The 49,105-nt window shown below is 61.5% G+C and carries 34 protein-coding genes, 3 tRNA genes and 1 pseudogene; 30 read left to right on the plus strand and 8 right to left on the minus strand.

Annotated features, from left to right (window positions below; genetic code table 11):
- The first annotated feature begins 58 nt into the window (after positions 1 to 58).
- Positions 59 to 135 (plus strand) — tRNA-Asp (locus VJR90_10855).
- A gap of 83 nt (positions 136 to 218) precedes the next feature.
- Positions 219 to 2,138 (plus strand): SurA N-terminal domain-containing protein, encoded by a 1,920-nt coding sequence (locus tag VJR90_10860; protein HKV97971.1) that lies wholly within the window; start codon positions 219 to 221, stop codon positions 2,136 to 2,138.
- Positions 2,139 to 2,218: 80 nt separating this feature from the next.
- Here the strand turns inward: VJR90_10860 and VJR90_10865 are convergent, their stop codons facing one another.
- From VJR90_10865 to gloB, 3 genes are read right to left on the minus strand one after another with little or no spacing between them, the layout of a single operon-like run.
- Positions 2,219 to 3,001, minus strand: a complete 783-nt coding sequence (locus VJR90_10865) for an enoyl-ACP reductase (protein HKV97972.1) — start codon at positions 2,999 to 3,001, stop codon at positions 2,219 to 2,221.
- A 52-nt stretch (positions 3,002 to 3,053) separates the two neighbouring features.
- Positions 3,054 to 4,751, minus strand: coding sequence for a LysM peptidoglycan-binding domain-containing protein (locus VJR90_10870; protein HKV97973.1), 1,698 nt, complete (start codon positions 4,749 to 4,751; stop codon positions 3,054 to 3,056).
- A gap of 14 nt (positions 4,752 to 4,765) precedes the next feature.
- The gene (gene gloB, locus VJR90_10875) at positions 4,766 to 5,536 is read right to left on the minus strand and encodes a hydroxyacylglutathione hydrolase (protein HKV97974.1); all 771 of its coding nucleotides are present in this window, start codon (positions 5,534 to 5,536) and stop codon (positions 4,766 to 4,768) included.
- A gap of 82 nt (positions 5,537 to 5,618) precedes the next feature.
- Here gloB and VJR90_10880 point away from each other — a divergent pair, with 82 nt between their 5' ends.
- From VJR90_10880 to pstS, 23 genes and pseudogenes are all read left to right on the plus strand, one after another.
- The gene (locus VJR90_10880) at positions 5,619 to 6,326 is read left to right on the plus strand and encodes a methyltransferase domain-containing protein (protein HKV97975.1); all 708 of its coding nucleotides are present in this window, start codon (positions 5,619 to 5,621) and stop codon (positions 6,324 to 6,326) included.
- Between the two features lie 4 nt (positions 6,327 to 6,330).
- Positions 6,331 to 6,783, plus strand: coding sequence for a ribonuclease HI (gene rnhA, locus VJR90_10885; protein ID HKV97976.1), 453 nt, complete (start codon positions 6,331 to 6,333; stop codon positions 6,781 to 6,783).
- On the plus strand, positions 6,780 to 7,481 hold the full coding sequence (gene dnaQ / locus VJR90_10890) for a DNA polymerase III subunit epsilon (GenBank protein HKV97977.1): 702 nt from the start codon (positions 6,780 to 6,782) through the stop codon (positions 7,479 to 7,481). Before rnhA ends, dnaQ begins: the two co-directional genes overlap by 4 nt.
- Before the next feature lie 24 nt (positions 7,482 to 7,505).
- Positions 7,506 to 8,963 (plus strand): sodium/proton antiporter NhaB, encoded by a 1,458-nt coding sequence (gene nhaB, locus VJR90_10895; protein HKV97978.1) that lies wholly within the window; start codon positions 7,506 to 7,508, stop codon positions 8,961 to 8,963.
- 73 nt (positions 8,964 to 9,036) lie between these two features.
- Positions 9,037 to 9,699, plus strand: coding sequence for a hypothetical protein (locus VJR90_10900; protein ID HKV97979.1), 663 nt, complete (start codon positions 9,037 to 9,039; stop codon positions 9,697 to 9,699).
- 37 nt (positions 9,700 to 9,736) lie between these two features.
- Entirely contained in the window at positions 9,737 to 10,972 is a 1,236-nt protein-coding gene (gene kch / locus VJR90_10905) for a voltage-gated potassium channel protein (protein HKV97980.1), read from the plus strand.
- Between the two features lie 52 nt (positions 10,973 to 11,024).
- Entirely contained in the window at positions 11,025 to 12,431 is a 1,407-nt protein-coding gene (gene gltX / locus VJR90_10910) for a glutamate--tRNA ligase (GenBank protein ID HKV97981.1), read from the plus strand.
- A 58-nt stretch (positions 12,432 to 12,489) separates the two neighbouring features.
- Positions 12,490 to 12,565, plus strand: a tRNA-Ala gene (locus VJR90_10915).
- 354 nt (positions 12,566 to 12,919) lie between these two features.
- Positions 12,920 to 12,995: transfer RNA gene (locus tag VJR90_10920), tRNA-Glu, on the plus strand.
- A gap of 272 nt (positions 12,996 to 13,267) precedes the next feature.
- A pseudogene (locus VJR90_10925) lies at positions 13,268 to 15,151 on the plus strand (potassium transporter Kup).
- A gap of 76 nt (positions 15,152 to 15,227) precedes the next feature.
- Complete coding sequence (locus VJR90_10930; protein HKV97982.1) at positions 15,228 to 15,860, plus strand: DedA family protein; 633 nt, start codon at positions 15,228 to 15,230, stop codon at positions 15,858 to 15,860.
- A gap of 172 nt (positions 15,861 to 16,032) precedes the next feature.
- Positions 16,033 to 16,956 carry a methylenetetrahydrofolate reductase [NAD(P)H] gene (gene metF, locus VJR90_10935; GenBank protein ID HKV97983.1) on the plus strand — a complete coding sequence of 308 codons (924 nt, stop codon included), beginning with the start codon at positions 16,033 to 16,035 and terminating at the stop codon, positions 16,954 to 16,956.
- Positions 16,957 to 16,961: 5 nt separating this feature from the next.
- The gene (metH, locus tag VJR90_10940) at positions 16,962 to 20,645 is read left to right on the plus strand and encodes a methionine synthase (GenBank protein ID HKV97984.1); all 3,684 of its coding nucleotides are present in this window, start codon (positions 16,962 to 16,964) and stop codon (positions 20,643 to 20,645) included.
- Positions 20,646 to 20,833: 188 nt separating this feature from the next.
- Complete coding sequence (locus VJR90_10945; GenBank protein ID HKV97985.1) at positions 20,834 to 21,196, plus strand: hypothetical protein; 363 nt, start codon at positions 20,834 to 20,836, stop codon at positions 21,194 to 21,196.
- A gap of 25 nt (positions 21,197 to 21,221) precedes the next feature.
- Positions 21,222 to 21,458: a hypothetical protein gene (locus VJR90_10950; protein ID HKV97986.1), complete on the plus strand. Its 237-nt coding sequence runs from the start codon at positions 21,222 to 21,224 to the stop codon at positions 21,456 to 21,458.
- A 280-nt stretch (positions 21,459 to 21,738) separates the two neighbouring features.
- Complete coding sequence (locus VJR90_10955) at positions 21,739 to 24,411, plus strand: pitrilysin family protein (GenBank protein HKV97987.1); 2,673 nt, start codon at positions 21,739 to 21,741, stop codon at positions 24,409 to 24,411.
- 494 nt (positions 24,412 to 24,905) lie between these two features.
- Positions 24,906 to 27,629 carry a magnesium-translocating P-type ATPase gene (mgtA, locus tag VJR90_10960; protein HKV97988.1) on the plus strand — a complete coding sequence of 908 codons (2,724 nt, stop codon included), beginning with the start codon at positions 24,906 to 24,908 and terminating at the stop codon, positions 27,627 to 27,629.
- Positions 27,630 to 27,748: 119 nt separating this feature from the next.
- Positions 27,749 to 29,086 (plus strand): carbohydrate porin, encoded by a 1,338-nt coding sequence (locus tag VJR90_10965; protein ID HKV97989.1) that lies wholly within the window; start codon positions 27,749 to 27,751, stop codon positions 29,084 to 29,086.
- Positions 29,087 to 29,296: 210 nt separating this feature from the next.
- Positions 29,297 to 29,641 (plus strand): hypothetical protein, encoded by a 345-nt coding sequence (locus VJR90_10970; GenBank protein ID HKV97990.1) that lies wholly within the window; start codon positions 29,297 to 29,299, stop codon positions 29,639 to 29,641.
- Between the two features lie 107 nt (positions 29,642 to 29,748).
- Complete coding sequence (locus tag VJR90_10975) at positions 29,749 to 31,917, plus strand: TonB-dependent receptor (GenBank protein HKV97991.1); 2,169 nt, start codon at positions 29,749 to 29,751, stop codon at positions 31,915 to 31,917.
- A gap of 881 nt (positions 31,918 to 32,798) precedes the next feature.
- Positions 32,799 to 33,959 (plus strand): FtsX-like permease family protein, encoded by a 1,161-nt coding sequence (locus VJR90_10980; protein HKV97992.1) that lies wholly within the window; start codon positions 32,799 to 32,801, stop codon positions 33,957 to 33,959.
- Between the two features lie 300 nt (positions 33,960 to 34,259).
- Positions 34,260 to 35,288 carry a carbohydrate porin gene (locus VJR90_10985; protein ID HKV97993.1) on the plus strand — a complete coding sequence of 343 codons (1,029 nt, stop codon included), beginning with the start codon at positions 34,260 to 34,262 and terminating at the stop codon, positions 35,286 to 35,288.
- A gap of 41 nt (positions 35,289 to 35,329) precedes the next feature.
- Positions 35,330 to 36,343: a phosphate ABC transporter substrate-binding protein PstS gene (pstS, locus tag VJR90_10990; protein HKV97994.1), complete on the plus strand. Its 1,014-nt coding sequence runs from the start codon at positions 35,330 to 35,332 to the stop codon at positions 36,341 to 36,343.
- Between the two features lie 140 nt (positions 36,344 to 36,483).
- On the opposite strand, the gene VJR90_10995 is transcribed toward pstS, so the two are convergent.
- The 4 genes from VJR90_10995 to VJR90_11010 form a co-directional block, all read right to left on the minus strand.
- Positions 36,484 to 37,299 carry a hypothetical protein gene (locus VJR90_10995; GenBank protein HKV97995.1) on the minus strand — a complete coding sequence of 272 codons (816 nt, stop codon included), beginning with the start codon at positions 37,297 to 37,299 and terminating at the stop codon, positions 36,484 to 36,486.
- 84 nt (positions 37,300 to 37,383) lie between these two features.
- Positions 37,384 to 38,001: a phosphatase PAP2 family protein gene (locus VJR90_11000; protein HKV97996.1), complete on the minus strand. Its 618-nt coding sequence runs from the start codon at positions 37,999 to 38,001 to the stop codon at positions 37,384 to 37,386.
- Positions 38,001 to 39,419 (minus strand): ATP-binding protein, encoded by a 1,419-nt coding sequence (locus VJR90_11005; GenBank protein ID HKV97997.1) that lies wholly within the window; start codon positions 39,417 to 39,419, stop codon positions 38,001 to 38,003. Before VJR90_11005 ends, VJR90_11000 begins: the two co-directional genes overlap by 1 nt.
- Complete coding sequence (locus VJR90_11010) at positions 39,416 to 40,096, minus strand: response regulator transcription factor (GenBank protein ID HKV97998.1); 681 nt, start codon at positions 40,094 to 40,096, stop codon at positions 39,416 to 39,418. The genes VJR90_11005 and VJR90_11010 overlap by 4 nt, the downstream gene beginning before the upstream one ends.
- A gap of 288 nt (positions 40,097 to 40,384) precedes the next feature.
- Between VJR90_11010 and VJR90_11015 the strand changes: the two genes are divergently transcribed.
- The 5 genes from VJR90_11015 to VJR90_11035 are packed head-to-tail and all read left to right on the plus strand — an operon-like array spanning position 40,385 to position 46,353.
- Positions 40,385 to 41,632 (plus strand): TolC family protein, encoded by a 1,248-nt coding sequence (locus tag VJR90_11015; protein HKV97999.1) that lies wholly within the window; start codon positions 40,385 to 40,387, stop codon positions 41,630 to 41,632.
- Positions 41,629 to 42,669: an efflux RND transporter periplasmic adaptor subunit gene (locus VJR90_11020; GenBank protein HKV98000.1), complete on the plus strand. Its 1,041-nt coding sequence runs from the start codon at positions 41,629 to 41,631 to the stop codon at positions 42,667 to 42,669. Before VJR90_11015 ends, VJR90_11020 begins: the two co-directional genes overlap by 4 nt.
- Positions 42,666 to 45,755, plus strand: a complete 3,090-nt coding sequence (locus tag VJR90_11025; protein ID HKV98001.1) for an efflux RND transporter permease subunit — start codon at positions 42,666 to 42,668, stop codon at positions 45,753 to 45,755. Before VJR90_11020 ends, VJR90_11025 begins: the two co-directional genes overlap by 4 nt.
- Positions 45,756 to 46,268, plus strand: a complete 513-nt coding sequence (locus VJR90_11030; GenBank protein HKV98002.1) for a DUF2127 domain-containing protein — start codon at positions 45,756 to 45,758, stop codon at positions 46,266 to 46,268.
- A complete protein-coding gene (locus VJR90_11035; protein HKV98003.1) occupies positions 46,231 to 46,353 on the plus strand; it encodes a hypothetical protein in 123 nt (40 codons plus the stop codon). The genes VJR90_11030 and VJR90_11035 overlap by 38 nt, the downstream gene beginning before the upstream one ends.
- A gap of 108 nt (positions 46,354 to 46,461) precedes the next feature.
- On the opposite strand, the gene VJR90_11040 is transcribed toward VJR90_11035, so the two are convergent.
- On the minus strand, positions 46,462 to 49,105 hold a 2,644-nt coding region (locus VJR90_11040), incomplete at its 5' end, for a glycosyl hydrolase (GenBank protein ID HKV98004.1).

A 49,105-nucleotide genomic window follows, 5' to 3' on the forward strand; every position in this document is an offset into this window, starting at 1 on the left:
GCGAGGGTCGGGGGTTCGAACCCCTCAGCACCCACCAGGCGCTGCGGAGTGCTGCTGCGGAGTGGTAGTTCAGCTGGTTAGAATACCGGCCTGTCACGCCGGGGGTCGCGGGTTCGAATCCCGTCCACTCCGCCATACCCAAGTCCTTTCCCAGGGCGCCCGCGTGGCGCCCTTTTCTGTTGGCCGGTGGAGTGTCCGGCGCCGAGGGTCGTGCAGCGATGGTCATACAGGCATTTCGCGACAATATCCCCAAATGGCTGACCGGCATCATCCTGGTGCTGATCATCGGTCCGTTCGCGCTCTGGGGCATCAATTCCTATTTTTCCGCCTCCACCGACACTTCGGTGGCCAAAGTTAACGGCAGCGAGATTTCCCCCCAGGATTTCCAGCAAGCCTACCAGAGGCGCTATGAACAGATGCAGCAACAGTTGGGCGCGGCCTTCAAGCCGGAGATGATCGACGAAAAGCAGCTGCGCCAGGAGGTGCTGCGCCAGCTCGTGAACAGTACCCTGCTCGACCAGCAGGTGGCCAAGCAGCATTACGCCATCGGCAATGCCGATCTGGTGGCGGCCGTACAGCAGATTCCCGCCTTTCAGGTGGACGGCAAATTCTCGACCCAGGCTTACCAGGCCACGCTGACCGCAAATGGGCTGACACCGGCGGCTTTCGAAGAGCGCGAACGCCAGGATCTGGTGGTAACGCAACTGCAAAATGCCGTCATGCTGAGTGCCTTCGCCACGCCGCAGCAGCTGGAGATCAACCAGCAGGTGCAGGGCGAGGAGCGCGAGATCGGCTACCTTACGATTGCGGCGGCCCCTTACCTGAAATCGGCCACGGTTTCCGGGCAGGAATTAGCCGCGTATTACCAGGCGCACGCCAAGGAATTCATGACGCCCGAGAAGCTCACGCTGGCATATGTGGAACTGGACGAGGCGCAATTGGCGAAGAGTGTGACCGCCACGGACGAGCAACTGCAGGCCCTGTATCAGCAGCAGCTTGCATCTTTCGGACAGGGGGCAGCGCGTGAAGCCCAGCACATTCTGATTGCAGTGGGCGGAAAGGACGCCAAAACGGATGCCGCCGCCAACGCCAAGGCGCAAGACATCCTGAAGCAGCTCAAGGCGGGTGCGGACTTTGCCACGCTGGCCAGGCAGTATTCGGACGATGCGGGTTCAGCCGCGAATGGCGGCAACCTGGGCTGGATTACCCGCGGCAGCACCGACAAGAGTTTCGAGGATGCGCTGTTCGGCATTGCCAAGGTCGGAGGCCTGGTGGGGCCGGTAAAACTTGCGGACGGCTACGACATCATCAAGCTGGATGGCATCCGTGCCCCCAGTACCAAGTCGTTTGCCGAGGTGCGCAGCCAGTTGCTGGCGCAATACCAGCAGAAGAAAGCGGATGACGAATACTTCGCGCTCGGCGATCAGCTCGCGAATCTGGCCTACGAGCACCCCGACTCGCTGCAGGCGGTGAGCAAGCAGCTCAATCTGCCGATTCAAACCGTGAACAATGTGACGCGCGACAACGGCAGCGGTATTGCCGCGGACCCCACAGTGCGCCAGAAGGCTTTCAGTGACGAAGTCCTGACCCAGGGCAACAACAGCGATCCGATAAAAATCGGCCCGAATCACGTGGTGGTGATCCGCGTACAAGGCCATGTGCCGAGCACGCCGGAGTCGCTGGCCGCGGTGCGCGACCGGATCAGCGCCATGCTCAAGCAGCAGCAGGCCATGCAGCAGGCACGCAAGGTTGCCGGCAAGGTGCAGGCCGCGCTCGATTCCGGTAAATCTGCGGCGCAGGTCGCCGCCAGTTTCCAGCTCAAATTCACCCCGGGCAAATTCGTGACGCGCAACGATGCGAGCGTGCCCGCAGCGGTGCTGAGCGCGGCGTTTGCAGCCCCGCCACCCGGCAACAAAGCACTCCGGGCCGGCGTGGTGACGCTCCCGGGAGGCGATCAGGCGGTGTTTGAAGTATCGGCGATGAAGACAGGCGGCGTGTCCGGCTGGGACAAGGCACAGCGCATTGCCGGGCTGCAGCAACTCATGCGTGCGAATGCACAGGCCGAGTTTTTTGCCTATCTTGAAACCTTGCGTCAGCACGCCAAGGTCAAGATTAATTCCGCAAACATCCAGGAATAAATCCACGGGTGCATGTGCACCGTGTGCGGTCAATGCCGGTCATGGCCATGTAGTTTGCAGACTAGTGTGGCGCGCGCCGCTCAATTCAAGTTCATGCCCACATGGCTGTAGCCGGCATCCACATAGAGGATTTCACCGGTGATGCCGGCCGCCATTTCGGAACACAGAAACGCCGCGGCGTTGCCGACGTCTTCGATCGTCACATTCCTGCGCAGCGGCGTCATGTTCTGTACATGTTCCAGAATGCTGCGGAAGCGCCCGATGCCGGCCGCCGCCAGAGTCTTGATGGGACCGGCCGAGATGCCGTTGACACGGATGCCTTCGGGCCCGAGAGCGTTGGCGAGAAAACGCACGTTGGCTTCCAGACTGGCCTTGGCCGGGCCCATGACGTTGTAGTTGGGAATCGCGCGTACCGCGCCGAGGTAAGTCAAGGTGAGGATGGCCGAGGGGTGTGCGCGCATCAGCGGCCGGGAGGCCTTGGCGAGCGCCGCCAGACTGTAGGCGCTGACGTCGTGGGCGATGCGGAACCCCTCGCGCGTGACCACGTCGGCATAGTTGCCGCTCAACTGCTCACGCGGTGCGAAAGCCACCGAATGCACCAGGATGTCGAGCGCACTCCATTGACGCTGCAGCGCCGCAAAGGCGGCGTCGATTTCGCCGTCGCTCGCCACATCCATGGGGAACACCAGCGTCGAGCCAAATTCCCGGGCCATGACCTCGACCCGTTCGCGCAGGCGCTCGCCCTGATAGGTAAACGCCAGCTCCGCGCCCTCGCGTTTGAAAGCGGCGGCTATGCCATAGGCTATGGAGCGCTCACTGGCCAGGCCGACAATCAGTGCGCGTTTTCCGGAAAGCAAAGCCATGCAAGTATCCTGCGGTAAGCTGAACGCCGGACCGGTGAGGAGCGCCTGCGGATCAACTGCTGGTGGACTGGTCGGTCACGTCCACGTACAGTTTCAGGCGTTCACCGGCATGCAGATAGTCTGCGGTGTTGATGCCATTCCAGCCGGCAATCTGCACCACGCTCACGTTGAAGCGCGCCGAGATCGAGGATAGCGAGTCGCCGCTGCGCACCCGGTAATACACCACGCGCTGGGTGTCAGGCGCGCCGGCCGGCAATTCATAGGCGGTATCCAGAACCTGCGCGTGTTGCTGGTGGATCGTCAATCTCTGACCAACGTGCAGCACGCTGTGCAGATTGAGCCCGTTCCATTGCGCCAATTGTGCAACCTTGACGCCGTAGCGGCGCGCAATCGTCGACAGCGATTCGCCGCTGTGTACATGGTGCACGATACGGCCGCCGGGCTCGTAGCGATCGCGGCCAGGGCCATGCCGGCGGGCCAAGCGGGCTTCCGCCACCAGCGTGGCGTCCGCCAAGGTCTTGCGTGCCACCGGGATGAGCAGCACCTGATGCACATGGAGGATGTTGCCGTGCAGGCCATTGAGCGTGCGAATCACCGCCACTGTGGTGTGATGGCGGCGCGCAATTGCCCCCAGCGTGTCGCCGGACTGCACGCGGTGCGTGGCCCATTGCACCCGGTCATGCGCCGGCAGGTGCGCGAATGCCGTTTCAAATTGAGTTTGCGTGTCGAGTGGTACCAGCAGGGTGGTTGGACCTGAAGGGTCGGTGGCCCAGCGGTTGAAGCCGGGATTCAGCAGATACATTTGCTGGGTGGTGATGCCGGCGAGTTTGGCGGCGGTCGCCAGATCAATCTGGCCGCCGACGTTCACCTGCGCGAGATAGGCCTGATTGGGAATCGCCGGCAGGGTCACGCCGAGGTGCCCGGACGTGGCGACCAGTTGGCAGATGGCCAGCAGCCTGGGCACATACGCGCGCGTTTCGGCCGGCAGGTCGAGGTGCCAGAAATCCGTCGGCAGGCCGCGGCGCGCGTTGTAATCAATGGCGCGCTGCACCGTGCCGCCGCCGGAGTTGTAGGCCGCCAGCGCCAGCAGCCAGTCATCGTGGAATTGGCCGTGCAGGTACTCGAGATAATCCAGCGCCGCGCGCGTCGAGGCCACCACGTCGCGGCGGCCGTCATACCACCAGTCCTGTTTGAGATCCCAGCTGCGTCCGGTGCCGGGAATGAACTGCCACAAGCCCGCAGCGCGACCGTTGGAATAGGCGAACGGATCGAAAGCGCTTTCCACCACCGGCAAGAGTGCGATGTCGAGCGGCATTTTGCGCGCTTCAACTTGCTGCACGATGTAATACAGATAAGGGCGCGCGCGATTGGCAACCCGCTCCAGGTACGCGCCGTGTTGTGCGTACCAACTCAGCTCGTTCTGTACCCGGCCATCGCCCTCAGCCGCCGACAGGCTGAAATGCTTGCCGAGGTAATCCCAGAGATCGGCATATTCGGTTTGCGCTGGCGTGATATTGAGGTTTTCCCACTCAATCAGCGGCGAGTTGTCGTTGAGATCCGGAATGGGAGTGCCGCTCACATTGACCGGCGTCGCCACGCTGCTGGCAGGCGGTGCAGCCGAGGTCACGGCCACGGCAGGCGGCGTGTGGCTGGCCGCCGCAACCGCGGGAGAGTGATTCATGGACGCACAACCGACGCCGGCCAAAGCCGAGGCGCACACCAGCAACAGCGAAATCGTGCGTCGGGTCATTGGCAGCAGTTCCTTCAGGTCAAGGTATCCTTCCAGCTTCGAATCACGGCAAACACCTCGATCTCGTCTGCGGGCGTATGTCCCGCATGTCCGGTCGCGGCGGCGATCACCGCGGGTTCACGGCAGCGCAAGAACGGGTTCACCTGCCGCTCGCGCACCAAATTTGAAGGCAACGTGGGCAGGTTTTGCCGGCGCCGCTGCGCGGCTTGTGCGGCGTATGTGCGTATCTCCCGGTTCTGCGGTTCGACCAGCTGCGCGAAGCGCAGGTTGGCCACGGTGTATTCATGTCCACAACACACGCTGGTTGCATCCGGCAATGCCGCAAGTTTGCCCAGAGATTGGCTCATTTGCGCTGCGCTGCCTTCGAACAGGCGACCGCAACCGGCGCTGAACAGCGTGTCGCCGCAGAATACTATATTGTGGCCGTGGTAGGCGATATGCCCGGCCGTGTGGCCGGGGATGTCGAGCACCTGGAAACGGGCCTGGAGCGCGGGAATTTCCGCGCATTGCCCCGCTTGCATCGGGTGATTTACCGCGGCGATGGACTCGCGGGCCGGTCCGTACACCGGACAGCCGTTGATTGCGGCCAGACGAGCGGCGCCGCTCATGTGGTCGGCGTGATGATGGGTAATGAAAATTGCCGCAAGGACCAAATGCCGGTCCGCAAGCGCCCGCAGTGCCGGACCGGGCTCGCCGGGATCCACCACGATAGCCGCCTGCTCGCCGGCCAGCAGCCAGATGTAATTGTCACGCAGTGCGGGCAGCGGTATCAGATTGAAGCGCATGCCGGCATGGTAACCAAGCCGGCCGCGGCCGCCAAACCGCACAGGCTTGTGCTAGTGTCCCGGCGGCCGGAGACAGATTGAAATGACGGACTGCAGCACGCTGAGGCGGCGGAATTCCTGGTTTGCGGAACGCACCGGTGCTTATCTGTTGCGCCAGGAGCGCGCTGTGTTGGCCGAAGCGCTGCCGACGATGTTTGGTTATTTTCTGGTGCAAGTGGGCATGTGGGGTCCGGCAGGGGGGTTGTTGCATGCCAGCCCGATCCGCGCGCAGTTCGTGCTGGCTCCGGAGCCCGACGCCGCGTTGCAGGTGCGCACCGAACCCGAGGCGTTGCCGCTGGCCACCGATGCGGTGGATGCCATGCTGTTGCCGCACACGTTGGAACACGCACGCGATCCGCACAGTGTCTTGCGCGAGGCGGAGCGGGTAATGGTCGGCGAAGCACACCTGGTCATTCTCGGATTTCACCCCTGGGGCTGCTGGGCATTGCAGCAGCGTGCAGGCGCTCCGACGCCATGGGCGGGACGCTACGTGGGTGTGCGACGCCTGCGTGAATGGCTGGCGGTGCTGGGGTTCGAGACCGTGCACGTGCGTCACTATCTCTTCCGTCCGCCGTTTGCGCGCGGTCTGCTGGTGCGCAGTGCATTTCTGGATCGCTGGCGCTGGCGCATCACCGCCGGCGCCTATATGCTGGTGGCACGCAAGCGTGTATTCGGCGTGACTCCGCTGCGCCTCAGACATGTCACGCCCAAACGCGCGTTCGTGGATGTGGCCAATCCAACGGCACGGTGACGGGATGGACTCGGTGGAAATCTATACGGACGGTGCGTGCCGCGGCAATCCCGGTCCGGGGGGCTGGGCGGCGGTTCTGCGCAGCGGCGCACACGAAAAAACCCTGCAGGGGAGCGCAGCGCAAACCACCAACAACCGCATGGAACTGACCGCGGCGCTGTCCGCATTGCAGGCGCTCACGCGCCCGGCAAGCGTCGTGGTGTACACGGATTCCAAGTACGTGCAGCAGGGGATCAGCGAGTGGCTGCCGTCGTGGCGCGCACGCGGCTGGAAGACCGCCGGCAAGAAGCCGGTCAAGAATCTCGACCTGTGGCAGGCGCTGCACCAGGCGACGACCGGACACGCGATCGAATGGCGCTGGGTACGCGGGCATGCCGGGAACCCGTACAACGAAATGGTGGACCAGCTGGCCAACGCGGCGATTGACGCAATGCTGGGCGCGGGGAGCAACGCATGAGACAGGTGGTTCTGGATACCGAGACCACCGGACTCGAGCCCGCCGAGGGACATCGCATCATCGAAATCGGGTGCGTGGAACTGCTTGATCGACGCGTCACGCAGCGCAACTTTCATCAATATATAAATCCGGAGCGCGGCGTGGATGCCGGCGCCGCCGAAATCCACAACCTGAGCGAGGAGTTTCTGACGGGCAAACCGCGGTTTGCGCAGATTGCCGCGGAGTTCCTCAAGTTTGTCGAGGGCGCGGAGCTGGTGATCCACAACGCGGCTTTCGACGTCGCGTTTCTCAACAGCGAATTGCGCCGGTTGGGTGACGCGCAGGCGGACATCACCCGCCAATGCCGCGTACTGGACACGCTGGAATTGGCGCGCGGGCTGCATCCCGGTCAGAAGAACAGCCTCGACGCCTTGTGCAAGCGTTATCACGTGGACAACAGCACGCGTGAATATCACGGCGCGTTGCTGGATGCGCAACTGCTGGCCGAGGTGTATCTGGCCATGACCGGCGGGCAAGCCAGCCTGTCGCTGGATGCGTCTGCCGGAAAATCCGGCACGCACGCCAGTACGCCGCTACCCGTGGATCGCACGGGGATTTCCCTGGCCGTGATTCATGCATCCGACCAGGAATTTCAGGCGCATCGTGACCGTCTTGCCGCCATCCGCAAGCGCAGCGGCAAGTGCCTGTGGACGGAGTGAATGCGTAGGCAGGGGCGCTGAGCCATGCGTGTGTGGCACAGCCTGCACGGCCTGTTTCTCGGTGCTGCGCCCGGCTGGTACAAGCTGTGTGTGCTCGCATTTCTGATTGTCAATCCGCTGGTGTTTTTCGCCGCCGGCGCGTTCACGGCCGGTTGGCTGCTGGTGGTGGAGTTCATCTTCACGCTCGCCATGGCCCTCAAATGCTATCCGCTGCAGGCCGGCGGATTGCTGGCGCTGGAAGCCGTGCTCATCGGCATGGCGGGTCCGAGCGCCGTGTATCAGGAGGTGGCGCACAACTTGCCGGTGCTGTTGCTGCTGATGTTCATGGTGGCCGGGATTTTCTTCATGCAAGATTTGCTGCTGGCGGTATTTACCCGGCTGTTGCTCGGCCTGCGACGCAAGTGGCTGTTGAGTTTGTGTTTTTGCCTGGTAGCGGCGTTTCTGGCCGCGTTTCTCGATGCCTTGACGGTAATTGCCGTGGTGATCACCGTCGTAGGCGGTTTTTACGCGGTGTATCAGCGCACGGCCGCATCCGGCGGGAGCCAGTTGGACCCGAAGGAGCTGGAGCAGTTCCGCGCGTTTTTGCGCAGCCTGATGATGCACGCGGCCGTGGGCACGACCCTGGGCGGCGTGTACACGCTCGTGGGTCAGCCGCAAAACCTGCTGGTCGGCGACATCATGGGCTGGAATTTCGGCGAGTTCGTGCGGCGCATGACGCCGGTGGCGCTGCCGGTGATTGCGGCCGGGTTGTGCCTGGTGGTGGTGCTGGAAAAATCGCGGCTGTTTGGTTACGGCGCGGCCCTACCCGACAGCGTGCGTCAAATACTGCATGTGCATGCGCGCACCGGTCTGGATCAGGACATGACACGCAAGCGCGTGATTATCGCGATCCAGGCCGTTGCCGGTTTGTTGTTGATAGTCGCGCTGGCGCTGCATCTCGCGGAAGTCGGGCTCATCGGCCTGGCGTTGCTTTTGACCGTGACGGCCTTTACCGGTGTCACCGAGGAGAAGCGCCTGGGTCAGGCATTTCACGAGGCCATGCCGTTTGCCGCCCTGCTGGTGGTGTTCTTCGCGGTGGTGGCGGTGATTCAGCAGGCCGATTTATTCACGCCGGTGATCAACTGGGTGCTGCATTTCGAGGGCCGCGCGCAACTGGCGCTGCTGTATGTGGCCAATGGCCTGCTGTCCGCGGTCAGCGACAACGTGTTTGTGGCTACGGTGTATATCAAGCAGGCGCAGGATGTGTTTTTAGCGCACCACATCAGCCGCGCGCAGTTCGAGTTGTTTGCCGTGGCCATCAACAGCGGCACCAATATTCCAAGCATCGCCACGCCCAATGGCCAAGCGGCCTTCCTGTTTCTGTTGACCTCGGGGGTGGCACCGCTGCTGCGGCTGTCCTATCTGCGCATGGTGTGGATGGCGCTGCCGTTCACCGTGGTTCTGACATCGGTGGGACTGCTGGCATTGGTATTTCTCGTGTGACGGTCGCGGATGGGCTAAACTGATGCGCCCCGGGCCCGCCAACGTCCACCGATCACGCTCAAAGAGGTGCGTCATGTCGAAGACAATTGCAGGACTGTGCAGCGCCTGTGTGATACTGATTTGGCCACTGGCGTGTGTCGCCCAACAGACGAGTCCCGCGCAGGGTCAGTCGCTGCAACCGAGCGTCGATCAGTCCTCGGCGCCAGCGCAGCCCGCGACGCCGCAGGATGTGTTCAGCTACAGTTATCTGCAGGTTGATCGTCTGTCCGAACAATCCTTTGCGTTCAACAGTCTGTCGGCGGGCAATGGCCTGCGATTCGCCTATGATTTTCCCGATCAGGTGTATCTGTTCGGCGAATGGAACTCAATGGATTTCGACCGTCTGCCCGGCAGCCACGATCTTGCGGGCCTGGGCGTCGGCGCCCATCAGCAGTACAACGCCTCGACATCCTTTTACGTGAACCTGTCGTATCTGCGCGATCAACTGAGCGGAAGTCTGGGCGGTGCCCGCGATTACTACTGGCGCCTGAGCTATGGTTTCCAGAGCCAGCTGTCGAGCTTTATCGGGCTGACAGCGGCGATTCTCACCGAGCGCAATACCGATTTCGGCCGCCGTCCGTTCGGCGAGCGGCTCGGCCTGATCTTTGGCGGCCGCACCGCGGCCCTGACGGTGTCCGCTGAACACACCAATAACGGCAACCGTCTGGAGGCCGCGCTCACCTGGTATTACAGGTAACCCTGTGCATTGATTCCGGCTCGCCCGGCCGCGCCGCATGAAACGTCCTGCTGATTTTGCCAAGCTTCCCGATGCGGGCCTGCCCGCACGCATGCAGCGCGTGTATGCGGGTTTGCGGCACGATCTGCATCTGGATTTGTGGTTCCCGCGGGCGCCGCTGGCTGTTGCGGTCGCGCTCTTTGGCCTGCTGAGGATTTCCCCGGAGATTCCCCGCGCCCTGGGCCTGCATCTGATCAATGCCGGCGGTACGGTGCAGTCCGCAGCGCTCATGCATTCGGTGGCGCACGGCGTACCCGCCATCGTGATCGGGGTATTTCTGATCATCATGGCCATCGGCCTGCAGTTGCGTTCGCGGCTCGCCTGGGTGATCGTGCTGCTGATTCTGGCCACGGATCTGGCGCTCGGCATCGCGGATTATTCCGCGACGTCGGGCTACATGCTGGCCGCCAACGCGATCCTGCTGGTGGCCACGCTCGCCGCGTATCGCAGTTTCCAGCGCAGCAGCGTGGCTGCCGGCACCTTGTTCGCGGTTACCAGCATCGCCTTGCTGTTGGCGTACGCGGTGTTCGGTAGCTATGAGCTGGGCGCGGAATTCAAGCCGCCGATCACCGATCTCGCAACCGCGCTGTATTTTTCCGTGGTCACCATGACCACCGTGGGTTACGGCGACATCACGCCGCAGACCATCGAAGCCAAACTGTTCGTCGTCTCGTTCATCATACTGGCGGTGGCCATATTTGCCGTATCCTTGGGAGCCATCCTGGTTCCGGTCATCAACGGGCGGATTGCCTCGCTTTTGCGGCCCGGGGAGCGAAAAATGCAGCGCAGCGACCATTACGTCATCGTCGGCAAGACGCCACTGGGTTACAACACCTGCAAAGAGTTGCGTGCGCGCGGCCAGCAAGTCACTTTCATCCACGACTCGACCGCTCGCGCGGAGACGGACATCGAACTCGACGTCGTGACCGGCAACCCTAGCGATCTGGATGTGCTGCGCCGTGCCGGCGCCGAACGCGCACGCGCCGTGCTGGCGCTGAGCGAGGACGACGCTGAAAACGCTTTCGTGGTGCTGGCCATGCGCGAGTTGGCGGAAAAGGTCAAGACCGTGGCCGTGGTGCATCACAGCCGCAACCTGGCCAGCGTCAAGCGCGTGCGCCCGGATCTCATCGTGTCGCCGCAGGTTCTGGGCGGCGAACTGCTGGCCATGGCCTTGAGCGGAGAAGACATCAATACCGATACCCTGCTGGACCAATTGCTGCATTTCCGCGCCTGAAGCAGCCGCCCGCGTGTAAAATGCGCACCCGGATTTACCTCCCGTACCCCGCATGACTGTCCGCACCCGCTTCGCTCCGAGTCCCACCGGCTACCTGCACATCGGCGGCGCGCGCACCGCACTGTTCTGCTGGCTGTACGCACGCCATCACGGCGGCACGTTCGTGCTGCGTATCGAGGACACGGATCGCGAGCGCTCCACGCCCGAGGCGGTGCAGGCCATTCTCGACGGCATGGCATGGCTGGAGCTCAGGCCTGATGAGGGCCCGTATTATCAGACGCGGCGCTTTGACCGCTATCGCGAGGTAGCCGCCCAGCTGCTGCAATCGGGGCACGCGTATCACTGCTATTGCACCAAGCAGGAACTCGAACAGATGCGCACCGAACAGCTGGCGCACAAGCGCAAGCCGCGCTACGACGGACGTTGCCGCGGGCGCCACGAGCCGCGCCCCGGTGTCGCACCGGTATTGCGCTTCAAGAATCCGCAGACCGGCCAGACGGTGGTGAATGATCTGGTACGTGGCCGGGTGGTATTCGACAACGCGGAACTCGATGATCTCATCATCCAGCGTTCGGACGGCGCGCCCACCTACAATTTCAGCGTGGTTGTAGACGACATGGACATGCGCATCACGCATGTGATCCGCGGCGACGATCATCTGAACAACACGCCGCGCCAAATCAACATCTTCAAGGCGCTGGGGGCGGAGTCGCCCGAGTATGCGCACCTGCCGATGATCCTGGGCCCGGATGGCGCCAAGCTTTCCAAGCGCCACGGTGCGGTGAGCGTGATGCAATACCGCGAGGACGGCTTTCTGTCCGCGGCACTGCTGAATTATCTGGTGCGTCTCGGCTGGTCACACGGCGACCAGGAAATCTTCACGCGTGAACAGATGATCGCGTATTTCGAGCTGGGCGACGTGAATCAGTCGGCCTCGGCCATCAATCCCGAAAAACTCCTGTGGCTGAACCAGCAGTACATCAAAAGCGCCGATCCGCAGCGGCTCGCGGCCGAGTTGCGCTGGCATCTGTCGCGACTGGGTATCGAGACCGATGATGCCGCCAAGCTGGCTGCCGTGGTGCGTGCCCAAGCGGAGCGCGTCAAGACGCTCAAGGAGATGGCGGAGCACAGCCGGTTCTTCTTCCAGAATTTTGCCGAATACGAACCAGGAGCGGCGCGCAAGCAGCTCACGGCCGAATCCCTGCCGGCACTCGAGGCGCTGCGCGCGCGGTTTGCCGCGCTCGGTGATTGGTCGGCCACGACCATTCACACAATTCTGGACGACATCGCTGCCGCGGCAGGCGGGAAGCTCGGCAAGGTTGCACAACCGCTGCGCGTCGCGGTATCCGGTGGCACTGTGTCGCCGCCCATAGACCTGACGCTGGAAATCCTCGGCCGTGATGTCACGCTGCGCCGACTGGATCGCGCGCTCGCCTGGATCAGGACGCCAAACGCCTGACGCAGCAGCGATTTGATTGACAGCCCGCATGGCAGGCCGGAAAATACGCGCCCCGCGTGGGGCTATAGCTCAGCTGGGAGAGCGCCTGCATGGCATGCAGGAGGTCGCCGGTTCGATCCCGGCTAGCTCCACCAGGATTGGAATCTTGGTTGGCACAGAACCATCCATGGTGCGAAGTCCGGAGCCGCCATCCACGGCGGCTCGTTCGTCGCGGTGCGACGAACCCTTGGCGCGCAGTCCGGCCCGGACATCCTGTCCGGGCACTCGGCGGGGCGAAGCAGTGCTTCGACGAGTAGCAGCAGATTTGACCTGCTCGTAGAAATGTTTGTGTGGAGGGTTAATTGACCGTCCATGGTGCGCCTACCGGCCGCGACGTCCCTGTCGCTGCACTCGGCGGGGCGAAGCGATGCTTCGCCTGATAGTCTGGTCGGGAGCGAGCTCACCACTTGCGTCGACTTATGGTGATTTCGGAGACGTTTTTCCGCCTCGTCCCCATCGTCTAGAGGCCCAGGACATCGCCCTTTCACGGCGGTAACGGGGGTTCGAATCCCCCTGGGGACGCCAATTGCCGCTTATGCCACCGCCCGCGGCCTGTTTGCAGCCGCACGGGAAACCGTGATTTTGAGCGCGCCTGGGTATTGGGCGTACAATGCGCGCCCGAAACCGTACAAAAATTGGCGCTAGCGCCGCAGAAATCTTCAGCAACGATCCATCGAGGTGTACCGGCTGGTGCTCGCATGAGACCGGCCGGTTGTGTTTTGGGTATGGCCGGACGGGCGAGGCGCTGAGTGAACAAGCCGGAATCATATAGCGTCAGCCACGGCCTGCGATCCGGCATCGCTAACGGCGACACCGCGGGCCGCAAGCGTTTGTTGGGCCTGAGTCTCGGCGCCTTGGGGGTGGTATACGGCGACATCGGTACCAGTCCGCTGTACGTAATGTCGAGTGCGTTTTCCGGCGGCTATGGACTCAGCATGACGCCGGAAAACGTGCTCGGCGTGGTGTCACTGGTACTTTGGACGCTGATCATCATCGTCTGCATCAAATACCAGGTGTTCGTCATGCGCGCCGACAACAAGGGCGAAGGCGGCATACTGGCGCTGCTGTCGTTGCTCGATCCCTGGCGCCTGCGGCGCAGCAAGCGCTCGCGCGTACTGGTCGCGATCGGGGTGTTCGGAGCCGCGCTGCTGTACGGGGACGGCATGCTCACGCCGGCGATTTCGGTGTTGAGCGCCATGGAAGGTCTGCAGGTCGCGACCCCGACGATCAGCCGCTCGGTGATCATCGCGGTCACCGTGATTGTGTTGTTGCTGCTATTTGTGTTCCAGAAGAACGGCACGCGACGCGTAGGTTTTGTATTCGGGCCGATCATGATGATCTGGTTTGTGGTCATCGGACTGCTGGGCCTGATTGCCATCATCCAGTATCCGGCGGTGCTGGTGGCCATAAATCCGGCGTATGCGCTGGATTTCATTTTCCATCACGGTTTCGCCGACATCGTGGTGCTGGGCGCAGTGTTTCTGTGCGTCACCGGTGCGGAAGCGCTGTATGCGGATGTCGGGCATTTCGGCAAGGCACCGATACGCTTTTCGTGGTTTTTCTATGTAATGCCGGCGCTGCTGCTGAATTACTTCGGCCAGGCCGCTGCGATTCTCGCGCATCCCGGCCAGACCGTGGCGCAGCCGTTCTACAATCTTGCGCCGTCCTGGTTCCTGTATCCCATGGTGGTGCTGGCCACGGCCGCCGCCGTGATTGCTTCGCAGGCGATCATCTCCGGTGCGTTCTCGCTCATGAGCCAGGCCATCCAGCTCGGACAGAGCCCGCGCCTGACCATTGTGCGCACCTCGGCGGACAAGGAAGGCCAGATTTACATTCCCTCGCTCAACTGGATACTGGGTATCGCCACGATCCTGATCGTGCTCGGATTCAAAAGCTCCGAACACCTCGCCGCGGCCTACGGCGTGGCGGTGAGTTCCACGATGCTGCTCACCACCATGCTGCTGTTTCTCGTCATGCGCGAGCACTGGCGCTGGCCCATGGCGGTGGTGGCGCCGATCATCGGCTGTTTTCTCATCGTGGATTTTGTCTACTTCCTCGCCAACATCTTCAAAATCTGGGATGGCGGCTGGTTTCCGCTGCTGGTCGGACTGGTGGGCTTCACCATCATGACCACCTGGGCCACCGGACGGCAGAATCTCATTGACCGGCTGCGCGCCAGTACCCAGCCGCTGGACGCTTTTCTGGATCATATCCGCAGTCTGCAGCCGGTGCGCGTGCCCGGTACCGGGATTTTCATGACTGCGCCCAATCTCGGCACGCCGCCCATGCTGCAGCATCACCTGGAGCACAATCAGGTGCTGCACGAGCAGGTGGTGCTGCTCACCGTGCTTACCGAGGACGTGCCGTTCGTGCATCCGCAGCGCCGCCTGCAGGTGGAGCGGCTGGAACTTGGCTTTTACCGCGTGCTTGCGCATTACGGCTTCATGCAGATTCCCAATGTGCCGCAGGCACTGCGGCGTGCGCGGGATTTTGGCCTCAACATTGACCCGGATACCACCACCTACTATATCGGTCGGGAAACGCTGGTGCCCACGCGCAACATGCCCACGATGATGGCGTGGCGCGAAAGGTTGTTCTCCTACATGTCGCGCAATGCCATCCGTGCCACCGACTTCTACCAGATTCCTCCGGACCGTACCGTGGAACTGGGCCTGCGGCTGCGGTTTGCGGAGATCCGGCCGTCGCGCATGACGCCGCCGCCACCCCCGCCGCCGCCGTCAAAATTGTGAGAGCCGGATGATCGCCAAACTGGTGGCGCTCGTCGCCGGCTTCATCGTCGCGACAATCTCGACGCTCGGTTACGGCGGCGTGGTGCTGCTCATGGCCATCGAGAGCGCCTGCATTCCGTTGCCCTCGGAAATCATCATGCCGTTCGCCGGCTACCTGGTATTCCGCGGCGAGCTGCACCTGTGGTTGGTGGCCTGTGCCGGAGGCCTGGGCTGCGTGCTGGGTTCGCTGGTGGCCTACTGGGTCGGCGCCTGGGGCGGGCGGCCGCTGGTGGAGAAGTACGGCCGCTATATATTGGTATCGCATCACGATCTGGATGTGGCCGACCGCTGGTTTCAGCGTCACGGCGACATCATCGTTTTCGTCGGCCGCTTGCTGCCGCTGGTGCGCACCTTCATTGCCTTTCCCGCGGGCGTGGCGCGCATGCCGCTGGTCAAGTTCATCGTCTATACCTTCATCGGTTCCTTCATCTGGTGCTGGGCGCTCGCCTGGATCGGTCTGCGCCTGGGCGAGCACTGGGATACGCTCGGCCCGTGGTTTCACCGCTTCGATACCGTGATCGTGGTGATCGTGGTGTTGGGCTTTCTCTGGTATGTGTGGAGGCATGTGCGCAACCTGCGCCGCCCGCGGGTTGACAGCTAGGACCTGAGAGTTAATAATTCTCCCTGCGCCGATTTGATACTCAGCTTGCGGGCGCCTTATAAATACGGCTAAAGCGGGGTCGCAAATGACCTGCTTGGCAAACGCTGAGCGGGTTTTTTTGTGTCCGTGATTGAGCGGGTGGGCGGAAGTCGGGCTTGACTGGCGTGCGCGCATGAACCAGCTATCTACCTCTTGGGATCGCCAGGCGTTCCCGGTGCCTCCGGCGGTCTCTTTTGAATTCTTTCCGCCGAACACTGAGCAGTTGCAACAGAAATTGTGGCAGGCATTCGAGCGCTTGGCGCCGCTCGCGCCGCGCTTCGTGTCGGTCACCTACGGCGCCGGGGGTTCGACCCGCGAGCGCACCCACGAAACCGTCGTCAGCATCCAGCGCGAGCTCGGCCTGGTGCCGGCGGCGCATCTCACCTGCGTGGGCTCCGATAAAACCGAAATTGAATCTATTGCGCATCGTTACTGGCAGGCTGGCATACGTCACATCGTGGCATTGCGCGGTGATCCGCCGGAAGGCGAGGGCAAATTTGCACCGCATCCACATGGTTATACCTGTGCCGCTGAATTGGTAGCCGGACTCAAGAAGATCGCTGATTTCGAAATCAGCGTGGCAGCCCATCCGGAAACCCATCCCGACGCAGTGTCGGCACAAGCCGATCTGGAAAATCTCAAGCGCAAGCAGGACGCCGGCGCGGCCCGCGGCATCACCCAGTTCTTCTTCGACGTGGAAGTGTTCCTGCGTTTCCGCGACAAGGCCGCCAAGGCCGGCGTCAGCATGCCGCTGGTGCCGGGCATTCTGCCGGTTACCAACTTCCGGCAGGTGCGCAAGTTCGCCGTGCGCTGCGGCGCGAGCGTACCGCCGGCGCTGGCGCGCCACTTCGAGGGACTGGATGACGACCCCGAAACCCGCATGCTCGTGGCGGCGCATGTGGCGGGCGAGCAGTGCCGCCGGCTGCAGGCCGAAGGGGTGCAGGAGTTTCATTTCTACACGCTCAACCGCGCGGAATTGACGCGCGCCATCTGTCATCTGCTCGGCATGCGTGCTGGGCAAGCTGTGGTGCAAAACCACAGCGCCTCCGGCGTCTGATGCCCATGTCCTGCCAGGAGCAGCTCGATACCCTGCTGGCCAAGCGCATTCTGCTGCTGGACGGCGCCATGGGCACCATGATCCAGACTTACAAGCTTTCAGAAGAGGAATTCCGCGGCACGCGCTTCAAGAACCATGCCCGCGACCTCCAGGGCAACAACGACCTGCTGGTGCTCACGCGACCGCGGGTGATCGAGGAAATTCATCAGGCCTACCTCGACGCAGGCGCCGACATCATCGAGACCAACACGTTCAATTCCACCGCCATCTCGCAGGCGGATTACGGCACGCAGGCGCTGGTCTACGAACTCAACTGCGAGGCCGCGCGGCTGGCACGCCGGCTGACGGAAAAAATGACGCGTGCCACACCGGAAAAGCCGCGCTTCGTGGCCGGCATTCTCGGTCCCACCAGCCGCACCGCGTCCATCTCGCCGGATGTCAACGATCCCGGGTTTCGCAATGTGAGTTTCGACGAACTGCGCGCCGCCTACGCGGAAGCCGTGCGCGGTCTGCTGGACGGCGGCGCCGAGTTGCTGATGGTGGAAACGGTGTTCGACACCCTGAACTGCAAGGCCGCGCTTTACGCCATCGAGGAACATTTTGAGCGTAGCGGCGCACGCGTGCCGGTGATGATTTCGGCCACCATCACCGACCTTTCCGGTCGCACGCTCTCCGGCCAGACGCCGGAAGCCTTCTGGAATTCGGTGCGCCACGTTAAGCCTTTCAGCATTGGCCTGAACTGTGCGCTCGGCGCCGAGCAGTTGCGGCCTTACGTGGAGGAATTGGCGCGCATCGCGGACTGCTATGTGAGTGCGCACCCCAATGCCGGCCTGCCGAACGCGTTTGGCGCTTATGACGAAACTCCGCAGCACATGGCCGGACTCATGGACGAATGGGCAGCGAGCGGACTGGTCAACATCGCCGGAGGCTGCTGCGGCACCACGCCCGACCACATCCGCGCGCTGGGCGAGGTCATCGGCCGGCAGGCGCCGCGGCAGGTGCCGGTGATCGAACCCGGGTGCCGGCTGAGCGGGCTGGAAGCGCTGAATATCGGCCCCGACAGCCTGTTCGTGAATGTGGGCGAGCGCACCAACGTCACCGGTTCAGCCAAATTCAAGAAACTGATTCTCGGCGGCGACTACGAAACCGCGCTGGATGTGGCCCGCGAGCAGGTGCAGAACGGCGCGCAGATGATTGACGTGAACATGGATGAAGGCTTACTGGACGGTGTGGCCGCGATGCAGCGCTTTTTACTGCTGGCCGCGTCGGAGCCTGACATCTGCAAGGTACCGGTGATGATTGATTCCTCACGCTGGGAAATCATCGAAACCGGCCTCAAGTGCCTGCAAGGCAAGTGCGTCATCAACTCCATCAGCCTGAAGGAGGGTGAGGCGCAGTTCCTGGAACAGGCGCGATTGGCGCACCGTTATGGTGCGGCCGTGGTGGTCATGGCCTTCGACGAGACCGGGCAGGCGGACACCCTTGAGCGGCGCGTCTCGATCTGCGAGCGCGTCTATACGCTGCTCACCGGGGAGGTTGGTTTCCCGGCGGAAGACATCATCTTTGATCCCAACATCTTTCCGGTTGGCACCGGCATCGAGGCGCATGCGAACTATGCCGTGGATTATTTCGCGGCCATAGAACAAATCAAGCAGAAGCTGCCGCAAGCGCTCGTGAGTGGCGGCGTCAGCAACGTGTCGTTTTCCTTCCGCGGCAACCATACGGTGCGCGAGGCGATGCACAGTGCTTTTCTGTACCACGCGATCCGCGCCGGCATGGATATGGGCATCGTCAACGCCGGCCAGTTGGCGGTGTACGAGGACATCCCGAAAGACCTTCTGGAACACGTGGAGGATGTGCTGCTCAACCGGCGTGCGGACGCGGCCGAGCACATGGTGCAGTTTGCCGGGACTCTGCAACAGGGCGGAAAAAAGCCGGAGACGGATCAGGCCTGGCGCCAGTTACCGGTGCGCGAGCGCCTGTCGCACGCCCTGGTGCAGGGCATCACCGATTACATCGAGGCCGATACCGAGGAAGCACGCAAGCAGGCCAAACGGCCGCTGGATGTCATCGAAGGCCCGCTCATGGACGGCATGAACGTGGTGGGGGACCTGTTCGGCAGCGGCAAGATGTTCCTGCCGCAGGTGGTGAAGTCCGCACGCGTCATGAAGAAAGCCGTGGCCTGGCTCACACCTTATATAGAAGCGGAGAAGGATGCGAACGCCCGCTCCAAGGGCAAGATCATCCTGGCCACGGTCAAGGGCGACGTGCACGACATCGGCAAGAACATCGTGGGCGTGGTGCTGCAGTGCAACAACTACGAGGTGATTGACCTCGGAGTGATGGTGCCGGCACAGAAGATTCTTGAGACCGCGCGCAAAGAGAAAGCCGACATCATCGGTGTTTCGGGACTGATCACACCGTCGCTGGAGGAAATGACGCATGTGGCGAAAGAGATGCAGCGCGAGAATTTCAGCCTGCCGCTGCTCATCGGCGGCGCTACCACCTCGCGCACCCACACGGCGGTCAAGATCGCGCCCAATTATTCCGGCTCCGTGACCTATGTAAAGGACGCCTCGCGCGCGGTGGGTGTGGCGGCGAGCCTCCTGGGCGAGGGCCGGCGGGCGTTTGTGGACTCCATTCAGCAGGAATACGCGCAAGTGCGCGCCCAACATGCGGGGCGCGAGGATCACACCCAATGGCTGACGCTGGAGCAGGCGCGCGCCAATCGCACAAGCATCGAGTGGCGCGGCTATGTGCCGCCCAGACCGCGCGGATTGGGCGTGGAAGTCTTCAACGATTATTCCCTGGACGACATCCGCCGCTACATAGATTGGACTCCGTTCTTTCATGTCTGGCAGTTGAAGGCGAGCTATCCGCGGATTCTGGAAGACCCGGAAAAGGGCGAGGCTGCACGCAAGCTCTACGCTGACGCCAACCAGATGCTGGATCGCATGGTCGCGGAGAGATGGCTGCGTGCCAGCGCCGTGTACGGATTGTTCGCCGCCAACGCGGTCAATGGCGATGATGTGAGGGTATTCCGCGACGCCAACCGCGAGCGGGAATTGATCACCTTTCATTTCCTGCGCCAGCAGCAGCAGAAGCCGCCCGGTAAACCCAATCAGTGCCTGGTGGATTTTGTTGCGCACCGCGATACCGGGCTGGAGGATTATTTCGGCGCCTTCGCGGTCACGGCCGGTCTCGGCATCGAGCCGCATCTCAAACGGTTCACGGCCGACCACGACGATTACAGCGCCATCCTGCTGAAGTCATTGGCCGATCGTTTGGCGGAAGCCTTCGCGGAACTGCTACATGCACGCGTGCGCCGGGAATTCTGGGGCTACGCCGCGGATGAGCAACTCGACAACGACGGTTTGATTCAGGAGCAATACAAGGGCATCCGCCCCGCGCCCGGTTATCCCGCTTGTCCCGAGCACACCGAAAAAGCCGGCATCTGGCAGCTGCTGGACGTGGAACGGCGCAGCGGTATCAAGATCACCGAACATTACGCCATGTGGCCGGCGGCGGCGGTCAGCGGATTTTATTTCTCGCATCCCGACTCCCGCTATTTTGCCGTCGGCAAGATCAACCGCGACCAAGTCAGCGACTATGCGCAACGCAAAGGCATGGATTTGGAAACCGCGGAACGCTGGCTGGCGCCAAATCTCGGATATACGCCTGCGGAATAAGAAAGCAGCGGGCGATGATCCTCGTGCCCCGCGGGCAGAGGGGTGGCGCCAACGGCCGATGAACGCCGGGTTTACCGCCGGCCTGTCTTTTTTTTCCTTCGGCCGCCGTCAACCCATACCCGGCAGGCCCGTTTTCGCACCCAAGGCCGGGAAACCCCGCCGACATCAACCTTGAGGAGATTGAGACCATGAAACTGACAACTGCACTCGTTGCCGGCACGCTGCTGGCCCTGTCTGCCAGCCCGCTGGTGTTTGCCCAGCAGACCCCGAGCGCGGCTCCGGCCGTGACCCCGGCTCCGGCGACCACACCCCAGCAGAAAGAAACCCGCAAGATCCACCGGGACAACCGCGACATCCGCGCGGACAAGCGCGACGTGCGCCAGGATCAGCGCCAGGTCAACAAGGACGTGAGCCAGGGCAAGTTCAAGAAAGCCCAGGCCCAGGAAAAGGACATGCGCCAGGACAAGAAGGACATCCGTCAAGACAAGAAAAACCGCCGTCATCTGCGCCACGAGCGCCACAAGCAGAATCACCCAGGTCATCGCGGGTAATCTGACTTAAGAGACCCTCGCGGTCATGACCGCCGTCATCACACCGGGCAAGCGTAGTCGGCTGCCGGTGCTGGTGACGGCGGTTTTATTTTGTCTGCTGCTGGGCAGCGTGCGTGCGTCCACCGATGCGCAGGCACTGCATGTGCTGAACCGGCTGGCATTCGGCCCCGCACCCGGCGAGGTGCAGCGCGTGGCGGCCATGGGCGCTGATCAATGCATGCAGCAGCAACCGGACCCTGATCCCATTCTTTGGCACGCTTGAGATTCAGCCACTGCTTGTTGCACTCGATACATTCAACCGCCGCATCGCAAGACCAAGCGGGTGGTTTGACCCTTGATCTCTACATCAGTGATGGTGCAGTGCTGACGGCAGCGCGGGATCGAGTGCGGCCTGCCTATTTTTGCGCGCGGATGCGGCGTACAAACTACAATTGGGGCAGCCTTCCATTGCGTTGGATTCTCGCTTGTGAGCCTTGTCTGAAAGCAGGATAATCCTGCGGCCCGCCACCCGGCGGTGCCCCCCTGAATCTCGGAGGACTCCCATGTCGCGCCATGTGATACGCAGTCTTTTCCTGTTCCTGTTGCTCTCTCTTGGCCTGTCGCACGCAGTTTTCGCCAAGGCTGGCAATGTGGACGTAGCGCGCGCCACGCTCAAGAATGGCCTGCGCGTGGTGATCGTGAGGAATAACCTGGCGCCGGTAGTGACCACCGAGATGAACTATCTGGTGGGTTCCAACGAGGCGCCGGCCGGTTTTCCCGGCACCGCGCACGCGGTCGAACACATGATGTTCCGCGGCGGACCCGGGCTGTCCAAAGACCAACTGGCGGAAATCAGCGCCGCCTTGGGCGGCGATTTCAACGCCGATACCACCCAGACCGTCACCCAGTATTACTTCACGGTGCCCGCCGACGACGTGGACGTGGCGCTGCACATCGCGGCGGCGCGCATGCGCGGCGTGGACATGAGCCAGGCCGAGTGGGCAAAAGAACGCGGCGCCATCGAGCAGGAAGTGGCGCGTGACATGTCCAACCCGCAATACATGATGTTCAAGCAGATGCAGGCCGCGCTGTTCAAGGGCACGCCCTATGAGCATGACGCGCTGGGTACGCGCCCATCCTTCGACAAGACCAGCGCCGCCATGCTCAAGCAGTTCCACAGCACCTGGTATGTGCCCAACAACGCGATTTTCGTGATCGTGGGCGACGTGGACCCGGCCAAGGTGATGACGCAGGTCAAGAGCCTGTTCGGCGGCATTCCTGCCCGGAAACTGCCGCAACGCCCGGCGGTGAATCTGGGGCCGGTGCAGGCGCAAACCCTGCAGCTGCCCACCGACCTGCCGTATGGCCTGGTAGTGTTTTCCTACCGTTTCCCGGGATTGCACGCCAAGGATTACGCCGCCAGCCAGATTCTCGGTGATGTACTCGCCAGCAAGCGCGGCAGCCTGTACGCGCTGGTGCCGCAAGGCAAGGCCCTGTATGCGGGCTTCATCGGCGGGATCACTTTCCCGCAAACCGGCATGGGGCTGGGCTTCGGGATATTCCCCAAAGGCGCGGATTCGGCTGCGCTCATGCAGGACATGCAGAACGTGCTCACGGATAGCGTGAAGAGCGGCGTGTCCGCGGATCTGGTGCAAGCCGCCAAACGCCAGGAAATCGCGCAACTCGAGTTCCAGAAGAATTCCGTGGCTGGACTCGCCAACGCCTGGTCGCAGGCACTGGCGTTCCAGGGTTTGCAGTCGCCGGATGAAATGCAGGCGGCGTATGAGGCGGTGACGGTGGCGGATGTGAATCGCGTGGCCAAGGAGTATTTGAACTCGGGTCAATCCATCAGCGCCGTCCTCACGCCGGAAAGCTCTGGCAAGCCGGTAGCTTCCAAGGGTTTCGGTGGCGCGGAATCCTTCAGTGCCGCACCTGAAAAGGCCGTGACCTTGCCCAAGTGGGCGCAGACCGCGCTCGCGCGTCTCAATCTGCCGAAATCCACCTTGCATCCGACCGAAATCACTCTGGCAAACGGCGTCAAGCTGATCGTGCAGCCCACGGACGTGAGCGACACCGTGAGCGTGTACGGCCGGATAAAGAACCAGCCGGAGTTGCAGCAACCCCACGGCCAGGATGGGGTCGGCGATGTGCTCAACGGCCTGTTCGAATACGGCACCACGACGCTGGACCGCGTGGCTTTCCAGACAGCGCTGGATGACATTGCCGCGCAGGAAACCGCCGGCACCGAGTTCTCGGTGCAGGCGCCGGCCGTGCATTTCGAGCGTGCCGTGCAACTGCTGGCTGACAACGAACTGCATCCTGCGCTGCCGGCGCAGGCGTTCCAGATCGTGCAGATGCAGACTGCGCGCCTCACGGCCGGACAACTGGAAAGCCCGGATTACCTGTTCCAGCGTGCCATCACCAAGGCGCTGGTGCCGGCGGACGATCCGAGCTTGCGTGAAGCCACGCCGCAATCCGTCATGGGGCTGACGCTGGATCAGGTGCAGGCCTATTACGCACAGGCGTTCCGCCCGGACCTCACCAGTATCGTTGTGGTGGGCAAGGTCACGCCGCAAGAAGCCAAGGCGGTCATCGAAAAGTACTTCGGCGGCTGGAAAGCCAGCGGACCGAAACCGGATACCACGCTGGCGGCGATTCCGGCCAACAAGACCTCGAGCGCGGTGGTGCCGGACAGGACCAGCGTGCAGGACACTGTGACTCTGTCGCAGACGCTCGGCGTGAACCTGTTCAGCCCCGACCGCTACGCACTGGCACTCGGCAATCAGGTACTGGGGCAGGGTTTTTACGCCTCGCGCCTGTACCGCGACCTGCGCGAGAAAACCGGTCTGGTGTACAACGTGAGTTCAGTGTTCCATCTCACCCAGACTCGCGGCGTGTTCCAGGTGACCTACGGCTGCGATCCGGACAAGGTGAATCAGGCGCGCGACCTGGTGATCCGCGACTTGATGCAGATGCAAAGCGCGCCGGTCACGGAGGTGGAGTTGCGCCGCGCCAAGGCACTCGCCCTGCGCAGCATCCCGCTGCGGCAATCCAGCGTGGACAGCATCGGTGAAAGCCTGTTGGGCTACTCGCTGGACGGTCTGCCACTGGATGAGCCGATGATTGCGGCCCGGCACTACCTGCAGCTTACAGCGGAGCAGGTGCAGGCGGCATATAGACACTGGCTGCGACCGGATGGGCTGGCGGAAGTCGTGAAGGGGCCGACGCCGAAGTAAGAAGTGAGGGGTGGGGTGAGGCGTGAGGAGTAAGGGAGAACAAAGATGCAAAACGCCGGCTGTGAGCCGGCGTTTTCTTTTTGATGTCGGCTTGGAACTTTTAGAGGAAGTTTTTCCAAAAACTGTGCAAAAATCCGTTGACACCCTGAAGACCGGGGTCTAGCATCCGCGCCGGTTTGGTCATTGGAGGCGCCCGAATGGGCAGTTGCGGTAGTCACTGTAAACACATGACCGTCTGACGGTCGCGCTTCCCCGCCGCATTTCGCATTTCCGCGTGGGCGCGTGCCGTCAGGCACACGGAGTATCCATGCGGACCACGCCAGTATCCGGAATTACAGCAGCCGACAGGTTATGCCAGCGTACACCTGCGCATGGCGTTGGCTTGCCTGTCAGTCGCTGCACGGTTTATGGGCGCGGCCGCCCGGTGGCCGAAGACAATTCCCGCGTGGAACGTCGGTCTTTGGGGCGGACACGCCCGGATGTGCAGTAAGGTCATGGAACGCAAAGTGGGCAATACCCTGTTGAATGCCTTCAGCCCGGGGCGCGGTGCCCGCGCCGGCCGGGAGAACCTGTCCGTGCAGGTGCATGCGCGCCTGGTTGAGGTCTGCAGCCGGGGTGCGCAGGAGGCGCTCGACAAATTCCGCACCAGCATTCAGGGCCTGACCGTCCCCGAGGCCGCCGAACGTCTCGAACAATATGGCCAGAATACGGTGGCGCGGGAAAAGAAGAAGCACGGGCTGACGCAACTGTTCATCCGTTTGCGCAATCCCCTGAATGTGTTGCTGATCATCCTGTCGGTAATGTCGCTGGTAACGGGTGATACCACCGGCGCCGGCATCATCGCCCTGATGGTGGTGGTGGCCGTGGCGCTCGCCTGGATTCAGGAAGCGCGCTCCAGCCGTGCAGCGGAGAAGCTGCATGCCATGGTCAAGACCACGGCCACGGTGCTGCGCCAGGAACTTGTGGAGGACGCAATTCCCGTTCCAGACGATGCACGCGGAGACGCGGCCGGTCCACCCGAATTGCTGTTCAGGCCGGCGCGCAAGCAGGTGCCATTGGATGAACTGGTGCCGGGCGATCTGGTGCAGCTTTCCGCCGGTGACATGGTTCCCGCGGACGTGCGCTTGCTGTCGGCCAAGGATTTATTCGTCAACCAATCGGCGCTCACCGGCGAGTCCCTGCCCGTGGAAAAGTTCGCCGCCGCCGTCGAGAACGCCGGCAGCAACGCACTGGAGTTGAACAACCTGTGTTTCATGGGCACCAACGTGGTCAGCGGTACTGCGATCGCACTGGTGGTGACCACCGGCACCCAGACGTATTTCGGTGCGCTTGCCGATACGCTGGTGCGGGAGCGCATACAGACCAGCTTCGACCGCGGCGTGCAGCGTTTCACCTGGCTCATGATCCGTTTCATGCTGGTCATGGTGCCATTGGTGTTCGTGATCAATGGACTGTTCAAGCATGACTGGGTGGAGTCGCTGATGTTCGCGCTCTCGGTGGCCGTGGGCCTGACGCCGGAGATGTTGCCGGTGATCGTCACCATGAATCTCGCCAAGGGCGCGCTCGCCATGTCGCGCAAGAAGGTGATCGTCAAGCGCCTGCATTCCATCCAGAACTTCGGCGCCATAGACATTCTGTGCACCGACAAGACCGGAACGCTCACCCAGGACAAGGTGTTCCTGGAAAAGCACGTGGACCTGAACGGCAACGACAACGAACAGGTGCTGGAGCTGGCGTTCCTCAACAGCTATTACCAGTCCGGTCTGCGCAACCTGCTGGATGTGGCGGTGCTGGAGAAGGTCGAGATGTACGCCGACCTGCATCCCGAGCGCAACTACCGCAAGGTGGACGAAATTCCCTTCGATTTCCAGCGCCGTCGCATGTCGGTGGTGGTGGAAGAGCAGCACCAGCGGCATCTGTTGATCTGCAAGGGGGCGGTGGAGGAGATCTTCAACATCTGTTCGCATGCCGAGGTGGAAGGTCATCGCAAGCCGCTGGTGCCGGAAGATCTGACGCACCTTCAAGAGGTGACCCGGGCGCTCAATCAGGATGGCTTCCGGGTGATCGCGGTGGCTTTCAAGGAAATCATCGAGCCCAGGCGCACCTATGCGGTCGCCGACGAACAGGACATGGTGCTCATCGGCTACATCGCGTTCCTCGATCCGCCCAAGGAATCCGCCGCTGAGGCCATCGCCAAGCTGCGCGCACACGGCATCAAGGTGAAGGTGTTGACCGGCGACAACGACGCCGTCACCCGCAAGATCTGCTCGCAGGTGGGCCTGGAGGTGGAACACATCGTGTTGGGTGGCGACATCGAAAAAATGAGCGATGAGGCGCTCGCCGACGTGGCCGAAGGCGCAGCGGTATTCGCCAAGCTTTCGCCCGAACAGAAAGCCCGCGTGATCCGCGCGCTGCACAGCCGCCAGCACGTGGTCGGCTTCCTGGGTGACGGCATCAATGATGGTCCGGCGCTCAAGACCGCGGATGTCGGCATTTCAGTGGATACCGCGGTGGATATCGCCAAGGAATCCGCCGACATCATCCTGCTGGAAAAGAGTCTGATGGTGCTGGAGGAGGGCGTCCTCGAGGGCCGCAAGGTGTTTGGCAACATCATCAAGTACATCAAGATGGGTGCTAGCTCGAATTTCGGCAACATGTTCAGCGTGCTGGGTGCGAGCATCTTTCTGCCGTTCCTGCCGATGGCGCCGATCCAGATCCTGGTGAATAATCTGTTATACGATTTTTCCCAGACGGCGATTCCCACCGACAATGTGGATCCGGAGTACCTGGGCCAGCCGCGCAAGTGGGACCTGAAGAACATCGGCTGGTACATGGTGGTCATCGGTCCGCTCAGTTCGGTGTTCGACTACATCACCTTCGGCATTTTGATTTTATTCTTCGGCGGCTGGCACAACGCACCGCTTTTTCAGACCGGCTGGTTCATCGAGTCGTTGCTCACCCAGACACTCATCGTGCACGTGATCCGCACCGCCAAGGTACCGTTCATTCAGAGCTGGCCGAGCTGGTCGCTGCTCGGCACCACGACGCTGATTTGCCTGATCGGCATCTGGCTGCCGTTCAGTTTCTTTGCCCACGGGTTCCAGATGGTGCCGGTGCCGGTGTCGTTCCTGCTGCTCATGCCGCTCATCATGATGGGTTACATCGCGCTTACCCAGTGGGCCAAGGGACGACTGGTGCGGCGCTTTGGCTTGAATTAAGAGGTGAGGCGTGAGGCGTGAGGCGTGAGGCGTGAGGAAGGTAGGATGCGCTGGCGTACCGGATCTTGCACCGTCAGGCACATTGTTTTTGCTATGCGGGACAGCGGCCGGAAGTGCGCATGAATGTCCTCAAAACGACGCTTTGGATTGCTCCGCTGCTGTGCGGCGTGCTGAGCAATACGACCATGGCGAATAACGAGGTTGCATCGCTCTGGATTCCGCAACTGTTGGGCGCCCAGTACACCGGCGTCCGCCAGCATCTGTATCCCTTCGGCGCCGCCTACTCGGGGCCACTGAGCCTCACGCCCAACGGCGACACTCAGACCAGTCAGACTTTCGGCGTCTACTTCGGCATGCAGATGCCCGCGCACCTGCAAGCCTACTTGGACATGGAAATGTTCAAGGGCGCGGGTATCGGTAACGGCACGGGGCTTGCCGGCATCACCAACGGCGACGTGGTGCGCGCCGGCGGCGGCCTGCCCAAGACTCCTTACGTGGCGCGTGCCTATCTGCAGTACACGCTGCCACTCAGTGACGAAGCGGCGCACGTGAACCGGGCGATGGATCAGTTGCCGGGCGCAGTCCCTGACGGCAGCTTCATGGTTAAACTCGGCAAGCTATCGGTGGCGGACGACTTCGATCAAAACCGTTACGCCAACACTACCCGTACCCAGTTCGAGAATTGGGCGCTCATCAACGACGCCGCCTGGGATTACGCCGCCGACACCCGCGGCTACACCGACGGTCTGGTGCTGGCTTGGGAAGAGCCCGTGTGGGCGCTGAAGTTCGGCGTGTACCGCATGCCGGAACGCGCCAATCAGGAGGCGCTGGAATGGCCCATCACGCGGGCGCACGGCGAAAACCTGGAACTGGATCTGCTGCCCGATGCTTCCGGTACGGTAGTCCGGCTGCTCGCGTACAGCAATGTGGCACGCATGGGCATCTACAGCGACGCCATCGCCATTGCCGAGATCAATCAGGCCCAGCCGGATATCGTGGCCGATGACGCGGAAGGTCGGGTGAAGCACGGTTTCGCCCTGAATCTGGAACAGCCGCTGGCGGACCACGGCGACACCGGCTTGTTCCTGCGTCTCGGCTGGAACGACGGCCGCACGGAATCCTTCGTCTATACGGAAGCCGACCGCGCCGCCAGTGCGGGCGTGCAGGTGTCTGGCGTGCATTGGGGCCGCGCAGCGGACCGTCTGGGTTTCGCCGTGGCGTACAACGCCTTATCCTCGGAGCACAAGCAGTATCTCGCAGCCGGCGGCTGCGGCTTCGTGCTCTGCGACGGCGCCCTCAATTACGGCTATGAGAAGATCGTGGAGTTCTACTACCGTATCCAGGCGGGCAGGTATGTCCAGATCAGCCCGGACATCCAGTTCATCAGCAACCTAGGGTATAACCGCGACCGCGGGCCGGCGCGCGTCATCGGCCTGCGCCTGCACGCCAGTTACTAGGCATCATGTTTGTCTCGTCGTCATTCCGGCGAAGGCCGGAATCCAGATTATTAAAATGCCTGGACCCCTGGTTTCACAGGGGTGACGAATAATTATGGCTTCCGCAAATACGGTTTGGCTGGGCTTGACAGCCATGTTAGGCTGCCAACATAACTTACGAAGCCTAGCAGTCGGATCATTCATCACGAACGCACAGATTTGTTCTGACGCATGACCACTACCCAGCAAACAACCCGCAATCTCTATCCTGCTCTCCGGCGGACGCGCTGGCGCCGCTGGCTGGTGATCGCCGCGCTGGTGTGCGTGGTCGGCATATATTCCATCGAGCTGACGCACGACCACAAAACCACGGCAGCGGAGCTGGCCTGTCCCGTGTGCCATGTCTTGGCGCATGGCGCACCGAATCTGCTCAAGGCCAATCTTACGCCGCTGGTGAGGTTTGCCGGCTGGTATCGCCATATCCTGCCGCGCCTGGATTTTTCAGCCGTTTCCCTTCGCTTCAACCTCAAACCCCAGCCCCGCGCCCCGCCCATCGTCGCTCCTTCTCTGGTTTGAACAGGGCCGCTTGAGCGGCCAGCCGCACGCCTTTGATGCGACTGAACCTATTGATCTGGCCGGATGCGTCTGTTTGACGCACCACTCCGGCACTCAAGGAGCACAAGATGAAACGCTTTTTTTCGACGCTGCCAGTATTGGCGGGCGCTTTGTTTGTCATGGTCCAAAGCCATGCGGCGGAAACCGCAAGCACCCAACCCGCACCCGCCGCAACGCTGTCCCCGGTGGCCGCTACCACCGGGAAAGCGGCGAGCGTTGCCGAAACCGTCCATCTCGGCATGGTGCAGGTGCAGGGCGAACGTCTCAACGTGGCGCGCGACACCCTCAATCCGGCAACCGGCACCAGCAGCTACCATTTCGACGTGCAATCCATCGCGGCGCTGCCGCAGGGCTACAACGCGCCCCTGCAGCAAGTGCTGCTGCAGGCGCCGGGCGTGGCCCAGGATTCCTTCGGCCAGTTGCACGTGCGCGGCGACCACGCCGACATCCAGTACCGCATCAACGGCGTGATCCTGCCGGAACCCATCAGCGGTTTCGGCGACACTCTCGGCACGCGCTTCATCAGCAAGATTGACTTCCTGACCGGGGCGCTGCCGGCGCAGTACGGCTACCGCACCGCCGGCATCGTCAACATCACCACCAACGACGGCTTGCCGCAGAGCGGCGGTACCGTGGACCTGTACGGCGGCAGCCACGGGACCCTCCAACCGAGCGTGGATTACGGCGCCGTCGCCGGTAAGCTGGATTACTACGTGACCGGCAGCTATCTGCAAAGCGACCTCGGTATCGAGTCGCCCACGCCGTCCAATCCGATCCACGACCGCACCGAGCAAAATAGAGCTTTCGGTTATGCCTCGTATCTGCTCAATTCGGATCTGCGGCTGAGCGTCATTGCCGGCCATGCGCTCGGCAATTTTCAGATTCCCAATAATCCTGACCAGCAGCCGGCCTATCAACTGCAGGGCGTGAGCAGCTATCCCTCGGCCAATCTCAACGAGACGCAGCGGGAACTGAATGACTACGGCATCGTTTCGTTGCAGGGCATCCGTGGCGCGCTCAATTATCAGGTATCGCTGTTCAGCCGGTATTCCAGCATTGAATATCATCCCGATCCGATCGGCGACCTGATCTACAACGGTGTGGCCGCCGAGGTGTTCCGCCGCAACATTGCCACCGGCCTTCAGGAAGACACCAGTTACGCGCTCAACGACCGGCACACGCTGCGCTGGGGCCTGTTCGTGGATCAAGAGCGCACCGCCAGCAACAACAACTCGGCGGTGTTCCCGGCCGATGCCGCAGGCAATCAGACGAGCGATGTGCCGTTCACCATCGCGGACAACACCGACAAGAACGGCGAACTGTACGGCGCCTACCTGCAGGACCAGTGGCAGGCCAGCGAACGCTTCACCCTCAATTACGGTCTGCGCTACGACATCTCCAACGGCTACGTGCGCGAGGCTCAGTTGAGCCCGCGGCTCAATTTCGTGTACCGGCTGAGTGAAGCCACCAGCCTGCACGGCGGCTACTCACGCTATTTCACGCCGCCCACGCTCGAGTTGATCGCACCGCGCGACATCGCGTTGTTCCAGAACACCACCAATGCGCTGCCCAGCAACGCCAACACCGAGGTGCGCGCTGAGCGCGACAATTACTACGATGTGGGCGTGAGCCATGCGCTCACATCAAAATGGCAGGTGGGCGTGGACGGTTACTACAAGGACGCGCGCAATCTGCTGGATGAGGGCCAGTTCGGCCAGGCGCTGGTGTTTTCACCTTTCAACTATGCCCGCGGCCGTATCTGGGGCGTGGAATTCACCACCAGCTACCAGGATGAAAACCTGTCGTCCTATTTCAATGTCGCTTACAGCCGCGCGCTCGGCAACCAGGTGGTCTCAGGTCAGTACAACTTTGATGCGGCCGAACTTGCCTACATCAGCAACCACTTCGTGCATCTGGATCACGACCAGACCTGGACCGCCTCGGGCGGCGCGGCTTACCGCTGGGCCGGCACGCGCTACGGTCTCGATGCCATCTTTGGCAGCGGCTTGCGCACGGATTTCGCCAACACCGGGAGCCTGCCGTCCTACGCGCAGTTCGACGCCAGCGCCAGCCGCAATTTCAGTCTTCCGGGCGTGGGTGACCTGACCGCGCGCTTCGTGATCGTCAACCTATTTGACCGGGTTTATGAAATCCGCAACGGCACCGGCATCGGTGTGGGTGCGCCGCAGTACGGTCCGCGGCGCGGGTTTTTCCTGGGCCTGACCAAGTCGTTCTGATTTTTCTCATCGTTATGCGGACCGCCAAGGCGGCGATTGCAACGCAATGGTGGCTCTAGCCGCGAAGTCGCTTGCCTCGTTCTCCCTTGATGGGAGAGAGCTCATCGCAGAGCGATGAGCGGGCTGTCAGGGATGACGGCCCAGGGTTTTCAGGCGATGCAGGAATGCATAGCCTGAAAAGTGACAAATCGCGGCTGAAGCCGCTCCTACAATTTGCCCGTTCTTGGCCTGCGTGCTGCTCAGAAGCTCATGTGCTGGCCCAGGTAAATGCCATTGCGGTGCGCGCATATTCCGTGTGCGGGAGGGCGCGACTTTCCGCGGCGCACACTGCGATGTTTGTGCGTTTTCGCGACGCCGCTCTGTGCACGCTTGCGAATCCTTCGCAACTGGGCAAGTACTAAGACTTCGGTATATCTTTTCCGGACAATCGTCATATCACTCGGGCAAACACTGTAAGTACAAACACTTGGCCGACAACGTCCATTCCCAAATCGTCAGGGAAGTCCTCGCGTGGGCGCACGTCGAGTTCTGCATACCAAGCGCTCTGCGCGTGTGTGCTAAGCTTCCATGCGCGGGCTGCACGGCCCAAACTACAGTGTGGAACTTGATGTCCGGGTGGTGCTGCAGCTTGGCATTTTTGGCAGGGTGAGTGAGCTTACTGCCCGTGGCCGGGGTCGCGGACGCAAGTGGGGAGAATCGGGATGGCGGCGTGCCATTGCGCCCAGGCAAATGCTTGCATTTGAGCACCAGCATTGGGGCCGGGAAACCAGCGCGCGGCTTGCCCCGAGTTGCCGGGCCGGGCCGCATTCCAATCCGGGCGGCAAAGCCGCCGGCAATCAGGCAAGGGTAACCCAGGGCGTGCCAAGAGGGGACTTCAGGGCGTGAACGCTTTTACCATCATCTGGGCGGCGATCAAACGCAGCAAGGGCCGCTCGATTTTCACCTGGTTGTCAGTAGTCGGGGCGTTCATTCTGTTCGGGGTCCTGGCGGCGGTGCGCTACGGCATGCTCGGCCAGTTGAATATCATCAACGCGGAGCGCCTGGTTACCAACAATCTGGTTACTCGGGGCAATCCCATGCCCGTGAGCTATTACGACAAGATCATCACCGTGCCGGGCGTGAAAGCCGCGATTTACTTTGAGGGTCTGCAGGGTTATTTCAAGGATCAGAAGCAGACGTTCGCAATTCTGTTTACCAATGTGCACAGCGTCATGCGGGTGTTTCCAGAATTTACGGTGGATTCCGGCCGCGTTCAGACCTGGCTTGGTGACCGACAAGGGGCCATTGCGGGACCGGCGTTGGCAAAGCGCATGGGATGGACTGTGGGTGAGACCATTCCGGTGAAATCGCAGGTTGCACAAACGGACGGCAGTACCACATGGTATTTCCACCTGGACGGTATTTACCAGACCAATTTACCGTCGGCCTATCAGGAGTTTTTCATCGGTCATTACCAGTATTTCAACCAGAGCGTGGCCGATCCACGCCTGCATGACGTGGTATTCCGTTACTTCGAACGCATTGATGATCCACGCAACGCCACACGCATTTCCAACGCCATAGATGCGCAATTTGCGAATTCCTCACCGCAGACCCTGACGCAACCGGAAACTCAGGAAGTCGTCAGCCTGATACGGCAATTCGGCAATATCAGCGCGATGGTCGTGTACGTGGGCATTGCGGTGTTCTTCACGTTGCTGCTGATTGTCAGCAACGCGCAGGCTCAGTCGGTGCGCGAACGGGTCAGCGAATTCGCGCTGTTGAGGGCCGTGGGTTTCAAGCCCGGCCGGATCATGCGGCTGGTCATCAGCGAGTCGCTGCTGCTGTTGGTTTCCGGCGCCATTGTGGGATTGTTCCTGAGCTGGCTGGTCACGCATGCGCTGTATCCGCTGGTGGGGAATTTTCTGGGCACCTTCGAACTGACCTGGCGTGCGACCGGTGCGGGCGTGATTCTGGCCATCGTGTTTGGGGTGCTGGCGGCGCTGGTGCCGGGGTGGGCGCTTATGCGTCTGCGCGTTGCGGAGGCCCTGAGAAAATCCTGACGGCGCTCCTGTTGCCCGCGGCTTCCCGCCAGTCTCGGCGGCTGGTCGCATTACTTTGCTGCAGGATTGGCTGTCCTGTTTTATTTAATCTGGGCACTTCTAACTCCTGCGACCGGAGCTGCACGTTCAAAATACGGCGCATCCAACCAAGAGCGTTGGGTCCTCCGGCCCCGCTGTCACACAAATTTAATGCAGCTGTCATATCCGCGTCATCTTGCACCCGTAATCTTGCGCCGCGTCAGGCCTGTCACGGTCTGACGTGAGGCACAACCAAAGAATTTCCTGAAGGAGAGGAACCATATGCGCGAGATTTACGGGATTTTGGTCTTGTTAATGGGGATTGTGCTGTTCCTGGGGCAGGCACGGGCCGACAACGTGCCCGGCAGCACCACCTTGAGCGGCACGCTGTTTACCGATTGGACTTACCTCAATCAGCAACAGAACGGCGCCGACACCGGCGCTACAGGCTACGGCATTGATGTCAAGCGTTTCTATCTGGGTGTGGATCATGGTTTCGACGACATCTGGTCGGCAAACTTGACCACCGACTTCAATTACCTGAAGTCGGACGGTGAGACCCAGTTGTTCGTCAAGAAAGCCTTTGTGCAGGCAAAACTCAGTCAGGCCGCGGCGTTCCGCCTGGGCTCGGCCGACATGCCGTGGATTCCGTTCGACGAGAGCATTTATGGCTACCGATTCGTGGAGAACACCTTGATTGACCGGCTGCATTTCGGCAACTCCGCCGATTGGGGCGTGCATTTCCTGGGCAGCAACGGCTGGAGCAACTACGCCGTGTCGCTGGTCAACGGCGGCGGCTACAAAAACCCCAGCCGCAGCAAGAGCATGGACTGGGAAGGGCGGTGGGCGTTCTACCCGGTAAGCGGATTAGTGATTGCGATAGGCGGCTATACCGGTGACCTGGGCCAAAATACCGCCACCACGCCGGCTCTGCATACCGCCACCCGCCAGGATGCCCTGATTGCGTACAAGACGGCGGTAGTTACCTTGGGGGCGGAGTATTTTCACGCCAGCAATTTCACCCCTGCGGCGATCACCACCAACGCGACCGATTCAGCCAGCGGCTATTCGCTGTTCGGCTCGGTGCAAATCGCCGCAAACGGTACCGCGCTGTTTGCGCGCTACGACAACGCTGACCCCAGCAAGGACCTGGATCCTTCGAAGAAGGACAAGTACTACAACGCCGGTATCTCGTTTCCGGCCAACCGCAACATCACCTGGGCCGTAGTCTATAAATATGAGGACCTCGCCGATAACACCACGGACCTCAAGAACCGGGAAATTGGCCTGTGGGCGCAGATCAAGTTCTGATTTCTCTCAATTCATTTGGAGTAGCGCAGATGTATAAACTCATGAAGCTAATTGCAGTTTTGTTGACAGTCGCCGGTGCCGGAGCGATGGCGCCGAGTTCCTGGGCCGGAAATAGCCTCACAGGTGCCGGCAGCACCTGGGTGTACCCGCTGATAGCCAAGTGGGCCACAGCTTACGCCCAGCAAACCGGCATTCAGGTCAACTATCAGCCGATCGGCTCCGGCGCCGGCATCGCCCAGATCAAGGCCGGGATCGTGGACTTCGGCGCCAGCGACATGCCGCTCAAACCCGAGGAGCTGACCGCCGCGCACCTGATCCAGTTCCCGACCGCGATTGCCGGTGAGGACATGGTAGTGAACCTGCCGGGCATCAAACCGGGTGAACTGATCCTGAGTGGCGCGGTGATCGCGGACATTTATCTCGGCAAGATCAAAAAGTGGAACGCCCCTGCGGTTCAAGCGCTCAATAAGGGTATGACGCTGCCCGACATGGACATTACAGTTGTGCATCGGGCCGACGGTTCTGGCACCACGTTCACCTTCGCCAATTACCTGTCCAAGATCAGTCCGGAATGGGCGGCGAAAATCGGTGCCGACACGTCCCTGAACTGGCCAGTAGGGGTGGGCGGCAAGGGCAATGCGGGCGTCGCCGCTTATGTGCAGCGCATCCGTGGCGCCATCGGTTATGTGGAATACGCTTATATTCTTGAGAACCACCTGACCTACGTGCGCATGTACAACCGCGACGGCAAACTGGTCAGCCCCAGCCTCAAGGGATTCCAGGCCGCCGCCGCGCACGTGGATTTCACCAAGGCCAGGGATTTTTACGTGATCCTCACCGATCAGCCCGGCGCGGATACCTGGCCGATCTCGGGCTGTACCTGGCAGATTCTGCGCACCGACGCTTCCAGGGTCACGAACCAGGCGGTCACGCGCTTCTTCCTGTGGGGTTTCGAGCATGGTCAGGCGATGGCGGAGTCCATCGCGTTTGGACCGCTGCCCGCCAGCACGATGCATGCTATCAAAGTCTATTGGAGGAAGAACCTGGGTATCTGATCAGTGTTTCAGATTGGAACGACAGGGACGTTGTTCCGCTGATTTGTAGAAGTGTCGCAAGAAACCTCATGCAACCCGACTTGGGGCTAAGCGGGTGGAAGAAACTGGAACCACGCCACTTCTTGGTTGCGTAAAATCGTTCACTTGCTTTCCAGCGCATTCATTAAATCCGCCATGGCGTGATCCGTGGATATTTGCAGCAACTGGTCTTGTGTGACAGCGTTCATGTGCCAGACGTTGGCCCAATGCCAGTCGGCCAGACCGGTTTCGCTGTCATGCCACAGCACTTTGCCGGTTTTACCGTCCACCAGGTCCGCCTCAATGCGCACTGGTCGTGACAGGCGGTTGAGCAGCCAGAAACCGGCGTAACCCTCGCTGAATTCCTCGATGCTTTCCTGGGCGAGATACGGCGCGACGAGCACCTGCGTTGCCGTATGCACGTACAACCAAGCGCCGATGGCCAGTGTTGTCACCACCTCAAAGCCGACATAGGCGCCTTTCCAGCTTTGCGGCGTCTGGCCGTAATCGGTGACCTGCACCAGCAGGTAGGCATCGGCCGGATGCGTCGCCTGTAAAGCGGCAAGATCCGCGGAACTGACGGGTTGGCCGATGGCGAGGTCCTGCGCATCGTCAAGCGACGTGACTGTCGCAGAGGTGAGCGGGGTATCTGTGGCATGCGTCAGGGCCTGTTGTAATGCGCCATCTACTAACTGCGCCACATGCTGTCGGTCGGCCGCCAACGTTTTGGCAGGGATTTTTTCTTTAGTCCCGGCATGGAACAAGCGACGCAGCGAAGCATCGGTCACACTTGGAGGGAGTTCGAGTACCTGCAAGCGGGCAGCAGGATGCAGAATCGCGACTGCCGGGGCCACGGGCTGCGCGGCGCAACCGACCAGCATGGCAAGCGCGCCGGCGCAGGCGCCGCCACGCCTTAGAACTCTCAGTGTGCCAGTCATGATCAGCGCATGTTCAACACGCGATGGACGGTCGAGGTTTCCGTATCCGCGTCATCTTGATACTTTGTTTGAATGGTCAGGCATCTAGAACGTCACGCGCAGGCCGACGTAAATCCCGTGCGGCATGACACCCAGGATAAGCGGCGTTTGCCGGTCGTGCGCATAGATGCCCCAGAGCGTGCCCACGGCCCAGCCGGCGAGCACATCGGTCTGCCAGTGGCCTTGCGTCTTCATGCGAGCCACCGCGTCGTAGGCGGGCAGGGCTTCCAACGCCCATACCCAAGGATGTTCCTGCTGGTATTCGAGAATAAACGGGGTGACAAAGCTCGCCTGCAGAGCCACTTCGCCGCTCGGAAAGCTCTGGCCGCCCTTGAACCATTCGTTGGGATTGTCGGTCTGTGAAGGCCGCTCACGGCCGAAGGCGTATTTCATGCCTTGCACGGTGAGCGCAGTGAAGGCCGAAGAGTCAATGGATTGCCAGAAAGTTTTGCCGAGCTGATTCTGGCCGCCGAGCCAGAGCGCACCGCCCAGTTCCGTAAGGATCACGCCGTCTTCCAGCAGCAACTGGTTGTGCCTCGCCCAGATGCCTGAATTGTCGTAGGGCAGGCGGTGGTCTATGCCAAGCGGCCCGCCGGCGGCGTCGGCGTTGAATGCCAGGCTCGCAAAAATCAGAAGCAACAGGCCTGACAACAGTGACCGCATCAACCCGCCTGTCCCTGGAAAATCAGACTGACACGCAGTCCGGGTTGATTATCTTCCATTTTGAGCATAGCACCGTGGTGTTCAGCTACGGCTTTCACCAGCGACAAACCGAGTCCGTTGCCGGGCTGACTGCGGCTGGCGTCGAGGCGCACGAAACGCTGCAGGGCTTTCTCGCGTAATTCTGGCGGGATGCCTGGCCCGGTATCCATAATTGTGATCACAGGTTGGGTAGTGTTTGTCGCAAGACTGAGCGTGATACGTCCATCAGCCGGTGTGTACTTGATGGCGTTGTCCAGCAGGTTGCCGATGGCCTGGGCAATCAGTTGACGGTTGCCTTGCACTGACTCGGCACTGCTGATATCCGTGGTAAAGCGCAGATGTTTTTCTTCAGCCAGCGGTTCGTACAGCTCGGCGGCGTCACGACACACCGCCGTCAGATCCACGTCGTTCCAGTCGCGGCGCGTGCCGGATTCGATTTGGGCGATGCTGAGAATCGCATTCAGAGTAGCGACGATAGTGTCGGTTTCCTCGATGGCTTTTTGCAGTGCTTCTTTTTGTCGCCCCAGATCATTGCCCTTCATCAATGCCATTTCCGCGCGGCCACGCAGGCGGGTGAGCGGGCTGCGCAAATCGTGCGCCACATTTTCGGTCACCTCGCGAGTGCTTTTCATGAGCTGCTCGATACGCTCTAGCATGGCGTTGAGTTTGGCAGCGAGTGCGTCGAATTCATCCTCGCCGTGCTCCTCGGGAATGCGCTGCGACAGATCTCCGGCCATGATGGTGTCGGCGGTGCGTGTCACGTTCTGCAAACGCCGCAGAACTCCGCGGCCAACCAGCACTCCACCCAGCATGCCAACGATTAGCACCAAAATGACTGCTGCAACCGTGAGCGCGAGTATGGTGTTGCGCAGCTCGGTCAACTCATCCAGTGACTGGCCCACTAGCAGGTGATAGCCGCCGGGCAGCGCGAGCGCCACGGCGCGCATTCCAAAGTGGTGATGTTCGGCGTCAAGTTCAAGCTGGTTCGCGGGCGCGCGTAGCCGCAAGGTGGCCCAGACTTCGTTCCGAGTGGCGATCCTTTTCGGCCAATATGACAACGAACCTGCAAGAGGCCGAAAGTTTGCGTCAGTCAACAAATACTGGCGCGGACCGGCGTCGCCGGTGTCGCTGGCGGCGAGACCCTTGGTACTGCTGAGCGCGGCAATGGTTTCGCGCAGGCCGGCGATGCCTTTGAGTGCGTACAGCCGTGTGAGCGCGGTGCTTTCGGCGCGCAGGCCGGCGTCAATCTGGGTGTTGAGTTGCGAGATCGTGACCCAGTAGATGATGGCGAAGCACACCACGGTGAGTAGACACACGAAGCCGGTATAGCGCAGCGCCAGACGGAAGACGGTGGTATGGGCCAGTCGAATCCGATTCACGGCGTCGGGGCGTGCAGGCAGTAACCGGTGCCACGCACCGTGTGGATCAGCGGCTGCGCGGAATGCTTGTCTATTTTGGTGCGCAGCCGGCTCATGTGCACATCAATCACGTTGGTCTGCGGATCGAAGTGATAGCCCCAGACCTGTTCCAGCAGCATGGCACGCGTCAGCGTTTGACCGGCGTGCAGCATCAGGTACTCGAGCAGGCGGAATTCGCGCGCCTGCAGATCTACGTGCTGGCCGGCACGCGTGACGTTGCGCGTGAGCCGGTTCATTTCAAGATCCGCGACCCTGAGCCGCATCTCGCCGGCCGGGGCACTGCGGCGTCGCACGATGGCTTCAATCCTAGCCAGCAATTCGGCAAACGCAAACGGCTTGGCGAGATAGTCATCACCACCGTTCTGCAGACCGGTAACCCGGTCGTCCACGTCCGCGAGCGCTGTCAGAAACAACACCGGTGTGCCGTTGCCTTCAGCGCGCAGTTTCCTGACCAGGCTCAAGCCATCCAGGCCCGGCAGCATGCGATCCACGATCAGCGCGTCGTAACTGGATGTTTGCGCGCGCTTCAGGCCGTCCGGACCGGTGGCCGCGTGTTCCACCACGTAGCTGCTTTCCTGCAAACCCTTCACCAGATAGGCGGCGGTTTCCAGATCGTCTTCGATAACCAGTAGGCGCATGCACACAGCATAGGGCAAATCAGCGTCCATCAGCCACCCGGACAACCACAAGATTAACAAGTGTTAATTTCCAAACCGGCCTGGCGCCTGCCAGTAAAACTTAAAATGGCGTCGCCCGCCCGGTTGGCGGAATGACATCCTTGGACGCCGATGATTCGCTGGCCTGAAAACCGGTTGGGGTTTGTATGTGTGCTGTCAGCCTGTCTAGGGGGATGCGCCCTGTATCACGCCCGGCCCCTTCCGCAACGACCTGATTTGACAGCCCGACTTGAGCCGCTGCGAGTGGACGTGAGCAGGATTCATCTTCCGGGCCTCAAGCCGCATCCATTTGATCCGTCGAGAGGACTCGATGCCACGGATGTGGCGATTCTGGCGGTGGTGAACAATCCGGCGCTCAAGACCGCGCGCGCCCAGGCACAGGCCGGCGAAGCGCAGGCGTTCGTGGCCGGAATGTTGCCGGGGCCGCAGCTCAGCTACAGCCTGGATCATCCTACCCATCAGCCACCGCAGTACACCAATGCCCACAGTGCGGGGCTGGCCTACGACATCACGGCATTGGTGACGCATCCTGCTGCCGAGTCCGCAGTCCGGGCGACTGCGAAACAAATTGATCTCAATCTTTTGTGGCAGGAATGGCAGGTGGCCCAGCAGGCGCAGCTGCTGTATGTGGATTGCCTGAACAACAGCCGCAAGCTGGGTTTGCTTACGAAGCTGCGCGACAACATGGAAAGCCGCTATCAGGCAGAGCAGCGCGCTTATGCGGCCGGCGATCTGGCGCTGGCGGATCTGGGGCTGGGACTTGCCGCCTTGCAGAACGTACAAACTCTCGCGAGTACTACGGCCACGGCGCGCAACGCCGGCTGCCGCTCCCTGAATGAAATTTTGGGCCTGCAGCCGGATGTGGTGCTTAATTTGATGCCGGATAACGACCCCCTACCTACGCCTACCGCAGCGGTACTGCAACAGGATCTGGCAGAACTATCGCAACGGCGTCCCGATCTAGTGGCACTGCGATACGGTTACAAAAGCCAGGACGAAGAAGTGTGGCGTGCGGTGCTGGCGCAGTTTCCGGGCATCAGCTTCGGCATCAACCGCGCCCAGGACACCAGCGACGTGCATACCACGGGTTTCAGCGTAAGCATCAACTTCCCCTTCCTGAGTGGCGGCGCGGCGGCGGTGCACGCCGCCGAAGCCACCCGCGATGCGCTCTGGCAACAATACCAGCAGCGGCTGGACGCAGCGGTGAGCGAGGTACATCTCATCCATGCCGATCTCGGCGTGCTGGACCGGGAGCTTGCGCAAGCTGGTGCCAGCTCGGTGGATACACAGCAAATGCTGATCGGCGCGCGCAATGCCTATGAGCGCGGCGACCTTACGGCGCCGGCCTATTACGACATCAGCATTGCGATTCAGAATCGCAAGCTTGCCAACATGGACATCCAAGCCCAGCGGCAGCAACTGCGGATTGCCCTGGAAACCTTGCTGGGCCTGCCGGCTGAGGATCTTCAACACCCGGTAAATGAGAAGCAGCCATGAAACGTCCGTATCTATGCCTGTGTGTAATCGCCCTGGCTGTCGCATCGCTGGCGGATGCGGCCACGGCAGCCGGTGGCCCGGCAGTCAGTGCGCTGGTACAGACCGCGGCAGTGACCAGGCGCAGCGTGGCGGAGAGTATGCCGGTGTACGGCATAGTGGTACCCGAGCCGCGGGAAATTCTTACATTGGCCGCGCCACGGGAAAGCATCATTGCCGGGGTGGCGGTGAACAGCGGTGAGCGCGTGCACAAAGGACAGGTGCTGGTCACACTTTTGCCCACGCCCGCGAGCCGCATGGTCTTCGTGCAGGCAAAGTCGACGGAGCACGACGCTGCCACGGTGCTCACCCATACTCGCGCCTTATATAAGGAGCATCTGGCCACTCGCGACCAGGTGACCGCGGCAGAAAAGGCTCTCACCGATGCCCAGGCCGCGCTGGCCGCGGCGGAACAGGCGGGCGGTGGCGGTGCATTGCGCTTGCGCGCACCCGGGGACGCAGTGGTGACTGGCGTGACGGTGACTACCGGAGAGCGTGTGGCCGCCAACACCACTTTGCTCGTGCTGGCCATACGGGGCGGTCAGCAGGTACGGCTCGGTGTGGCTCCGGAACAGGCGGGCGCCGTACATGTCGGCCTGCCCGTGACGGTGACTTCGGTATTCGACACGCAGGTCACAGCCAGAGGAAAAATCACCGGCGTCGGCGGCATGCTGGATTCCGGCACCGGTCTGGTGGATGTGTTCGTACCGTTGCCGCGAACGGCTCAGGGTTTCCTGCCCGGCGCAGCCGTGCACGGAGTAATCATCCTGCAGGACAATCGCAGTCTGGCGGTGCCACGCTCCGCGGTGTTGCGGGACGGGCAGGGCGCTTACGTATTCATCGTCAGGAATCACATGGCGCATCGCGTCAACGTCAAGACGGGCGCCGACGACGGCACCTGGATAGCGGTCAGCGGCGACCTCAAGGCCGGTGACCAAGTGGTCACACTCGGCAATTACGAACTCACCGACGGTATGGCGATTCGGGAGCCGGCGCCTTGAATTTTCAGGCGTTCCTGCAACGCCATCGCCGCTCGCTGGTATTCCTGGCGGCAGCCTTGGTCATCGGCGGGATATTTGCGGCCGTCAAACTGCCGGTTGCCATGCTGCCGGACGTGCAATCACCGCGCATCCTGGTGTTGCTGGACGCCGGCGATCGCCCCGCTTCACAGATGGAATTGCAGGTCACGCGCCCGGTGGAAATTGCGGTGCGCTCCATTCCCGGCGTGAAATCGGTGCGCTCCATCACCAGCCGCGGCAGCGCCCAGATTTCAGTCAACTATGCCTGGGGGCAGAACATGTACCAGGCGCTGCTGGAAGTCGAAGCCAAGATCAGCCTGATGTTGCCGGATCTGCCGGCGGATACGCGCTTCACGGTGGAGCGGCGTGATCCTACCGAATTCCCGGTCATCGCCTACAGCCTGACCTCGAATACCGTGAGCCTGGTGGAGTTGCGTGACCTCGGGCTTTACCAGTTGCGGCCGCTGTTGTCGCGTGTCAGCGGCGTGGCGCGCGTCGAGGTACAGGGCGGCCATGAAGCGGAATACCACGTGGACGTGAATCCGGCGAAGCTGCGCGCTCTGCATCTGTCGCTGGCCGATGTGGTGAACGTGGTTTCCGCCGGAAATGTACTTACAGCTGTTGGACGGTTCGAGGATCACTACAAGCTCTATCTGCTGGTATCGGATACGCGCCTGCAGGACATCAATAAACTCAAGCAGGTGGTGCTGCGGCGCGGCGCCAATGGCATTGTCACCGTAGGCGACGTGGCCCAGGTGAGCCTGTCCACCGTACCCCAATGGATACGCATCACTGCGAACGGCACAAATGCGGTGCTGCTCAATATTTTTCAGCAGCCCGGCGCCAATACGGTGCAAATTGACCAAGGCGTCGAACAACTGCTGCAGACTTATAAGCAAAAACTCCCGCCGGATGTGCACATCAGCAAATGGTACGACCAGAGCGGGTTGATTGTGGCTTCCACCCACAGCGTGCGCGACGCCATTCTGATTGGTGTGATCCTGGCGGCGCTGGTGCTGTTTATATTCCTGCGCAATTACAAGATCACCATCATCAGCATTCTGATCGTGCCCTCGGCGATTGCCATATCCATCCTGCTCCTCTATGTATTAGGGTTGAGCTTCAATATCATGACCTTGGGCGGCATCGCCGCGGCCGTGGGACTGGTGATTGATGACGTAGTGGTGATGTGCGAGCACATCGTACGCCGGCTGCGTGAGAAACGTGAACAGCCGCCTCACGAGCGCATCATGTGGGCGGCCCGGGAATTCACCCGGCCGCTCATGGGTTCCTCGGCGTCCACCATCATCATCTTCATACCGCTGGCGTTCCTGGGCGGCATCACCGGCGCATTCTTCAAATCCCTGTCCCTGACCATGGCCAGCACGCTGGTGTTTTCGTTTCTGCTGGCGTGGCTGGTGGTGCCGGTGCTGGCGGGCTGGTGGCTCAGGGACAAGGACGGCCAACCGGAGCATTTTGGCTGGCTGGCGCGCCATGCGCACCGTTTCTACTTCTGGCTCATACCGCATTTGCTGCGCCGGCCGGTATGGCTGCTGGCCGGCCTGATTCCGCTGGCTGCGTTAGGTATTCTCGGTTATCACTACGTGGGCACCGGCTTCCTGCCACGCATGGACCAGGGTGGCTTCACTTTCGACTACATCGCCCCGCCCGGCACCTCGCTGACGGAAACCGACCGCATGCTGCGTCAGGTGGAGCATATTTTGCAAACCAACCCCAATGTGGAAAGCTACTCACGGCGCACGGGCACGCAATTGGGTGGCGGCGTGACCGAAGCGAATTCCGGCGATATTTTCGTGAACCTCAAGCCCTTCCCGCGGGAGCCCATCGAGAAGGTCATGAGCGAGGTGCGCGACGCGGTCAACGCCCAGGTGCCGGGCCTGCGGATTGATCTGTCCCAACTGCTTGAGGACATGATCGGCGACATGACCTCGGTGCCGCAGCCGGTGGAGATCAAGCTGTTCAGTGACAATACTGACGAGATTTTGCAGCTTGCTCCCAGGGTGGCCGATGCCATCAGCAAGGTGCCGGGCATCGTGGACGTGAATGACGGGGTGGTGGATGCCGGCGATGCTCTGGATATCCATATAAACCTGGTCAAGGCCGGATTGCTGGGCCTGGATCCCGCCGGCATCACACAGCAACTGGATACCTATCTTCAGGGCACGGTGGCGGCGCAGGTGCAGCAGGGTGTGAAGTTCGTGGGCATCCGTGTGTGGACGCCGCCAACGTTGCGCTTGCGCACCGGCCAGCTTGGCGAAATACCGATCCGTGCGCCGGATGGCAAAGTGTTCCCTCTGTCTGAAGTGGCCACCGTTACCACCGTCACCGGCCAGCCGGAGATTGACCGGGACAATTTGAAGCGCCTGTTTGCGGTCACCGCGCGTATCAGCGGCCGCAGCCTCGGCACCACCATCAGTGATGTGAAGAAAGTCCTGGCTACACCCGGACTGATTCCGAAGGGAGTGGATGTGCAACTTGGCGGCCTCTACAAACAGCAGCAGATTGCATTCCGGGGCCTGGCGATCGTGTTCGCCGCAGCCGTGGCGCTGATTTTCGCGTTGCTGCTGTTCCTGTATGAAGGCTTCCGGGTGGTGCTGTCCATCATGACTGCACCGCTCATGGCGGTGGGCATGGTGTTTTTTGCCCTGTGGATCGTCGGTATCGAACTCAACATCACCGCGATCATGGGCATGACCATGATTGTCGGCATCGTCACCGAGGTGGCGATCTTCTATTTCTCGGAATTCATGGAACTGAAGCACGCGGAAAACTTTGAAAAAGCACTGGTGGACGCGGGATTGAACCGCATGCGCGCCATCGCACTCACCACCCTGACCACCATCCTGGCTCTCTTGCCGCTGGCTTTGGACATCGGCCAGGGGGCCGCCATGCAGCAGCCGCTCGCGGTCGCGATCATCGCCGGCGAAGCGATACAACTGCCGCTGGTGCTGATCGTGATGCCGGTGATTTATTACCTGCTCATGGGTGGCCGCCGCCGTTTGCCAGGTGCGCCGCCGGGTCAACAGGGGTCAATGGAAATGACGTAAATGTTCCGTGCTGCATCCCTCGCAAGGAATCTGCATCGTCTCTTCTGGGTAACCGTCGTCGTTCACGGTCTGGACGGATTGCTGGAGATCATCGGGGCGAGTCTCATGCTGGTGGCAAGTCACGTGGATCTGGTCAATTTAGCCGTGTATCTCACGGCCCCGGAATTGGCGGAAGATCCGGATGATCTGGTTGCCAATTATTTGCGCCACGCCGTGATCCACTTGTCGGCAAATACCAAATCATTTGTCACGGTGTATCTCCTGTTCCATGGCTTGGTCAAGCTGTCGCTGATGATCGGAATAGTGCGCGGGAAGCTGTGGGCCTATCCGACTGCGTGTGGTCTTATAGGGCTGTTTGTCTGTTATCAGGCCTACCGCATAAGCCACACCCACTCAGTAGCCCTTCTGGTCTTCATGCTTATAGAGATGCTGACGCTGTATCTGATATGGCGCGAATACCGGCTGCGCATCCGCCATGCCGCAGCCGCTGGCGGTCGCGATCATCGCCGGTGAAGCGGTGCAACTGCCGCTGGTGCTGATCGTGATGCCGGTGATCTACTTTCTGCTGATGCGCGGCCGGCAGCCGCAGGCGGTATAAATTCTTGTGGGAGCGGCCGGCGGACCTATGGGTCCACGCCGCGATTCCGAATCATCGTGACAGAGACCGTCGCTCCCACAATTTTGCCGCCCACAATGCACAAGGCAGTCAGGGTTTCAGCAGCTCCTCCACTTGGTGGATGTCCTGTTGCAGCCTGGCTTCACCGGCGTGCGCCCGGCCGGAGAGAATCGCAAAGCCTTGCTCCTGGACCTGTGTCAACGGCATGTAGTTGATTTCGATGTCGTTGGCGAGCAGCGCCAAATGACTGCGTAGTTTCGGCTCATAGACAAGGTCGCCTTCGCTGGATTTGATCTTGAGCTGCACCAGGTCGGCAATGTCGCGGTCGAGTGCCGCCAGGGCGGTGCGCGCACGGCGTGTGGAGACCTTGCCGTCGGTCACGGCTTTTTGCAGCGCAGTGCGTGCGCCTATCGCCTGGTTGAGCTTGTTGTTCAGGCTGTCGAGCGTGTCATGGATCTGCATGAGCAGATGGAAACGCGCCTGCAATTGCTCCGGCGTGGTTTTGAGTCTAGGATCCAGCCGCACCTCGAAGGGCTGTTTCGACACCGTGCCGTGGTAGTCGAGCACGGAAAAATAGGTGCCGGGCAGGACATCCGGACCGGTGAGCTGGTCGTCATAGCCGTCATCCACGAAGGGCGGATGAAAACCGGTGACCTCGATGGCATCCGGATAACGCAGATTCCACTGGAAGCGGTTCATGCCGGGGTGCAATTTCGGCTTTGCTTTCTCGTCCTTCTTGGCGGGCAGCGGCAAGTTGAAGCTGTTGATGACCTTGCCCTGCGCGTCCGTGAAGCTCAGTTTCACCTGGGTATGACCGTCATAGTCCGCGGGCAGGTTGAAAAATACCGTGGCGCCCGGCACGTGGTTCTCGCCTTCGTCCGGCCGCGTGAACTCGCCGAGCGAGCGCTTGACCAGCCAGGTCTGCTGCGGGGCGAAGAGATACGCCTCATCGCTCGCAGCCTGCGCGGTACCCAGCTGTTCGAGGAATTGCAGATTGTCCATTACCCAGAACGCGCGGCCGTGCGTAGCCAGCACCACCGCATGCTGGTCCGGCTGGATGGCAATATCGCTGACGCGTACCGCAGGCAGATTGAGCGCGAGCGACGCCCAGTGTGAGCCGGTGTCAAAGCTCACGAATACCGTCTTGCTGGTGCCGAGGAACAGCAGGCTGGGATCATTCGGGTCCTGGCGGATGCTTTCCAGATACTGGTCATCCGCCAGCCCGGAAGTGAGCGCGGTCCAGTGCTTACCGTAGTCGGTAGTCTTGTACGCATAGGGCCTGAAGTCGTCCCATTGGTAACGGCTGGCGGTGAGATACGCGGTACCGGGATCGGCGTGCGAAGCCTCGATGCAGGTCACGGTGGACCAGGTCGGCAGACTCGGCGGCCGCACCGGAGTCCAGTGGCCGCCGTTATCGGTGGTCAGATACACGAGGCCATCGCCGGAGCCGGTCCAGATGATGCTGTCATTGATGGGCGAAACCGCCATGGCGGTGATGGTGGGAAAGACCTCGGCGCCGGAAACATCCGCGCTGATGGGGCCGCCGGGGCGGCCCTGGGTGCTCTTGTCGTCGCGCGTGAGATCCGGGCTGATGACGGTCCAAATCATGCCGTAATCCAGGCTGCGCAGCACGTATTGCGCGCCGATCAGCAGTTTCTGCGGATTGCCGGGCGCAAACAGGATCGGATGGTGAATCCAGCCGAAGCGGTATTGGAGCTTCTCGGCGGCCGCGCCGTCGTAGTAGATAGGCGCGGGTGTGATGCTTTGCACCACGCCGGCGCGCCGATCGTCGCGGAACATCAGCGCGTAGTAGCCGCTCGCATAGGTGATCCACGGGGCATCGGGCTGCGGCACCACCCAGCTGCTTTCGCCACCGCGCACGTCCTGCCAGGCGGTTGTCGGGATGCCGCCGTCGGGCACCGCGCTCGGCCCTTCGGTGGAGCCTTCGTCCTGCTGGGCGCCGTAGATGTGGAACGGAAACTGGTTGTCCAGGTTCACGTGATAGAACTGGCCGGTGGGCTGGTTGTGCTCCTGACTCCAGGTCTTGCCGCCGTCCTGTGTGACCGTGGCTCCGCCGTCATTGCCCTCGATCATGATCTGCGGATTATAGGGATTGATCCACAGCGCATGATTGTCACCGTGAGGCGTGTGCAGTTTGCTGAAGGTTTTGCCGCCGTCGTGCGATACCCAGAGCGCGGCAACCTGCGGCGCATACACGGTGTTCGGATCCTTGGGGTCCACGAACAGTGTCGAATAATAGAAGGCGCGCTGCGTCAGGCTCATGGAGTTGTTGACCAGGGCCCAATGTATGCCGGCGTCGTCGGAACGGAACAATCCGCCGGCTTCGCCCTGATATTGGGCCTGGATGATGGCGTACAGAACATCGGGCTGGCTGGGCGCGATCGCCAGACCCACGCGGCCGAAGATGCCGGTCGGCAATCCCGCGCTGTGCGTGATGTTCGTCCAGGTGGCACCGCCATCGGTGCTTTTATAGATGCCGCTGCCGGATCCACCACTCGAGAGTGTCCAGGGCCGGCGATAGGCCTCCCACATCGCGGCATACAGAATCTGAGGATTGGCCGGGTCCATGGTGAGATCAATGGTGCCGGTCTCGTCGTTGACGTAAAGAATCTTTTTCCAGGTTTTGCCGCCATCCGTGCTTTTATACACGCCGCGTTCGGAATTGGGTGCCCACACGTGACCCATGGCCGCGACATACACGATGTCGGGATTG

The organism is Gammaproteobacteria bacterium (genome assembly GCA_035279405.1).
In the GTDB taxonomy this organism is placed as follows: Bacteria; Pseudomonadota; Gammaproteobacteria; order Natronospirales; family REEB76; genus REEB76.

Bases quoted from the DNA above. Each gene is read 5' to 3' on its own strand.
- VJR90_10860 (HKV97971.1), top strand. From the start codon at position 219: ATGGTCATACAGGCATTTCGCGACAATATCCCCAAATGGCTGACCGGC.
- VJR90_10865 (HKV97972.1), bottom strand. From the start codon at position 3,001: ATGGCTTTGCTTTCCGGAAAACGCGCACTGATTGTCGGCCTGGCCAGT.
- VJR90_10870 (HKV97973.1), bottom strand. From the start codon at position 4,751: ATGACCCGACGCACGATTTCGCTGTTGCTGGTGTGCGCCTCGGCTTTG.
- gloB (HKV97974.1), bottom strand. From the start codon at position 5,536: ATGCGCTTCAATCTGATACCGCTGCCCGCACTGCGTGACAATTACATC.
- VJR90_10880 (HKV97975.1), top strand. From the start codon at position 5,619: ATGACGGACTGCAGCACGCTGAGGCGGCGGAATTCCTGGTTTGCGGAA.
- rnhA (HKV97976.1), top strand. From the start codon at position 6,331: ATGGACTCGGTGGAAATCTATACGGACGGTGCGTGCCGCGGCAATCCC.
- dnaQ (HKV97977.1), top strand. From the start codon at position 6,780: ATGAGACAGGTGGTTCTGGATACCGAGACCACCGGACTCGAGCCCGCC.
- nhaB (HKV97978.1), top strand. From the start codon at position 7,506: ATGCGTGTGTGGCACAGCCTGCACGGCCTGTTTCTCGGTGCTGCGCCC.
- VJR90_10900 (HKV97979.1), top strand. From the start codon at position 9,037: ATGTCGAAGACAATTGCAGGACTGTGCAGCGCCTGTGTGATACTGATT.
- kch (HKV97980.1), top strand. From the start codon at position 9,737: ATGAAACGTCCTGCTGATTTTGCCAAGCTTCCCGATGCGGGCCTGCCC.
- gltX (HKV97981.1), top strand. From the start codon at position 11,025: ATGACTGTCCGCACCCGCTTCGCTCCGAGTCCCACCGGCTACCTGCAC.
- VJR90_10930 (HKV97982.1), top strand. From the start codon at position 15,228: ATGATCGCCAAACTGGTGGCGCTCGTCGCCGGCTTCATCGTCGCGACA.
- metF (HKV97983.1), top strand. From the start codon at position 16,033: ATGAACCAGCTATCTACCTCTTGGGATCGCCAGGCGTTCCCGGTGCCT.
- metH (HKV97984.1), top strand. From the start codon at position 16,962: ATGTCCTGCCAGGAGCAGCTCGATACCCTGCTGGCCAAGCGCATTCTG.
- VJR90_10945 (HKV97985.1), top strand. From the start codon at position 20,834: ATGAAACTGACAACTGCACTCGTTGCCGGCACGCTGCTGGCCCTGTCT.
- VJR90_10950 (HKV97986.1), top strand. From the start codon at position 21,222: ATGACCGCCGTCATCACACCGGGCAAGCGTAGTCGGCTGCCGGTGCTG.
- VJR90_10955 (HKV97987.1), top strand. From the start codon at position 21,739: ATGTCGCGCCATGTGATACGCAGTCTTTTCCTGTTCCTGTTGCTCTCT.
- mgtA (HKV97988.1), top strand. From the start codon at position 24,906: ATGGAACGCAAAGTGGGCAATACCCTGTTGAATGCCTTCAGCCCGGGG.
- VJR90_10965 (HKV97989.1), top strand. From the start codon at position 27,749: ATGAATGTCCTCAAAACGACGCTTTGGATTGCTCCGCTGCTGTGCGGC.
- VJR90_10970 (HKV97990.1), top strand. From the start codon at position 29,297: ATGACCACTACCCAGCAAACAACCCGCAATCTCTATCCTGCTCTCCGG.
- VJR90_10975 (HKV97991.1), top strand. From the start codon at position 29,749: ATGAAACGCTTTTTTTCGACGCTGCCAGTATTGGCGGGCGCTTTGTTT.
- VJR90_10985 (HKV97993.1), top strand. From the start codon at position 34,260: ATGCGCGAGATTTACGGGATTTTGGTCTTGTTAATGGGGATTGTGCTG.
- pstS (HKV97994.1), top strand. From the start codon at position 35,330: ATGAAGCTAATTGCAGTTTTGTTGACAGTCGCCGGTGCCGGAGCGATG.
- VJR90_10995 (HKV97995.1), bottom strand. From the start codon at position 37,299: ATGACTGGCACACTGAGAGTTCTAAGGCGTGGCGGCGCCTGCGCCGGC.
- VJR90_11000 (HKV97996.1), bottom strand. From the start codon at position 38,001: ATGCGGTCACTGTTGTCAGGCCTGTTGCTTCTGATTTTTGCGAGCCTG.
- VJR90_11010 (HKV97998.1), bottom strand. From the start codon at position 40,096: ATGCGCCTACTGGTTATCGAAGACGATCTGGAAACCGCCGCCTATCTG.
- VJR90_11020 (HKV98000.1), top strand. From the start codon at position 41,629: ATGAAACGTCCGTATCTATGCCTGTGTGTAATCGCCCTGGCTGTCGCA.
- VJR90_11030 (HKV98002.1), top strand. From the start codon at position 45,756: ATGTTCCGTGCTGCATCCCTCGCAAGGAATCTGCATCGTCTCTTCTGG.
- VJR90_11035 (HKV98003.1), top strand. From the start codon at position 46,231: ATGCCGCAGCCGCTGGCGGTCGCGATCATCGCCGGTGAAGCGGTGCAA.